Origin of the sequence: Thermobifida fusca NBRC 14071 = JCM 3263, from assembly GCF_001592045.1 — a bacterium.
Classification (GTDB): domain Bacteria; phylum Actinomycetota; class Actinomycetes; order Streptosporangiales; family Streptosporangiaceae; genus Thermobifida; species Thermobifida fusca.
Genome location: NZ_BCWB01000006.1, coordinates 1 through 48,851 on the forward strand (window position 1 = coordinate 1; position 48,851 = coordinate 48,851).

The 48,851-nt window shown below is 67.7% G+C and carries 42 protein-coding genes and 1 CRISPR repeat array; of the genes, 8 read left to right on the forward strand and 34 right to left on the reverse strand.

Features of this window, described 5'->3' with window-relative positions; all coding sequences use genetic code 11:
• The first annotated feature begins 33 nt into the window (after positions 1 to 33).
• A CRISPR array of direct repeats spans positions 34 to 733; the repeat unit is 28 nt; unit sequence GTGAGCCCCACGCACGTGGGGATGGACC.
• A gap of 191 nt (positions 734 to 924) precedes the next feature.
• From TF1_RS01075 to TF1_RS01095, 5 genes are all read right to left on the reverse strand, one after another.
• Complete coding sequence (locus TF1_RS01075; RefSeq protein WP_061783536.1) at positions 925 to 1,698, reverse strand: pyrimidine reductase family protein; 774 nt, start codon at positions 1,696 to 1,698, stop codon at positions 925 to 927.
• Between the two features lie 27 nt (positions 1,699 to 1,725).
• Positions 1,726 to 2,367, reverse strand: coding sequence for a class III extradiol ring-cleavage dioxygenase family protein (locus tag TF1_RS01080; RefSeq protein WP_011291756.1), 642 nt, complete (start codon positions 2,365 to 2,367; stop codon positions 1,726 to 1,728).
• A 13-nt stretch (positions 2,368 to 2,380) separates the two neighbouring features.
• Complete coding sequence (folP, locus tag TF1_RS01085; RefSeq protein ID WP_011291755.1) at positions 2,381 to 3,241, reverse strand: dihydropteroate synthase; 861 nt, start codon at positions 3,239 to 3,241, stop codon at positions 2,381 to 2,383.
• A gap of 327 nt (positions 3,242 to 3,568) precedes the next feature.
• Positions 3,569 to 4,396: an HpcH/HpaI aldolase/citrate lyase family protein gene (locus TF1_RS01090; protein WP_011291754.1), complete on the reverse strand. Its 828-nt coding sequence runs from the start codon at positions 4,394 to 4,396 to the stop codon at positions 3,569 to 3,571.
• Positions 4,393 to 4,905, reverse strand: coding sequence for a MaoC family dehydratase (locus TF1_RS01095; protein WP_061783537.1), 513 nt, complete (start codon positions 4,903 to 4,905; stop codon positions 4,393 to 4,395). Before TF1_RS01095 ends, TF1_RS01090 begins: the two co-directional genes overlap by 4 nt.
• Before the next feature lie 234 nt (positions 4,906 to 5,139).
• On the opposite strand from TF1_RS01095, the gene TF1_RS01100 reads away from it, so the two are divergent.
• From TF1_RS01100 to TF1_RS01120, 5 genes are all read left to right on the forward strand, one after another.
• Positions 5,140 to 7,803, forward strand: a complete 2,664-nt coding sequence (locus TF1_RS01100) for a bifunctional acetate--CoA ligase family protein/GNAT family N-acetyltransferase (protein WP_061783538.1) — start codon at positions 5,140 to 5,142, stop codon at positions 7,801 to 7,803.
• Between the two features lie 56 nt (positions 7,804 to 7,859).
• Positions 7,860 to 8,501, forward strand: a complete 642-nt coding sequence (locus tag TF1_RS01105; RefSeq protein ID WP_011291751.1) for a CBS domain-containing protein — start codon at positions 7,860 to 7,862, stop codon at positions 8,499 to 8,501.
• A gap of 576 nt (positions 8,502 to 9,077) precedes the next feature.
• Positions 9,078 to 10,091, forward strand: coding sequence for an ABC transporter substrate-binding protein (locus tag TF1_RS01110; RefSeq protein WP_011291750.1), 1,014 nt, complete (start codon positions 9,078 to 9,080; stop codon positions 10,089 to 10,091).
• Positions 10,092 to 10,114: 23 nt separating this feature from the next.
• The gene (locus tag TF1_RS01115; protein ID WP_016188586.1) at positions 10,115 to 11,272 is read left to right on the forward strand and encodes an ABC transporter ATP-binding protein; all 1,158 of its coding nucleotides are present in this window, start codon (positions 10,115 to 10,117) and stop codon (positions 11,270 to 11,272) included.
• On the forward strand, positions 11,265 to 13,001 hold the full coding sequence (locus tag TF1_RS01120) for an ABC transporter permease (protein ID WP_038043629.1): 1,737 nt from the start codon (positions 11,265 to 11,267) through the stop codon (positions 12,999 to 13,001). The genes TF1_RS01115 and TF1_RS01120 overlap by 8 nt, the downstream gene beginning before the upstream one ends.
• A gap of 128 nt (positions 13,002 to 13,129) precedes the next feature.
• Here TF1_RS01120 and TF1_RS01125 read toward each other — a convergent pair whose 3' ends face one another.
• From TF1_RS01125 to TF1_RS01145, 5 genes are all read right to left on the reverse strand, one after another.
• Complete coding sequence (locus tag TF1_RS01125) at positions 13,130 to 13,990, reverse strand: ABC transporter permease (protein WP_011291747.1); 861 nt, start codon at positions 13,988 to 13,990, stop codon at positions 13,130 to 13,132.
• The gene (locus TF1_RS01130) at positions 13,990 to 14,823 is read right to left on the reverse strand and encodes an ABC transporter ATP-binding protein (protein WP_061783539.1); all 834 of its coding nucleotides are present in this window, start codon (positions 14,821 to 14,823) and stop codon (positions 13,990 to 13,992) included. Before TF1_RS01130 ends, TF1_RS01125 begins: the two co-directional genes overlap by 1 nt.
• An 8-nt stretch (positions 14,824 to 14,831) precedes the next feature.
• Positions 14,832 to 15,893, reverse strand: a complete 1,062-nt coding sequence (locus tag TF1_RS01135; protein ID WP_227480853.1) for an ABC transporter substrate-binding protein — start codon at positions 15,891 to 15,893, stop codon at positions 14,832 to 14,834.
• Positions 15,894 to 16,152: 259 nt separating this feature from the next.
• Complete coding sequence (locus TF1_RS01140; RefSeq protein WP_011291744.1) at positions 16,153 to 18,168, reverse strand: oxidoreductase; 2,016 nt, start codon at positions 18,166 to 18,168, stop codon at positions 16,153 to 16,155.
• A gap of 123 nt (positions 18,169 to 18,291) precedes the next feature.
• Positions 18,292 to 20,370 carry an acetate--CoA ligase family protein gene (locus tag TF1_RS01145; RefSeq protein ID WP_061783541.1) on the reverse strand — a complete coding sequence of 693 codons (2,079 nt, stop codon included), beginning with the start codon at positions 20,368 to 20,370 and terminating at the stop codon, positions 18,292 to 18,294.
• 161 nt (positions 20,371 to 20,531) lie between these two features.
• Here TF1_RS01145 and TF1_RS01150 point away from each other — a divergent pair, with 161 nt between their 5' ends.
• Positions 20,532 to 21,548 carry an LLM class flavin-dependent oxidoreductase gene (locus TF1_RS01150; protein ID WP_016188582.1) on the forward strand — a complete coding sequence of 339 codons (1,017 nt, stop codon included), beginning with the start codon at positions 20,532 to 20,534 and terminating at the stop codon, positions 21,546 to 21,548.
• A gap of 226 nt (positions 21,549 to 21,774) precedes the next feature.
• Here the strand turns inward: TF1_RS01150 and TF1_RS01155 are convergent, their stop codons facing one another.
• Positions 21,775 to 23,418 (reverse strand): ATP-dependent acyl-CoA ligase, encoded by a 1,644-nt coding sequence (locus TF1_RS01155; RefSeq protein ID WP_011291741.1) that lies wholly within the window; start codon positions 23,416 to 23,418, stop codon positions 21,775 to 21,777.
• Positions 23,418 to 24,209 carry an enoyl-CoA hydratase/isomerase family protein gene (locus TF1_RS01160; RefSeq protein ID WP_016188581.1) on the reverse strand — a complete coding sequence of 264 codons (792 nt, stop codon included), beginning with the start codon at positions 24,207 to 24,209 and terminating at the stop codon, positions 23,418 to 23,420. Before TF1_RS01160 ends, TF1_RS01155 begins: the two co-directional genes overlap by 1 nt.
• A 294-nt stretch (positions 24,210 to 24,503) precedes the next feature.
• Between TF1_RS01160 and TF1_RS01165 the strand changes: the two genes are divergently transcribed.
• Both TF1_RS01165 and TF1_RS01170 read left to right on the forward strand, forming a co-directional pair.
• Entirely contained in the window at positions 24,504 to 25,253 is a 750-nt protein-coding gene (locus TF1_RS01165; protein WP_016188580.1) for an SDR family NAD(P)-dependent oxidoreductase, read from the forward strand.
• A gap of 7 nt (positions 25,254 to 25,260) precedes the next feature.
• Positions 25,261 to 26,049 (forward strand): amidohydrolase family protein, encoded by a 789-nt coding sequence (locus tag TF1_RS01170; RefSeq protein WP_011291738.1) that lies wholly within the window; start codon positions 25,261 to 25,263, stop codon positions 26,047 to 26,049.
• A 259-nt stretch (positions 26,050 to 26,308) separates the two neighbouring features.
• On the opposite strand, the gene TF1_RS01175 is transcribed toward TF1_RS01170, so the two are convergent.
• The 22 genes from TF1_RS01175 to TF1_RS01280 all read right to left on the reverse strand — a co-directional run bounded on the left by TF1_RS01175 (position 26,309) and on the right by TF1_RS01280 (position 48,842).
• Positions 26,309 to 26,806, reverse strand: a complete 498-nt coding sequence (locus tag TF1_RS01175; RefSeq protein WP_016188579.1) for a nuclear transport factor 2 family protein — start codon at positions 26,804 to 26,806, stop codon at positions 26,309 to 26,311.
• 32 nt (positions 26,807 to 26,838) lie between these two features.
• Positions 26,839 to 28,341 carry an MFS transporter gene (locus TF1_RS01180; RefSeq protein WP_061783542.1) on the reverse strand — a complete coding sequence of 501 codons (1,503 nt, stop codon included), beginning with the start codon at positions 28,339 to 28,341 and terminating at the stop codon, positions 26,839 to 26,841.
• 87 nt (positions 28,342 to 28,428) lie between these two features.
• The gene (locus tag TF1_RS01185) at positions 28,429 to 29,145 is read right to left on the reverse strand and encodes an ABC transporter ATP-binding protein (RefSeq protein ID WP_011291735.1); all 717 of its coding nucleotides are present in this window, start codon (positions 29,143 to 29,145) and stop codon (positions 28,429 to 28,431) included.
• Positions 29,138 to 29,914, reverse strand: coding sequence for an ABC transporter ATP-binding protein (locus TF1_RS01190; RefSeq protein WP_011291734.1), 777 nt, complete (start codon positions 29,912 to 29,914; stop codon positions 29,138 to 29,140). Before TF1_RS01190 ends, TF1_RS01185 begins: the two co-directional genes overlap by 8 nt.
• Complete coding sequence (locus TF1_RS01195) at positions 29,911 to 30,855, reverse strand: branched-chain amino acid ABC transporter permease (RefSeq protein WP_061783543.1); 945 nt, start codon at positions 30,853 to 30,855, stop codon at positions 29,911 to 29,913. The genes TF1_RS01190 and TF1_RS01195 overlap by 4 nt, the downstream gene beginning before the upstream one ends.
• Positions 30,852 to 31,739 carry a branched-chain amino acid ABC transporter permease gene (locus TF1_RS01200; protein ID WP_011291732.1) on the reverse strand — a complete coding sequence of 296 codons (888 nt, stop codon included), beginning with the start codon at positions 31,737 to 31,739 and terminating at the stop codon, positions 30,852 to 30,854. Before TF1_RS01200 ends, TF1_RS01195 begins: the two co-directional genes overlap by 4 nt.
• 101 nt (positions 31,740 to 31,840) lie before the next feature.
• Entirely contained in the window at positions 31,841 to 33,019 is a 1,179-nt protein-coding gene (locus tag TF1_RS01205) for an ABC transporter substrate-binding protein (protein WP_011291731.1), read from the reverse strand.
• Between the two features lie 485 nt (positions 33,020 to 33,504).
• Complete coding sequence (locus TF1_RS01210) at positions 33,505 to 34,266, reverse strand: FadR/GntR family transcriptional regulator (protein ID WP_011291730.1); 762 nt, start codon at positions 34,264 to 34,266, stop codon at positions 33,505 to 33,507.
• A 121-nt stretch (positions 34,267 to 34,387) separates the two neighbouring features.
• Positions 34,388 to 35,617, reverse strand: coding sequence for a CaiB/BaiF CoA transferase family protein (locus TF1_RS01215; protein ID WP_011291729.1), 1,230 nt, complete (start codon positions 35,615 to 35,617; stop codon positions 34,388 to 34,390).
• A 47-nt stretch (positions 35,618 to 35,664) separates the two neighbouring features.
• The gene (locus tag TF1_RS01220; RefSeq protein WP_011291728.1) at positions 35,665 to 37,143 is read right to left on the reverse strand and encodes an aldehyde dehydrogenase family protein; all 1,479 of its coding nucleotides are present in this window, start codon (positions 37,141 to 37,143) and stop codon (positions 35,665 to 35,667) included.
• On the reverse strand, positions 37,143 to 37,622 hold the full coding sequence (locus tag TF1_RS01225) for a MaoC family dehydratase (RefSeq protein WP_011291727.1): 480 nt from the start codon (positions 37,620 to 37,622) through the stop codon (positions 37,143 to 37,145). The genes TF1_RS01220 and TF1_RS01225 overlap by 1 nt, the downstream gene beginning before the upstream one ends.
• A gap of 2 nt (positions 37,623 to 37,624) precedes the next feature.
• The gene (locus TF1_RS01230; RefSeq protein ID WP_061783544.1) at positions 37,625 to 38,533 is read right to left on the reverse strand and encodes an HpcH/HpaI aldolase/citrate lyase family protein; all 909 of its coding nucleotides are present in this window, start codon (positions 38,531 to 38,533) and stop codon (positions 37,625 to 37,627) included.
• Positions 38,533 to 39,699, reverse strand: a complete 1,167-nt coding sequence (locus TF1_RS01235) for an acyl-CoA dehydrogenase family protein (protein ID WP_011291725.1) — start codon at positions 39,697 to 39,699, stop codon at positions 38,533 to 38,535. The genes TF1_RS01230 and TF1_RS01235 overlap by 1 nt, the downstream gene beginning before the upstream one ends.
• Before the next feature lie 70 nt (positions 39,700 to 39,769).
• Complete coding sequence (locus tag TF1_RS01240; protein WP_016188577.1) at positions 39,770 to 40,540, reverse strand: SDR family NAD(P)-dependent oxidoreductase; 771 nt, start codon at positions 40,538 to 40,540, stop codon at positions 39,770 to 39,772.
• A 170-nt stretch (positions 40,541 to 40,710) separates the two neighbouring features.
• Positions 40,711 to 41,889 carry an acyl-CoA dehydrogenase family protein gene (locus TF1_RS01245; RefSeq protein ID WP_011291723.1) on the reverse strand — a complete coding sequence of 393 codons (1,179 nt, stop codon included), beginning with the start codon at positions 41,887 to 41,889 and terminating at the stop codon, positions 40,711 to 40,713.
• 168 nt (positions 41,890 to 42,057) lie between these two features.
• The gene (locus TF1_RS01250; RefSeq protein WP_011291722.1) at positions 42,058 to 43,221 is read right to left on the reverse strand and encodes an acyl-CoA dehydrogenase family protein; all 1,164 of its coding nucleotides are present in this window, start codon (positions 43,219 to 43,221) and stop codon (positions 42,058 to 42,060) included.
• Positions 43,222 to 43,579: 358 nt separating this feature from the next.
• Positions 43,580 to 44,362 carry a crotonase/enoyl-CoA hydratase family protein gene (locus tag TF1_RS01255; protein WP_011291721.1) on the reverse strand — a complete coding sequence of 261 codons (783 nt, stop codon included), beginning with the start codon at positions 44,360 to 44,362 and terminating at the stop codon, positions 43,580 to 43,582.
• Positions 44,363 to 44,427: 65 nt separating this feature from the next.
• Positions 44,428 to 45,186, reverse strand: a complete 759-nt coding sequence (locus TF1_RS01260) for an SDR family NAD(P)-dependent oxidoreductase (RefSeq protein ID WP_011291720.1) — start codon at positions 45,184 to 45,186, stop codon at positions 44,428 to 44,430.
• Between the two features lie 30 nt (positions 45,187 to 45,216).
• On the reverse strand, positions 45,217 to 46,410 hold the full coding sequence (locus tag TF1_RS01265) for a thiolase family protein (RefSeq protein ID WP_011291719.1): 1,194 nt from the start codon (positions 46,408 to 46,410) through the stop codon (positions 45,217 to 45,219).
• A gap of 170 nt (positions 46,411 to 46,580) precedes the next feature.
• A complete protein-coding gene (locus TF1_RS01270) occupies positions 46,581 to 47,315 on the reverse strand; it encodes a FadR/GntR family transcriptional regulator (RefSeq protein ID WP_011291718.1) in 735 nt (244 codons plus the stop codon).
• Between the two features lie 263 nt (positions 47,316 to 47,578).
• The gene (locus TF1_RS01275) at positions 47,579 to 48,547 is read right to left on the reverse strand and encodes a zinc-binding dehydrogenase (protein WP_011291717.1); all 969 of its coding nucleotides are present in this window, start codon (positions 48,545 to 48,547) and stop codon (positions 47,579 to 47,581) included.
• A 154-nt stretch (positions 48,548 to 48,701) separates the two neighbouring features.
• On the reverse strand, positions 48,702 to 48,842 hold the full coding sequence (locus TF1_RS01280) for a ferredoxin (RefSeq protein ID WP_061783545.1): 141 nt from the start codon (positions 48,840 to 48,842) through the stop codon (positions 48,702 to 48,704).
• Between the last annotated feature and the right edge of the window lie 9 nt (positions 48,843 to 48,851).

Sequence of the window (48,851 nt, forward strand, 5' to 3'; positions counted from 1 at the left end):
AATGGCGGCGACGCAGACTGCCAGTGCTGGTAGGTGAGCCCCACGCACGTGGGGATGGACCGCATGTCCAACGAGGCCCATACCGGAGGCGACGGTGAGCCCCACGCACGTGGGGATGGACCTCCCGGCCGGGCGCAGCCTACGCCGCCGTGGAGGTGAGCCCCACGCACGTGGGGATGGACCGCCGAGTCACAGGTGGTGGCAGCACGCCGCCACCGTGAGCCCCACGCACGTGGGGATGGACCGCCATGCAGCGTGCCGTAGGTGGTGATGACAACGTGAGCCCCACGCACGTGGGGATGGACCGCCCACAATGTCCCTGATTCGGGTTGTCATCACGTGAGCCCCACGCACGTGGGGATGGACCGGTCATCCCGATCCCGGTCGGCCTCGGCTATCGGTGAGCCCCACGCACGTGGGGATGGACCGGTCACGGTCGCCCGCGCTTCATCAGGGCAGGTGTGAGCCCCACGCACGTGGGGATGGACCGTTGGCGCGCGCGGTGACGGCGCGCTCTAGGGCGTGAGCCCCACGCACGTGGGGATGGACCTCAGATCCGACCACGCCGGCGCCATGTGCGCGAGTGAGCCCCACGCACGTGGGGATGGACCGACGACGCGGCCGTCGTCGAATACCGGCGGCTCATGCTCCCCACGCACGTGGGGATGGACCGAGGACAGCAACGTGGAGCGCGAGATCGTCTCCATGCTCCCCACGCACGTGGGGATGGACCGCGGGGCGTTTCTTTTCTCGAACGGGTCCATCCATGCTCCCCGCACACGTGGGGCTAGGCCGATTTGTTTCGTTCTGTGTGAGCGAAGGTGGGAGGTAATGCCTGGGGTTTGAAGACGGATGTTTTCTCTGCGGACGGCTTTAGCGCTGGTCGTTTCCTGGGCAGCTGGTTTTCGCGGGCGAGGCGGGCGCCTACACTCCGCGGAGCCAGCGTCCGGCGAGCGTGCCGTCCGATTCCACCAGCAGTCTGGGAACAAACGTCCGTTCGAGCGGCTTACCGGCAAGTAGTCTCAGCCGGTCGCCAGCCACGATGCGGGGTGCGAGCGTCAGGCACAGCTCGTCCACCAGGTCGGCGTCGACCAGGTCGTGCATCAGGTGCGGTCCGCCTTCGCACAAGACCCGGCGCAGGCCCTGCTGGGCGAGCGCGTCCAGTGCGGCACGGAGGTCGACGCGGTCCTCTCCGAGCACGAGGACCCGGTCGTCGCCCAGCGCCTGGCGGACCTCGTCCAGGGCAGCGGAGTCCGCGGCACGGCAGGTGAGCAGCATGACTTCGCCGGCGTCCTCCTGGTGTTCGAGGAGCGACGGCGGGAGGTTCGCAGAACGGCTGACCACCGCGATCACCGGGTGGGGGCGTTGCCCGGCGCGGCGTACGGCACGCCACCGCACCGCGGTCCGGGCCCGCTGGTACTCTTCGGTGCGCACGGTTCCTGCGCCGGCGACGATCACATCGGACAGGGCGCGGATGAGGGAGAAGAGGATCCGGTCCGCGCCGGTGTTGATCGACCCAGAGCGGCCGTCGTCCCCGGTGACCGCGCCGTCCAGGGTGGTTACGAAGTTGGCGCGCACCCACGGCCGCTCTGCCACGGTCTCCTCCGGGTACGCGTACAGGGCGGCGAGTTCCGCCTCGGTGAGGTCCTGGCCGGGCTGGGCGACGGCAGGGTCCACCTCGTTCAGCAGGATGCGCACGACGGCTTGCCTCTCTTGTTCTCGGTGTTACCAGCGCCATTCAGCGACCACGTACATCACCCCGTACGGGTCGTCGGCGTAGTGCACCTCAACGCGCGGTGGGGTGTGCTGTGCGGCGGCGGCCCCGGCAAGCACCTGCCAGGCGGCCCGGCCTTCCGCGAGGAGGTCGCGGGCCAGGTCAGCGTCGAGTGCAGCCAGTTGCTGGGCGTCACCGCTGCGGAGGGCCGTGACGAGGCCGGCGTCGAACGGGTGGGCGCGCTCGTCAAAGTGGCCGGGGGCTTTGGGGCTGCGCCGTGCGCTGCCGTCCCCTAGCACGAGCAGGGCTGTGGGTCGGGAGGAGGCTGCGAGGTCTTGGCCGCGGCGCAGGCATTCCTCGGTGGGGGTGGTGTCCGCGACCGGGTGCAGTTCTACTGGCCCGGTCCACTGGGCGTCGTCTAGGAGGCGGAGGCCTACGCGCAGGCTCCACGGCAGTCCGCCCGCCAGGTCGGGGCGGGTCGTGCCAGGGACGGCGGGTGCCCCGCCGATGAGGGCGACGTGTTCGGCGCCGTGCAGGACCCGGTCGACCGCGGTGCGGCACGCTGCGCGCAGTTCAGCGGCTGCGTCGTGCTGCCCGGTGAGTTCACGCAGAAGCAACGGAGGATGCGGACAGACCGCTGCGGCTGTGATCACCTGATCGTCTTCCCTACGCAAGTCCGCGCACAGCCCGGGAGGGGGCGCGGAGTCCTTTGATACTGCTGACCATGTCCAGCACCTGGCGGGTCTCGACCACCTGGTGGACCCGGTAGACGCGGGCACCGTGCCAGGCGCACACGGCGGTTGCTGCCAGCGTGCCTACCAGGCGCTCCTCGACGGGCAGGTCGAGGGTTTCCCCGACGAAGTCTTTGTTCGACAGGGACACCAGCACCGGCCATCCGGTCGCGGTCATCTCGTTGAGCCGGCGGGTGACTTCCAGCGAGTGGCGGGTGGTTTTCCCGAAGTCGTGGGCGGGGTCGATGAGGATGCGGGAGCGGTCGACGCCGAGTGCCACGGCGCGTTCCGCGAGTGCCACGGTGTCGCGGATCGCGGACTGGACGACGTCGTCGTAGTGGACGCGGTGCGGCCGGGTGCGGGGACGCACCCCGCCTGTGTGGGTGCAGACGAGGCCCACGTCGAATTCGGCGGCGACTTCCGCTAGGGCCGGGTCGTAGCCGCCCCACGCGTCGTTGAGCAGGTCGGCTCCGGCCTGGCAGACTTCGCGGCCTACTTCGGCGCGCCACGTGTCGACGCTGATGACGATGTCGGGGTAGGCGTCGCGGACTTTCGCTACGAATCCTGCGACTCGCCGGATCTCTTCGGCGACGGGGATCTCTTCGCCGGGTGCGGCTTTGACGCCCCCGATGTCGACGATGTCGGCTCCTTCTGCGACGACCTGGTGGACCCGGTCGAGGGCGCGTTCCTCTTCCCAGGTGGCGCCCCGGTCGTAGAAGGAGTCGGGGGTGCGGTTGACGATCGCCATGACGAGCATCTGGTCGTCGGTGAACGTGCGACTGCCCAGTCTCAGCATCGGCCCTAACCCCTCTCTCAGCGTCCGGCACTTGTGCCGACGGTTGCGCTCCTGGGACGGCTGGCGCGCGGGGTGGTCGCGGCTGCCAGGGTGCGGTGTCCTGTGGGAGCGGTGTGTGGCCGGGGGATGCGCGCCGCGTTCCAGGGTGGGGCAGCGGCATGTGTTGCTTCGCGGTTTCCGCGGTCCCACCCCACCACGCGTCGTCCTTTCAGTTGTGTCCTTCCCCCGCCGCGGGTACTAACGAGGGCTGGCCGCCATGCTACCCAGCGGGGTGTGCGGATGCCGCAGCAGCGCGGGGTTCTGGTGCGCCTGCCTGGTGTGCGGCGGCTAGGTGCGGGCGCGGCGCAGGATGGCGCGGGCCTGGCGCAGCAGCGGCTCGTCGATCATTCTGCCCTGGTAGCGGAACACTCCTGAGGGGGCTTGTTGGGCGGCTGCCACCACACCGCGTGCCCACGCCACGGAGGTCGGGTCGGGGGCGAATGCGGCGCGGACGGGGTCGACTTGGACGGGGTGGATGCACAGGCGGGCGGAGAACCCTGCTTGGGCGGCTTCGGCGGACGATTTGGTGAGTCCGGCGACGTCGTCCAGGTCGAGGTAGACGGTTTCGATGGCGGGGCGGTGTGCTGCAGCGGCGGCGAGGAGCACGTGGGAGCGGGCGTGCCGGGCCACATCGTGGTAGGTGCCGTCGGAGCGGCGGCTCGTGGTTCCGCCTAGGTCCGCGATGAGGTCTTCTGCGCCCCAGGTCAGCGCGGCGCAGGAGGGGGAGGCGGCGAGGCGTGGTGCGGCGAGGATTCCGGCGGCGGTTTCGCAGAGGGCGATGACGCGGGCGGGGGCGAGTGCCTCGAGGTCTTCGGGGCGTTCCGCTTTCGGCAGCATCACCAGGCGGGCTCCGGCGGCGCGTACTGCGGCGACGTCCGCTTCCCACCACGGGGTTCCTGGCGCGTTGACGCGTACGATCACCCGGTCCGGGTCGAGGTCGGCGAGTGCGGCGGTGACGAGGTCCCGGGCTCGGTCTTTGTGTTCGGGGGCAACGCTGTCTTCGAGGTCCAGGATGGCCGCGTCGGCGCGTGCCACGGCTTTAGCGTAGCGGTCGGGCCGGTCTGCCGGGCAGAACAGGAGTGCCGGGCCGGGCAGGTCTGCGAGGGTGTTGTTCATCGCTGCTCCTCGGGGAGGCGCAGCATGAGCGCGGTGCGTTCCACGCGGGCTACGAGGGTTCCGTCCTGGTTGTGGGCGCGGTGTTCGAAGCGGACGACGCCGTTGTTGGGCCGGGACTGGGACAGGCGTTTGTCGAGGACGCGGGTTTCGGCGTACAGGGTGTCGCCGACGAACACGGGGTGGGGGAAGGACACTTCGCCGAAGCCGAGGTTGGCGACCGTGGTGGCCTGGGTGAGCTGGTTGACGCTCAATCCGACCAGGGTGGAGAGGGTGAACAGGCTGTTGACGAGGGGTTTGCCGAACTCGGTGGCCGCGCTGAAGTGAGCGTCCAAGTGGAGGCTCTGCGGGTTCATGGTCAGGGTGCTGAACAGGACGTTGTCAGCGTCGGTGATGGTGCGTCCGGGACGGTGGACGTAGATCACCCCGGTCTGCAGTTCTTCGTAGTACAGGCCTCGTTGTTCGATGCGGGCTTCGCGGTGTGCGGTGGCGTCGCCTGGTTCCGCTGTCATCGGCTCCTCCTCATCCCGGCGGTCGCTTGTGGCTCCCTTCCCTGGGACGGCCCTACCCTATCGCCGCTGGCTTGTGGGGGAAACGGTCGCGTTGCGGGGAGTTGCGGGACCAAGGGCCCTGAGCGGGGTGCTTTGGACCGGGATTCGGGGGTAGTGCGCCGGGCAGGAGAGGGACGAGGAACGTCCCGGTACGTCCGGGGCGCACTGCGCCACTCCGTGAGGAAAGGTGACCGCATGACCATCGACGTCGGAGCCGACGCAGCCCACGCCTTGCTCACCGACGGCACGATTGTGCTGGTGCGTCCCGCCTACGCGGAAGACGAGCCGCAGGTCCGGGCGATGCACGAGGCGATGTCTCCGGAAAGCCGTCGGATGCGGTTCTTCAGCTCGGGTACTGCCACGATCAGCGAGTTGTCGCGTCGTATCTGCGCGGCCCCTAGTCGCGGCCATCAGGCGCTGCTTGCGGTTCTCGACGACGAGGTGATCGGCGCGGCCAGCTATGACACGATCGGCCGGTCGGATGTGGCTGAGGTGGCGCTTGCCGTGGCCGACCAGTTCCAGGGCAAAGGGGTCGGCACTCTGTTGTTGGAGCATTTGGCGTCCCGGGCCCGCAGGAACGGCGTCACCACTTTCTATGCGGATGTGCTGCCCGACAATCACGCGATGCTGCGGGTGTTTTCTGATATTGGTCTGCGCCCGCAGCAGCGTGTCGACCGGGGCATGGTGGAGGTGACGATTCCGCTTACCCCGGATGACCGCTACTTGGATGCGGTGGGCATGCGGGAAGCGGTTGCGGGCCAGCAGAGCCTGCAGCGGCTGCTGCGTCCCGCCTCGGTGGTGGTGATCGGCGGTACTCGGCGTCAGGTTTCGGTAGGTAACGCGATTCTCCGCAATATCCGCGCTAGCGGGTTCACGGGACGCTTGTATGCGGTGCATCCCCATGCCGCGGCTGTGGCGGACGTGTCTGCGGTTCCGTCCGTGGCTGACCTGCCGGAGGTCCCGGATCTGGCGGTGGTGTCGGTGCCGCCGGACGCGGTGCTGGATGTGGCCCGTGCTTGTGGGGAGCAGGGGGTGGGCGCGCTCGTCGTCATCACCGCGGATTTGGACACGGAGACCAGTCAGGAGCTGCTTGCCGTGTGCCGTCGGCACGGGATGCGGCTGGTGGGGCCGAACTGTTTCGGGGTGGCGTCGCTGAGCGACGGTGTCCGGTTGCAGGCGACGTTTGCTGCGGAGGCTCCGCGTCCGGGGCAGGCCGGTCTGGTCGTGCAGTCCGGGGGGATCGGTATCACGCTGCTGGAGCACTTGTCCCGGTTGGATGTCGGCATTTCCTCGTTCGTGTCTACCGGCAACAAGTTGGATGTCAGCAGTAACGACTTGCTGCAGTGGTGGGAGGACGACCCGGACACCGCGATGGCGATCATGCACGTGGAGTCGTTCGGGAATCCGCGTAAGTTCTCTCGGATTGCTCGGCGGTTGGGGCGGCGCAAACCGATCCTAACTGTGGTGGCGGGGCGTTCCACGGCTGGGCAGCGGGCCGCGGCCTCGCACACGGGGGCGTCGCTGACTCCCGCGTTGACGACGGAGTCGTTGTTCGAGCAGGCGGGGGTGGTGGCTGCGCGGAGTCTTGACGAGCTGGTGGGTACTGCCGCGTTCTTGGCCCACCAGCCGTTGCCGTCTGGGCCGCGGGTTGCGATCGTGACCAACGCGGGAGGCACGGGGGTGCTGGCGGCGGATGCGTGCGCGGATGTGGGGTTGGAGGTTCACGAGCTGAGCGAGGAGGTTCGCCTCGAGCTCGAGGAGCTGCTGCCTGCGGGGGCGGCGTGCGCGAACCCGATCGATACCACGCCTGCGGCCAGCAGTGACCAGTTGCGGGCCTGTTTGGAGCGGCTTGCTGCTGCTGCGGAGGTGGACGCGATCATCGCGATCATGGTGCGGACTGCGCTGGCTGATCCGCTGCCGGTGGTGGCGACCATGGCCGGAGGGGTTCCGGTGGCCGCGGTCGCGCCCCACCAGGCGGAAGCTGTGACGCTCTTGTCCGCGGGAGGGCACTCGGTGCCTTCGTACAACGATCCTCGGGCGGCTGCTGCTGCGCTGGGGCATGCGTGGCGGCGGGCCCGGTGGTTGGCTCGTCCGGCTGGTTCGGTGCCGTCGCTGCAGGCGGTCGCGGTGGAGCGGGCCCGGGATATCGTGCAGGAATTCCTGAAACGGCATCCGGAGGGCGGTTGGCTGCCGTTGGATCAGACGATGGAGGTGCTGGGCTGCTACGGGGTCACGGTCGCGCCGTGGCAGTGGACCCACACCCCGGAGGAGTCGGTGCGGGCCTGGCGGGAGTTGAACAGCCCGGTGGCGTTGAAAGCGGACGTGGCCGGGGTGGTGCACAAGAAGCGGGCGGGTGCGCTGCGTCTCGACTTGTCGGGTGCGGAGCAGGTGCGGAACGCGCACGCGGAACTGATCTCCCGGTTCGGGTCCCGGCTTCGTGGTGTCTTGGTGCAGGCGATGGCGCCGCGCGGGTTCGAGGTGCTGCTTGGGCTGGCTCAGCAGCCTGTGTTCGGTCCGGTTCTGGTGTGCGGGTTGGGCGGCACGTATACCGAGGCGCTGCGTACGCGGGCGGCGCGGCTGGCCCCGTTGACTGACGTGGACGCTGCGGAGTTGGTGCGGTCGGTGCCTGCGCTGCGCACGCTCGGCGAGGGCGATGAGGAGAAGGCGGTGGATCTGGATGCGCTGCGGGATATGGCGCTGCGGTTGTCCCAGTTGGCCGTGGATCTGCCGCAGGTCTCGGAGTTGGACATGAACCCGGTTTTGGCGACTCCGTCGAGTGCGATGTGTGTGGACGCCCGCATCCGGGTGACGGTTCCTCCCTCCAGCGACCCCTATCTGCGGTCGCTGCGGCCGCTGTGACCGGGGCGCAGCCTGGGGAGGGGGTGTGACGGCGGGCGGACCGTGAAGGGGTGACCATGGCCAGCACTGTCGGCGACCTGATGACCACGCATGTTGTGGCCGCGTTCGAGGAGGCGGGGTTTAAGCGGCTCGCTGTGTCGTTGCGGATGAACGGGGTGAGCGCGCTTCCGGTGCTGGACGCCGACCAGCGGGTGGTGGGGGTGGTCTCCGAGAGTGACCTGCTGGCCTGGCTTGCCGCGCCGAACTTGGATGAGGCGGTGTTCGCGGGTGACATGCCCGAGGAGCCGGTTGCGCGGGATTTGATGAGCACGCCCGCGATCACGATCACGGAGGGTGCGTCGCCGCGGGAGGCTGCCGAGCGGATGCGCCGTCACCGGATTAAACGGCTGCCGGTGGTGACTGAGGACGGGAAGCTGCTGGGTATTGTCAGCCGTTCTGACCTGCTGCGTGTCTATTTCGTCTCTGACGGTGAGCTGCGGGAGACGGTGGAGCGGGAGGTTGTGCGCGGGGAGTTCGACCTGCCGGGGGTGGCCGTGTCGGTGGAGCGCGGTGTGGTCACGTTGGACGGCACGGTGCCGGTGCGTTCGCTTATTCCGCGGCTGATCCGCGCGGTGCGTCGGGTGGAGGGTGTGGTGCGGGTGCATGACCGGCTCGCTTATGACACTGACGACTTAGTGCCGTTGCAGCGGGCACGGTGATCGTGGCGGGTCTGCCTGGGGGTGGGGGCGGGCCCGGCACGGTGTGGCAGCGTCCGGTCTGTTGTTGGGTGCCGGTGTCGCGGTTGTGAGGCGCCGGCGGCTTGGGCTGCGTCATTTCCGCTGGGTTGGGGGCCGCGGCGGGCGTTGGTGGGTGTGACGGCCCGTTGTTCCGGGGTGTTCCGCGCGGGGTGCCGGCGCTTTGCTGACGGGTGGGCTGTACCGGCGGGGCAGCGGGGTGGTCGGAGGTGTTGCCGTGCTCCGTGGCGGGGCGTGGTCGTGTCCTGAGTGTGGGCGGTTCAGCGGGGCGGGGAGCGTGGAACGTAAGAAATCCCACAAACCGCGGCCGCCCGCTCTGCTGTCTGTTGTGGTGTTGGCGCAGGTCAACTATCCCCACCCGAAGTTGTGCCGTAACAGACATCACGTACTATTCGGGCAAAGCACCACATAGTGTGACATATCCCCCAAGACCCCCCAGGGACTCTCACACCCCATTGAGACCCCGGTGACATCTCCTCAAATCATGATAACAATAATAAACCTCATAATGAGGCTGTTCATTGTGTTGTGGGAGGATCCATGAGTACGTTCCGCTGGTCGGCAATCGGCTCGGCCGCACTTGCGCTCACCCTGTTCGCCACCGCCTGCGGCGGCGGCTCCTCCGCTGACAGCGAAGGCGGAGACCTCGTGGAAGCGGCCCAGAAGGAAGGCATCGTCACCTGGTACGTCTCCATCCCTGACGAGCCGGTGCAGGCCGTCGCCAACGCCTTCGAGCAGGAGTACGGCATCGCCGTCGAAGTCGTCCGGATGGGCTCCCCCGTCGTGGCGCAGCGCTACTCCACCGAGCGCGACGCCGGACAGGCCGTGGGCGACCTGGTCACCATCCCCGAAGCCCACGTGCTGGACGAGTACATCGAGAAGGGATGGCTCCGCACCCTCCCGGCCGACCAGCTGGAGAACCTGGACGAGTGGCCGGAAGAGGCCCTGCACAAGGACACCTACTTCCTGGTCAACTCCCAGCCCATCGGCGTGGCCTACAACACCGACAAGCTGTCTGAGGCACCACAAGACTGGGAAGACCTCCTCGACCCCAAGCTGAAGGGCGAGATCGACATGGCCGACCCCATGTCGTTCCTCTCCTGGGCCGCCTTCCTGAGCATCCTCAAGGAGGAGTACGGCGAAGAGTTCCTGGAAGGCCTGGCCGACAACGACATCAAGAAGGTGGACAGCGCCATCCCCGGCACCCAGCAGGTGGCCGCGGGCGAGTCCATCGCCACCTTCCCCAGCCTCCCCTCGGTGGTGAACCCGCTGAAGGAATCCGGTGCCCCCGTGGAGCTGGTCTACCTCTCCCCCACCACGGGAGTCGAGCAGTACACCGCCGTGTCTGAAGGCTCCCCGCACCCGAATGCTGCGCTGCTGTTCGCTGACTTCCTGATGTCCGAGAAGGGCCAGATCGCCCTCAACGAAGGCTTCGGTATCTCCCCGCTGGGTGACCTGGCAGGCACCCTGCCCAAGCCTGAGGGCTACGTCGCTCCGGACCTTGCCACTGCCCGTGAGGAACAAGAACAGCTCAACGCGCTGCTCGGCTTCTGACCTCGGCCTAGGAGAACGTTCCGATGACCGTGACCACGCACGCCACCTCGGCGCAGAGCTCTGCTGAAGGGCAGCCGCGCACCGGCGTGGACATTGTCGGCCTCCGCAAGCGTTTCCGTGCCCCGGACGGAACGATCGTGGCGGCCGTGGACGATGTCACCCTGCACATGCCCAAGGGCGACTTCTGCGTCCTCCTCGGCCCCAGCGGCTGCGGGAAGACCACCCTGCTGCGCTGTCTGGCCGGGCTGGAGCACCCCGACGAGGGCAGCATCACCATCGACGGTCAGCCGGTCTTCGGTCCCGGTATCCGCACCGTCGAACCGCAGGACCGCCCGGTGGGCATGGTGTTCCAGAACTACGCGTTGTGGCCCAACATGACCGTGGCCGACAACGTGGCTTTCCCGCTCACCACCGGTCCCCGCAAAAACCGGCTCCCCAAGGAGCAGATCCGTGCCCGGGTCGACGAGGTCCTCAAAATCATGGGCCTGTCCTCGCACGGGAGCCGGGCGATCGGACAGTTGAGCGGTGGCCAGCAGCAGCGGGTCGCCCTGGCCCGCGCGATCGTCGCCGGCACCGACGTGGTGCTGTTCGACGAGCCGCTGTCCAACATCGACGCCAAGGTCCGCGAGATCCTCCGCCGCGAACTGCGGGCCATGCAGCAGGACCTCGGGTTCACCGCGGTCTATGTCACCCACGACCAGGCCGAGGCGATGGAGCTGGCCGACCAGATCACGGTCATGCGTGCCGGGAAAGTCATGCAGACCGGGTCGGCCCGCGACATCTACGAGCGGCCCCGCAACCGCTATGTGGCCGAGTTCATCGGGACCGCCAACCTGATCCCGGTGACCTCGACCGGCAGCGAAGCCCACCAGGTGGGAACCCCGATCGGTCCGATACGGATCGCGGACCCCGGACCGGACGGCCCCGCCGACACTCCCCGGTTCGTGGCGAGCCGCGCCCACCGCTGGTGGATTGACACCGCGGAGCGGTCCGGGGAGAACGTCTGGTCGGGTGAGATCACCAACGCGGTTTTCGCGGGCTCCTACACCGAGTACGTGGTGCAGCTCGGCGAGACCAGTGTCCGGGTGTGGGCAGACGACAACCCGGAGCTCGCCCCAGGTCGGAAGGTGTGGGTCGGCGTCGACCCTGCCGCATGCGTTGTGGTGCTCGATCATGACTAGTACGTTGCAACGGCCCGAAACCGTTCCCCTCGGTGCCGCGCGGCCGCAGCGGGCCACCCGCTTCTCCAGCTTCACCCTGGTGAGCTGGGTGGCCGCGGCGGTGGTGGTCGCCTTCATCGTCTACCCGGTGGGCCGCGCCTTCATCGGTGAGCTGGGCATGGAGCTGCCCGCCGTGGTCGAGGTGCTCACCAGCTCCCGCACCCTGGAGGTCTTGCGTAACGCGGTAGTGGCCGTGGCTGCGGGCGGCGCCCTGGCCTTCCTCATCGGCGCGGTGCTGGCGTGGATCAATGTCCGCACCGACGCCCGCATGGGGTGGGCTGCTGAGGCCCTGCCGCTGATGCCGCTGTTCGTGCCCGCCATCGCGGGGTCGATCGGCTGGGTTTTCCTGGCCACGCCCGAGGCTGGTTTCCTCAACTACTGGCTGCGGAAGCTGCTGGCGCTCGTCGGCGTCCACCTGCAGACCGGTCCGCTGGACATCTTCACCTGGCCCGGGCTGGTCTTCGTGTACGCGCTCTACCTGACCCCCTACGCCTACCTGGCGATCTCCAGCGGGCTGCAGTCCTTGGACCCGGCTTTGGAGGAGGCGGCCCAGGTCTCCGGGTGCGGGCCGGTGCAGACCCTCTTCCGGGTGACCCTCCCTAACCTCAAGCCCGCGCTGGGCGCAGCGGTGCTGCAGCTCATCACCATCGGTTTCGCGCTGTTCTCCGTGCCCGTGGTGATCGGTACCTCCGCGCAGATCGAGGTGCTGCCGGTGTCCATCGTGCACGCGGTGACCCGGAAGTACCCGCCGGACCTCATCACGGCGCTGAGCATGAGCCTGGTGCTCATCACCATCGTGGTTGTCGCCTGGCTCGTGGAGCGCCGGATCGTGGCCAAGGGGCGGTTCGCCCGGATCGGGGGGCGTGGAGCGCGCGCAGCCCTGGTCACCATGGGCCGGTGGAAGCTTCCGGCGCGGCTGTTCGTGCTCGGCTACCTGGGCGCCACCTCAGTGTTGCCGTTCCTGGCGCTGCTGCTCGTGTCCTTCCAGGGCTTTTGGACCCCGCAGGTCGACTTCGGCGCGTTGACCGGGGACAACTACGTCGACTTGTGGAACCGCCTGTCGGTGCGCCGGGGAATCACCAACAGCCTGCTGTTGGCGTTGATGACCGCGACCATCACCACGCTGCTGTCGGCGCTGCTGGCGTACCTGTCCTACCGGCGCCGCTCCTTCCTGGGGCGTGTCGTCGACGGCGTGATCAAGGTTCCGGCGGCGATCTCGCACATCGTGGTGGGTATCGCCTTCCTGGTGGCCTTCGCTGGTCCCCCCTTCCGTTGGAACGGCACTCTGCTGCTCCTGGTCACCACCTATGTGGTGATCTTCCTGCCGCAGGCGTCGTTCTACGCCAACTCCGCGATCCAGCAGATCGGTCCGGAGATGCGCGAGGCCGCGGAAGTGTCCGGTGCCCGCGACTGGCGGGTTTTCCTCCGGGTGATCCTGCCGCTGATGGCGCCCAGCCTGGTGGCGGGGTGGTCGCTGCTGTTCATCCTGTCGGCGGGTGAGATCAACGCCTCGGCGATGCTGGCCGGTCCGGGGTCTCCGGTGGTGGGCCAGGCCATTTTGGACCTGTGGACCTCCGGAACGTTCCCGCTGCTGGCAGCGCTGTCGGTGGTGATCACCGCGGTGTCCACGACCGTGGTGCTGACGGTGCTGGCCCTGGGCGGCCGCCCCAACAGCGGCAACGCGCCCTAGCCGGGTGCCGGTCGGTGTGGCGGCCCTCCCGTGACGCTGCGGGAGGGCCGTTTTCGTGTCCCCCGGGCCGGGGCGTGCCCCGGCCGCGGAGCTGCGGGCGGGGACGCTGCGGTCCCTGCCCGCGGCGCTTAGGCCGTGGTGTCGTTGTTCTTCCACAGCAGGGCCCGGCGCGTCACGAGGTTCATCAGCCGGTCGACGAGGAAGCCGACGATGAGCAGCGCGAAGATCGCGGCGAAGGTGCCGTCGCTGTTGAACGTGCCCGCGTGCATCGCCACCAGGAAGCCGAGGCCGCGGTCGCCCGCCAGCATCTCGGCGACCACGACGCCGACGATCGCCTGGGGGACCGCGAGTTTCAGTGCGGCAAACACCCAGATCAGTGCGGACGGCAGCATGACCCGGAAGAGGACGTCGAACGCGGTTCCTCCCATCACCCGCACTGAGTCCACCAGATTCTTGCTGACGTCACGGATACCGAAGAAGGTGTTGTAGAAGACCAGGAAGAACACGATGGCCGCGGCGGTGAGCACACGCAGCTCCGAGCCGATTCCCACCCACATGATGAACAGGGGGATCAGCGCGTGCTTGGGCATGGTGTAGAACGCGGTGATGAACGGTTCGCACACCCGGGCCAGCCACTGCGACTGGCCGAGTACGCACCCCACGACCAGCCCTAGTCCCCCGCCGGCCAGCAGGCCGAGGAACGCGTCCTTGAAAGTGCTGGAGGCGTGGTAGAGGAGCTCGCCGGAGACCACCCACGACCAGAAGGTCGGGAAGACCTCGGAGGGGCGGCTGGTGAGCAGGTCGTCGATCAGCCGTCCAGCGCTGAGCTCCCAGGACGCCAGCAGCACGACGATCACGCAGAGCTGCACGAAGTGGTGGAGCCGGGGCCGCCACCGCGCCCGGCTGCGGCGCGGCTGCGGCGCGGTCGCGGGTGCGGCCGAGTCGGTGGTGGTCTTGTCCGGCTCGGTGACCGTGGTGCTCACCGACATCACTCCTCTTCCTTCTGTTTCGGCACCCGCGCCCGGGTCAGCGCCTCTTGGAGTTCCTGCTGGATGCGGGCGAACCCGTCTTCGTAGGGCAGCGTCGCGGGGTCGCGTTCCGCTCCGAAGGGGATGGTGAATTCCGCGACCACTCCCCCGGGCGGCCCGCCGCCGATGACGAGGACCCGGTCAGCGAGGACGGCGGCCTCGGTCAGGTCGTGGGTGACGAAGAGGACCGTCTGCTGGGTGCTGTGGACTGCGCGCCGCAGGTCGGCGTGGAGCTGCTGGCGCATCTGCGCGTCCAGTGCGGCGAACGGCTCGTCCATGAGCAGCAGCTCCGGGGCGTAGATCATGCTGCGGGCGAGTAGGGCCCTGCGCCGCATCCCGCCGCTGAGCTGGGCCGGGTACAGTCCGGCCGCGTGCTGCAAGTCCAGGAAGGCGAGGTAGCGGGAGACTTCCTGCTGGATGCGCTGCTTGGGGACTTTGCGCATGCGCAGCGGGAGGGCGACGTTGGCGGCCACGGTGCGCCACGGCAGCAGGGTGTCGTCCTGCGTCATGTAGCCGACGGAGGTGTTCACCCCGGTGATGGGGCGGCCGTCGAAGAGCACCTCGCCCCGGCGGGGGCGCAGGAGGCCCGCCGCCAGGTTGAGGATGGTGGACTTGCCGCAGCCGCTGGGTCCGAGCAGGGCCACGAACTCCCCCGCGTGGACTTTTAGGTCCACGTCGGCGAGGACGTCGGGGCGGTCTCCGAATCCGACGGCCATGCCTCGGGTTTCGAAGACGACCCGGCGGGGTTCGGTGGCCTGGGGGGAGGTGGCGGTTTCCTTAGTGGAGATGGTCATGGCCTGCCTTAGGACTCACCACGGGCGGGTTCGGCGACGAAGTCCTCGTACACGATGCTCTCCAGGTCCTTGTCGGAGGCGTCCCCGAAGAGTTCGAGGTAGGTCTCCCAGTTCTCGCGGGTGAACAGCACGCCTTCGGGGTAGCCGGTCTGCGCCTGCTCCCAGGCGGTGGCGAAGACGTCGGCGTCGAGGTTCGCAAAAGAGTTCTCGTGGAGCGCCTTTCCGGCCGCTTCCGGGTCGGAGGCGACGAACTCTTGGGCTTCGGCGAGGGCAGCGTGGAAAGCTTCGACGATTTCGGGGTTGTTGTCCACGAACTCTCTCGTGCTGACGATGCAGACGCCGATCAGCTCGTTGAACTCTTCGATGTCGCCGCGCGGCAGGGAGATCCACAGGGTTCCGGAGCCGTCGGCGATGTTGGCGTCGGCGACACCGACACCGAAGAAGCTGCCGTCGAACTTGCCTTGGCGGATGCCAGCGACGATGGAAGAGGTGTCGGTGACCGGGACGATGTTGAGGTCCTTGTCCGGGTCGAGGCCGTGCTGCTGCACCAGGTGGCGCAGGGTGAGGTTGCTGGAGGACCCTGGTGGGCTGGTGGCGATCGTCAGGCCGCGCAAGGCCTTGATCCGCTCCTCTACCGGGTCGTCGGGGGCGACGTCGAGTCCTTTGGCGACGTCGGCGTTGAGGACGATGTTGTTGATGAGTCCGCCGGTTCCGGCGACGATGACCAGTCCGGCGCCTTCGGCGACGGCGTCCGCGGCGGTGGCGGTGCCCACTCCGGCGAAGTCGTATTCCCCGGCGCGCAGGGCCGCGATCTGGTTGGTGCTTCCTGCGCCGCTTCTCGTGGGCTGCATGTCAAGGCCGTGGTTGGCGTCGATGTCCTCGTCGATCACGAGGTTGATGAGGGCGGTGTTGAACGTGGGCTCGGCCAGGCCCACCCGCACCGTGGTGAGTCCGTCCTCGTTCTGTGCGGGGCCGTCTGACTCCGACGGGCCGCACGCGCTGAGAGTGAACGTCAGGGCTGCAGCGAGAGCCAAAGCGCGGAACGCTCCACTCCTGCGGGCACTACCCATGATTGCTGTCCTCACTAGTTGGGGGATTCTGTCCTGTCGGTGCGGTGCCGGCAGGACAGGTTCTCGGGGGTACGGCACACCCTTCCTTACTGATCCATCAGTAAGTGAAATACGCCACACGAGTACAAGATCATGATTCAGATAGTTATAACCAATGTCAAGAGATGGGATCTTTGTGGGACGCCCGCACATACGACAGCGGGCCTCCCACACCGGAGCGCCACGGTGCGGGAAGCCCGCCGGAACCAGTCCGCCAGGACTACTTCTGCAGCTCTTTCGCGAGCGCGTAGGCCTGACGGGTCACGGCCACCAGCCGGGTAGGAGCGAACGCGTCACCGAGGATGTGCAGCTCTGGCACACGGCCGCGCAGCTCCTCGTACAGGCTTGAGTCGGCGTCGCCGCCGCAGGCGAGGACCACCGAGTCGAAAGCGCCCAGCTCGCTCTCCTGGTGGGAGTAGGTGTGGCGGATCCGGATCCGCTCCTCCTCGATCCCGATCACGTCCTCCATGAAGCGGAACTGCACGCCGCGCGAAGTCAGCCGCGCCAGCATGCCGCCGAGGATGTAGCGGCCCAGCATCGGAGCCGGACCGGCCGTGGGGTAGACGATCGTCACGTCGTGCCCGCGGTCACTGAGGTAGTCGGCGACGATCAGCGGCGGCAGGTGGTCGTCCTGGGCCACCACGAGGACTTCCTGGCCGACCGCCACATTGCCGAGGAGCACGTCGCGGATGTCGTAGACGAAGTAGTCCTGGTCGACCCCTTCAATCTCCGCGGGACGGCGCGGCCGGGCGCCCGTGGCGACCGCGACCACGTCGAAACCGGCCTCGGCCACCGTGTCGGCGGTGGCGCGCGTGTTGCGGCGGACCGTCACCCCAGCCTTCTCCAGGCGGCGCTCCTGCCACTCCAGGTAGCGGGCCATCTGCTCCTGGAACGGCGCGTTGAGAATGGTCCGCAACTGGCCGCCCAGCTTGTCGGTGGCCTCCCACAGCTCCACGGTGTGGCCGCTCTCCGCGGTGAGGGCCGCCAGCTCCATGCCCGCGGGGCCGCCGCCCACCACCAGGATGCGGCGGGGGTTGGCCGCCTGCTTCCACGGGCCGTCGATCTCATTGCTGGTGTGGGGGTTCACCGCGCAGCCGAACGGCAGCTTGTCCACGTAGCGGCGGGTGATGCACTCGTTTCCGCCCACGCACGGCCGGATGTCGGCGAGGCGTCCTTCCCGCGCCTTGCGCAGGATGTCGCCGTCGGCGATGAACGCCCGGGCCATGCCCACGACGTCGGCGTTCCCGTCCGCGAGGACCTTCTCCGCGACCTCGACACTGTTGATCCTGCCGGTGTAGATGACCGGCAGGGACACCGAGCGGCGGAGCTGCCCGGCGAGGTCGGCCCACTGGGCCGGCTGGTAGAAGTAGGGCTGGATGTAGCTGGGGTCGCCCCACGGGCTGCCGATGACCGCGTGGAGGAAGTCCAAGAGCCCGGTGGACTCGAGGTACTGGGCGATCTCGATACCGTCAGCGAGGGTGTAGCCGCCCGGTTCTTCTTCGCGGAGGTTGAAGCGCACCCCCAGCGCCATGTCGGAGCCGATCTCCTCCCGCACCGCGGTGAGGACCTCGACCGCGAACCGCGCCCGGTTCTCCAGCGAACCGCCGTAGGCGTCGGTGCGCTGGTTGGTCAGCGGGGAGAGGAACCATTCCAGCAGGTCGTCGTGGTTGAGATGGAGTTCGATCCCGTCCAGCCCGGCCTTGCGGGCCTGGCTGGCGGAGAACCGGTACTCTTCGACGAACTCGGCGATCTCATGGGTGCTGAGGACGTGCGGCCGGTGGTTGTACAGCGTGGAGCTGCGCCGCGGGGACGGGGCGTGCGGCACCCCGCCGAGCAGGGTCAACTGGGTGGTGACCACTGCTCCCAGCGCGTGCATCTCCTCCACGAACCGCCCGATGCGCTCCACGTAGAACGGCTGGCGGAAGTAGCCGGTGGTCTCCGCGCCGTAGCCGTGCGGTTCGAACCCGGGGATGAGGATGTTGCGGACCCGCCCGGTCACTCCCCCGACCCAGGCGGGGCCGTCTCCACTGACTCGGGACCGCCAGTAGGCGAAGGTGCGCTCAACCTCCTTTTCGTCGGTGCCCCACAGGTTGCCGATCGCCGAGGAGTGCGGGGGAGCCATCACGCGGTTGCGCAGCCGCATCGGACCGATCTGGAACGGGCTGAACAGGTGGGGGAATCGGGTGCCGTCTCCGGTCGGCACGCTGTTCTCTTGCTGGTTGGGTGTGCTCCGCATCGTGCTTCCTCACTCGTGGTTGCGGTGTGGTCTGCGCGGACGTCCCTGGGTGCTGCTCCGGAGGGGCAGACCAGCCTCGGCGGTCCTGGGTGCGGTCGACCTCCTCGGCTCTTCCGGCGCGTTTCAGGCTTGGGGGGCGATTCCGATCACGGCGTCCACTGCGGCCGCACCCTGGCCTTTGAGGCCGACGATGACCGGGTTGAGGTCGATTTCGGTCATCCACGGGCTGCCCGCGAAGACTCTGGAGAGCGCGACTGCGACATCGACCAGCGCGTCCACGTCGTGGTGGCGTCCGCGGGCTCCGTCGAGCACCGGGTAGACGGCGAGTTGTTTGAGCGCGGCGCGCACGTGCTCCGGTGCGGCAGGGCAGGGCAGGAAGACCCGGTCGGCGAAGTGTTCGGCGAGGATGCCGCCCGCCCCGACCATGAGGACCGGGCCGAAGGTCTCGTCGCGAACCGCGCCGAGGATGATCTCGGTTCCGGAGAGCCGCTCGGCCACCAGGTAGCCTTCGACGGTGAGGTTCTCCTTCTCTGCGACGCGGGCCAGGTCGGCGAGTGCGGCCTCGGCCTCGTCTGCCCGGTCGAGCAGGCGGACCAGTCCCAGCTCGGACTTGTGGGTCACGCCGGAGGCGACGAGTTTCACGACGAGCGGCCCGTCGATGTCGCGGGCGGCGCGCAGGGCCGCTTCCGTATCGGGGGCGAGGGTTTCGGCGACGACCGGCACCCCGCCTTCCGCGAGCAGCCGCTTGGCGGCGTATTCGTTGAGTTCCGTGACCTCGGGCCGGGGCAGGGAAACCGGTTCCGGAGGCGTGGCCGACGGGGCCTGGGCGAGTTCGGCGTAGCGCCGCAGGTTGGCCAGCGCGGCGATGGCCTCGTCCGAGCTGGCGAACCAGCAGATCCCGGACTCGCGGAGCAGTTCTTCAGCCCGTTCGGTGAGGTTGCGCGCGGTCCACGCGGAGAGCACGGCGGGCTTGTCGCAGGCTTTGACAGCGTCGATGATCCGCGGGAGCAGCGCGTTGGAGTCGTAGGGCCCCCAAGTGGGGATGCTCAGGGTGATCATGTCCAGGTTCGGGTCGGCGGTGAAGATCTGCATGAGTTCGCTGAGCAGTGCACCGTCACCGATGACCTGGCCGGTGGTGTCGAGCGGGTTGCCGGGACGCGCCAGCTTCAGCTTCTCGCTCAGTTCGTCGAGGGTCTGCTGGGTGGGCAGGGGGATCTCCAGGCCGTGCGCGCTGGCACGGTCGGCGATGTAGCCGCACTCGCCGCCGGAGGGGCTGAGCGCACCGAGGCGCGGCCCCGCGGGCAGCGGGAGGCTGCTGAGCGCGTAGGCGGTGTTGAGCAGGTCATCGATGCTGTGGACCTCCACCACGCCCAGGTGGCGCATCATGCTGGAGAACACGGCCTGCTCCCCGGCCATTGCGCCGGTGTGTCCCAGGACGGTGCGCCGTCCAGCTTCCGAACCGCCGACTTTGAGCAGCACGATCGGCTTGCCGGCAGCGCGGGCGCGTTCCGCCGCAGCTGCGAACCGTTCGGCGTCGCGCAACTGTTCGATGTAGATGGCGATCACCCGGGTCTGCGGGTCGGCGACGAAGGCGTCGAGCAGCTCGCCCATCTGGATGTCGGCCTCGTTGCCGAGGCTGACCATGGTCCGGATGCCGATGGTGCGCCCTTGGGCCCGGTTGAACAGGGCGGCGGCCATTCCGCCGCTCTGGCTGAGCAGGGCGATCGAGCCTGGCGTGTAGGAGTAGGTGATGTTGAAGGTGGGGCAGCCCACGTAGGTGTCGACGGGGTTGAGCACGCCGATGCAGTTGGGGCCGAGGATGCGGACGCCGCGTTCCCGGGCCCGTTCGACCAGGCGCCGCTGGCGTTCGGCGCCTTCCGCGCCGAGTTCGGCGTAGCCCGCCGAGCAGATGGTGACCGTGCGGATCCCGCGCTCCAGGCAGTCCTCAAGCGCGCTTTCCACGGCCCGGGCCGGAACGAGCAGGTAGGCCGCATCCACCTGTTCGGGGAGGTCGCGCGCGGAGGGGTAGCAGGTATGCGCGCCGATGCGGTCGTACTTGGGGTTGACCGGGTAGATCCGTCCGGGGTAGCCGGTCCGCTCGAGGTTAGCCAGGCAGCGGCCAGCGTGGCCGGCTTCGTTGGGTGAAGCGCCGATGATGGCCACCGAATCCGGGTTGATCAGCGGTTTGAGATCGAGAGCCATGCTGTGCCGTCCTGGAAGTTGTGAACCGTACCGCATTTATCAAAACAATCATTAGCATAGTTAAGGACTTGCCCTCAACCCTGGCGACCCCCCTTGCCGCCATGGGGCCTATAGGCTAATTTGATTTTTGATTATCATCAATAACATCGAATGAGTGGGGTGTGCTTGTGCCACTGAAGTTCGGTCTCGCCATCATGAACGACTTCCCCCCGGACGTGGTCCCTGCCGACCGCATCGCCGCTATGCGGGAGCAGGTCCGGGCCGCCCGGGACGCGGGAATCTCGTCGATCTGGGTGCTGCAGCACTACCTCGGCAACATGCCCACCCTCCAGCCGGTGCCGATCCTGTCCGCGCTGGCCCAGGAGGCAGGCGACATGACGCTGGGCACCAACATGTTCATCCTGCCCCTGCACCACCCGGTCCAAGTCGCTGAAGACTTCGCCACCCTCGACCACATCACCGGTGGGCGGGTCATCGCCGGCTTCGGCATGGGCTACCGGGAGAACGAATTCGCCTCCTTCGGCATCCCGCTGGAGGAGCGGGTCACCCGCTTCGAAGAGAGCGTCACCCTGATCCGCCAACTGTGGTCGGGGGAACGGGTCACCTTCGAAGGCCAGCACTACAGCGTCAAGGACCAGCACATCAGCCTCAAGCCGGTCCAGGAGGGCGGCCCGCAGATCTGGATCGGGGCCGGCCCGCACAAGAAGGGGGCGCAGCGCGCCGCCCGGCTCGGCGACGCCTGGATCGTCCCGCCCCACGCCAGCCCGGAGAAGCTGAAGGTCGTGCTCGGCCACTACAAGGAAGAACGGGAGCGGCTGGGCCGCGGGCCTTCGGAACTGGTGGTCCGGCGGGAGCTCCTGCTCGACCCCGACCCGGAGCGCGCCCGTGAACTCGGCCTGCGCTACCGGGGTGCGCTCACCCGCAAGTACGCGGAGTTCAACGCGCCGGAGAAAGGCGAGAACTACCGCCACCTGACCACGGAGCAGGCCGCGGTCGAGGTCGCCGACGCCTCCTACCTGTTCACCAACCCGGAAGGCGCGGTGCAGGCGCTCAAGCAGTTGGAAGAGCAGGGGCTGACCTACATCGTCTTGCGGGCGCAGTGGTACGACACCCCCCAAGAGCAGGTCTTGCGCACCTTGGAACTGTTCAAGAACGAGGTGCTGCCCGCCTTCCGCTGATCGGTTCTCCGCACCCGTACGGCTGGCCCTGCCTGGCAGGGCTGCGCCGTCCCCTCCGCACACGCGAAGGCCCGTCCCACCACCCAAGGGACGGGCCTTCCTCTTTGTGCGGGCCGGGGCCCCGCCTGTGGCCCCGGCGCCGGGTGCGGCATCCGCTCAGCGGCCCCGGACGCCGCACCCGGGGGAGGCGGACCGGTCGGCTCGCCGACGACCGGTCACGCGTGGCTTACTTCTGCTGCTGCCGGTACTTCTCCCGGTCGTGGGTGTCCGTGGTGACCCCCTGCTCCCGCAGCACCGCCTTCTGCACCTTCTCCGAGGGCGTCTTGGGCAGCGCCTCCACGAAGCGCAGGTAGCGCGGGACAGCGAAGGCGGGCAGACGGGAGTCGCACCACTCCCACAGCTCCTCGGGAGTGGTGGGCTCGCGCACCACGACGCACGCCATCACTTCGTCCTCGCCCGCGTCCACGTCGGCGGGCACGGCGACGACCGCGCACTCCACGACCGACTTGTAGCCGAGGATCGCCTGCTCCACCTCATAAGAGCTGATGTTCTCGCCGCGGCGGCGCAGGGCGTCCTTGTAGCGGTCGACGAAGTAGAACCAGCCCTCCTCGTCGCGGCGCAGCGCGTCCCCGGTGTGGAACCACAGGTTGCGCCAGGCCTCGGCGGTCTTCTCCGGCATGCCGTAGTAGCCCAGGCTGGTGATCCACGGGACCTTGGGCCGCACCACCAGTTCGCCAACCTCGCCGACAGGGACTTCCTCGTCGGTCTCCGGGTCGACCAGGCGCACGTCGAACCAGTCGTCGGCCACGAGTCCGGCCGCACCCGCAGGCCGGTCCTCCCCGTAGGGCGACAGGATCGGCGCGGACGTCTCGGTCAGGCCGAAGACCTCGACGAACGCCTCGATACCGAAGCGCTTCTTGAAGTCTTCGAGGATGGAGGAAGCCGTGGGAGCCGCGAAGATGCAGCGCAGCGGGTTGTCGGCGTCATCGGGTCGGCGCGGCTGCTTGTAGACGAAGTCCATCATCACGCCGATGAAGTTGGTGACCGTGACCTGCGACTCCCGGATCTGGTCGATCCACCGGCTGGCGCTGAACCGGCTGCGCAGCACGAAGCGGGCGCCGCTGATCAGTGCGGGGTAGGCCGACATGAACTGGGCGTTGCCGTGGAACAGCGGGGTGACCGCCATGGCCGCGTCCTTGTCGGTGAGCCGGGTCAGGCAGGCGGTCTCCGCGGCGAAGAAGAACATCTGCGCGTGCGGCATCGCCACGCCCTTGGACGGCCCGGTGGTGCCGGAGGTGAAGAAGATGGAGGCCAGGGAGCGCGGGGAGACCTCGGGCAGTTCTCCGTCACGGTCGACGGTCAGGTCCTCCCACCGTTCCGCCTGCCATCCGGCCTTGCGCAGCTTGTCGATCGCCTGGTCGACGTCGCCGTTGTCGATCACCCAGAAGCGTTCGATGTCCTCGATCTCGTCGGCGACGTCGGTGAAGCGGTCGGCGAGCTCGGCGTCGATCACGGCCCAGCGGGGACGTGCGACACGCACCTGGTGGGTGAGGAAGTCGCCCTTGTAGGCGGTGTTGATGGGGGCTTCGACCATGCCCGCCATGGCGCTGCCGAGCCAGGTGAAGATGAACGCCGAGGAGTTGCGGGCCATGATGAGCACCCGGTCTCCCGGCTCGCCGTGCGCGAGCAGTGAACGGCCGACCTTTTCGGCGGTGGCGAGCGTCTCAGCGTACGTCCAGCGCCGGCCCTCTTCCGGAGTGTCGAGGTAGATCGCGTCGGGGGCCTGGGCGGCGCGGTGGCGCAGCACCGTGGGCAGGGCCCAGTCCTCACGGTTCGGGAAGGCAGGACGGAGATCCTTATAGGTGCGCATCAGTTCTCCTCGGGGCTGGTGAAGAGAGGGGCGAACCGGGGAGGCCTCTTCTCAGCGAAGGCCCGGGCCCCTTCGAGCATGTCGTGGCTGGCGATGGCTTGGGCGAGCATGCCGATGCCGGAGCGGAAGGAGTCACGGGCGCTGTTCCACCACAGGTTGGAGCTGATCTTGGCGATCTCCAGGTAGCGAGGGCTGAGCGCGAGGAGTTCCGCTGCCCACTCCTCGACGGTGGACTCCAGTTCCTCAGGTTCAACGACCGCGTTGACCAGTCCCATCTCCAGCGCCTGGGCGGCGGTGTAGCGGCGGCAGAGGAAGGACAGCTCTTTGGCGCGTTTCTCGCCGATCTGGATCGGCATGATGTTGGTGCCGCCGAGGACGGGGGCGCTGCCGACCCGGGGGCCGGTCTGCCCGAACGTGGCCTTCGTCGAGGCGATGGCCAGGTCGCAGGCGATGACCAGTTCGTTGCCGCCGCCGGCTGCCGGGCCGTTGACGGCGGCGATGACCGGGCGCGGCGAGGTGCGGATCGCGTCCAGCAGGGCGAGGGAGCCCTCGTACATGGCGCGCACTTCCCGCGGGTCGGGGTTGTCCATGGTGGCCAGGTATCCACCAGCGCAGAATCCTCGTCCCTGGCCGGTGATGACGATGACTCCGCTGTCGACGCTGCAGTCTTCGATCGCCTTGACCGCAGCCCGCGCCATTGGTCCGTCGAAGGCGTTGAGCCGTTCGGGGCGGTTGAGTCGAATCCAGGCGACCTGTCCTCGTCGTTCGACGAGCACGGCTTCCTCTGCCATGGCACCTCCCATACTTACCATATAATCATATTCATGATTAATATTCGAGCGGTCACACCACTGTGTTAACCGCATCGCCCTAGCGCCATGGCGTCATAATCATTATAATAATTAATTGTGGCTGCCGGAGGTAGAGGTCCGATGCGGCTCCTGGGCGGTGAGACGCCCACTTAGCCAACAGCAGAGATCCCGCAGCAGTCAATCACGAGTAGGAGAGTCACCGGTGTTGGACCGACCCCTGATCCGCCCCTACCCCGTATCCCCCATGCCGCGTTCCGTGAGGGGGTGGATCTGATGGCGGGAGAACTCAACGGCAAGGTCGCCCTCGTCACCGGTGCGAGCCGGGGAATCGGGGCCGCGATCGCCCGCGGCTACGCTGAACGCGGCGCGCTCGTCGTCGGAGCAGCCCGCTCCACCGACCAGTTGCGCGAACTCGAGGCCACGAACCCGGAGCGCATCTCCACCGCCACCGTCGACCTGCGCGACGCGGAGTCGCTCAACAGCCTCGTCGACCTCGTCGTCGAACGGCACGGACGGATCGACATCCTCGTCAACAACGCCGGCGTGGCCCCGGCAGCCGACTTCGCCACCGAGCCCATCGAGCAGTGGCGCACCACCTTCGAGGTGAACGTCATCGCCCCGATGACCCTGGCCCAAGCCGCCGGCCGCTACTTCATCCCGCAGCGCAGCGGCAAGATCATCAACATCGCTTCGACCACCGGTATCCGCGGCAAGCCCGGACTGGTCGGCTACTCCACCTCCAAGGGCGCCGTAGCGCGGTTCACCGAAGCCCTGGCTGCCGAGTGGGCCCGCCACAACATCCAGGTCAACTGCATCGCCCCCGGCGCTTTCGCCACTGACGCGCAAAGCGCGGTCCTGGAGTCGCCCGACCTGCTCCACCGCCGGGTGCGCCGCATCCCCGCCAAGCGCATGGGAGACGTCTCCGAGCTCGTCCCGCTGGCCTGCCTGCTGGCCGCCCCCGGTTCCGACTTCATCACCGGCTCCATCTTCGTCATCGACGGCGGCGAGTCCGGGAAACTGTGAGGCCATCATGATCATCGACGCACACACCCACGTCTGGCCGGAGAAGATCGCGGCCAAAGCCCTGGCCGGACGCGTTCCGGGCATGGAAGCGAAGTTCGACGGCACCGTGGCCGGGCTGAAGCGTTCCATGGACGCTGCCGGGATCGACCACTGCGTCGCCTTCGGTATCGCCGACCACGCCCGCCACGTGGAGCGCGCCAACGAGTTCATCTCCTCGCAGCGCAGCGACTGGCTCACCCCGTTCGGCACCATCCACCTCGACCTGTCGGTCGAGGAGAACATGGAGATCCTCCAGCGCCACGGCATCAAGGGCGTCAAACTCCACCCGCTGTTCCAGCGGTTCCGCCTGGACGACCGGCGGCTGTGGGCCCTGTTCGACGCCTTCGGATCAGACATCGCGGTCATCACCCACGTGGGCTTCGGCGGTCAGGGCAGCGCCAACGAGAACTCCACGCCGCAGATGATCGTCGACATCGCCCGGAACTTCCCCAAGCTGCGGTTCATGGCCTGCCACTTCGGCGGCTTCCGGCGGTTGGACGAGGCAGAGAAGTACGTGGTCGGGCTGCCGATCGTGTTGGAGACCTCCTGGCCGCCCGGCCTGGCCGAGATCCCCACGGAACGGCTCCGCGCGATCGTGCACCGGCACGGTCCTGACCGGATCATCTTCGGCTCCGACTGGCCGATGGTCGACCCCGCCGACGAGATCGAAGCGATCCGGCGCCTCGAACTCCACCCGGACGACGAAGCCGCGATCCTCGGCGGCAACCTCGCCCGCATTCTCGGCATGGAAAGCTAATCTGGGGAAAATCCGGCACACTGGCGTGGTGCGGTGAGGGACACGGCACCGCACCACCTTCCCTTGAAGCTCCCGCTCCGTGCCCCTGCTTTTCCCCTGGTGCGGAGGCGCGGAGCGGGACCCGGGGCCGGTGTCGGCGTCAGGGGAGGGACCCGGCACCGGCTCCAGAGGTGTCCCGCCCGTACCGGACCTCACCTTGCGACGGGACGGATCCGGGGCGGCTGCTTCCGCGGCCGCCCCGGCACCTCCTTTGCTGGGCCTACCACTCGCCTGGGACCGGATCGGTTCCCGGCCAGCGCACGGTCAGTGGGCTGCGGAAGAGCTCCTTCAGGGCGTCCACCGGGGCGACGTAGCGGAACTTCGTGGTGCGCTCCTGGAACTTCCAGGCTCCCTCGTCGCGGACGTAGGTGTCGTCGTAGCGGAACGCGGCGACGAGGAACTCCCCGCCGCGTTCGATCTCGGCGTGCCCGGTGACGGTGCCCCGCGCCGTATCGTCGTCAACCCAGTCGATGACGACGGTGTGCGGCGTGTGCACGGTCTTGCCGTTGAGGTGCGCCCGCTCCTGCAGGAATGCGACGATCGCCTCCCGGCCGCGCAGAACCGCCCCCGCGTGGCGGAAGACCGCATCCGCGGCGTACATGCCCTGCAGGGCGGCATAGTCGTGGTCGTCGACGGCCAGGGCGTAGCGCGCCACCAGGTCGTGGATCGCGGCCCGGTCTTCTAGGCGGCGCAGCCGCCGCGCAACGTCCTCAACCATCCCTCAGTCTCCCTATCATCCGATGTTTTCTGTCAGGAGGGTGGCCAGCTCCGCTGTTCGCTCTCCTCCGCGGCCGGTTCCTCCCGCCTGACCGCGGCAGCCTCCGGGTGCGCATCCGCCTTACCGCCTCCCCGGCCGCGGCGGGCCCCGGCCACCACGATGCACGGCACCAGGAGCAGCGCCAGCAGGTTGAGCAGCGCGCTCATACTGAAGTCGACGGTGAACGCCGCCCGCAGCGGATAGTCCTGGCCCGGCGGGGTCCCCACCACCAGCACCACCGTGGTCACCTGCGACAGGATCGCCATGGCAATCGTGCGGATGATGGTGTTGATCCCGTTGACCGTGCCGGTCTCCCGTTCCGGCACGGCTTCCGCGATGAGCACCGGCAACGCGCTGTAGATCGTCCCGCCGCCGATCCCGGTGATCCCCGCGCCGAGCAAGACCGTGGCGGGCTGCACGGGGAGGAACGCCAGGATCGACAGACCGGTGACAGCGGAGGCCGCGCCCAGTGCCATCAAGGGCCGGATCCCGAACCGGGCCACGGCCTTCCCGGTCAGCGCACCCCCGACCAGGGTGGTCATCGAGAACGGCAGGAGGTACAGGCCCGCCTGGGTCACCCCCACGCCCAGCCCGGTTCCTCCCTCAGCGGGCGCCTGCACCATCTGCGGCACCAGCAGGAACGTGGTGATCTGCCCGCAGGTGGTCAGGAAGCCGATCACGTGGGCCAGCCAGACGTTGCGCTGCCGCATCAACCGCAGGTCGATCAGCGGATCGGGGATCCTCCGCTCCACCCCTAGCAAGACGACCAGTCCGATGACCCCCACGGCCGCCAGGGCCAGCACCGGTGTGGACGACCAACCCCACTCTGCGCCCCGGCTCACCGCGAGCAGGCCGGTCGTCAGTGAGAATGTCAGCAGGGTCGCGCCGATCCAGTCGACCCGGCCGCGACCGCGGCGGCGCGGTTCCGGGACCAGCAGCGCGATCGCGACCACGGAGCCGGCGGCCATAGCCGCCGAACCCCAGAAGAGCCCCTGGTAGCCGAAGTATTCGGCGACCAGGCCGCCCACGGGCAGCCCCAGGGCACCGCCCAGGCCGAGCATGGAGCTGACCAGGCCCATGCCGAACGCGGCCCGGTCCCGGGGCAGCAGCTGCCCGAGCAGCGCAAACGCCAAGGGGAAGACCCCGCCGGCCACGCCCATGATCACCCGCCCGGCCACGACTGCGCCCAGGGTTCCGCCTGCCGCGGCGATCAGCCCGCCGAGCGCGAACAGGCCGAGGGAGATGAGCAGCACCGGCTTGCGGCCGAACAGGTCCCCCAGCCGTCCGGCGATCACGGTGAGCACCGCGGACGAGATGAAGAAACCGGTGACCACCCATGCCGCTTCGCTTGCCGTGGAACCGGTGGCGCGCTGGATCTCCGCGAGGACCGGGACGATCGCGTTCTGCGACATGGCATAGGTCAGGCCGCCCAACACGAGCGGCACGATGACCCGGAGTGGGGAGATGTGGGGGACTGCGGCCGGGGTTGCTGCCACGCTTTACCGCCTCCGTCGTCGCTGGGTGGCTGGAACGTCTCGTGACACACGTCGGGGCCGTGCACTGCACGGCCCCGACGCCTACGGTCAGGAACTGAGCGCTGCCTCCCCGAGGAAAGCGCGGACCACCGAAGAGTTCTGGCGGGCCTGTTCGGCGGGGCCGCTGAAGACGACCTCGCCGCGCGCCACGACCACGACGTCGTCGGCGATCTCCAGTCCCATCTCAGCGTTCTGCTCCACCATGAGCAGCGCGATCCCGGAGTCGGCGATGCTGCGAACACTGCTCAGCACCGACTCGACCATCGTGGGCGCCAACCCCATGGAGGGTTCGTCGAGCATCATCGCCCGCGGAGAGGACATGAGCGCCCTCCCGAAGGCGAGCATCTGCTGCTCCCCACCGCTGAGCAGGCCGGCCGGGCCGTTCCGCCGCTCCTTGAGGATGGGGAACATCTCGTAGACCTGTTCCATGGTCTCGGCCGCCTTCTCTTTGGACACCGTGTAGCCGCCGAGGATGAGGTTCTCCTCCACGGTCAACGGCGCGAAGACCTGCCGTCCTTCAGGAACGAGGACGAGACCGTCGCGGACGATGCGGTGGGTGGGCCGGCCGGTGATCGGCTTGCCGTCCAGCAGCACCTCACCGGAGCGGACGGGAAGGAGCCCCATGGCCGCCCGCAGCGTCGTGGTCTTCCCCGCGCCGTTGGCGCCCAGGACCAGGGTGATCCTGCCGGGGGACGCGGATGCGCTGACCCCGCGCACCGCCTCGATCTTTCCGTAGCTGACGTGCAGATCGCGGATCTCAAGCATGGGACCGCCACCGCTTTCCCAAGTAGGCTTCCTGCACCGCGGGGTGGGAGACGACCTCCTGCGGCGAGCCTTCCGCCACCAGGGAGCCGAAGTTCATCGCCACGAGGTGGTCGCAGGTGTCGACCATCATCTGGACGTCGTGTTCGACGATCAGTTGGGCCAGTCCCTCGTCCCGCAGTTTCTGCATCAGCTCCGAGACTTCCTGCCGCTCGGAGTGGTTCATGCCCGCGGTGGGCTCGTCCAGCAAGAGCAGGCGGGGCCGGGCCGCCAGCGCGCGGGCGATCTCTACCCGCCGGGCCATGCCGTAGGACAGCTCGGTCGGCCAGGCGTTCCGGACGTCGCCCAGACCGGTCCGCTCGATCGCTTCTTCCACCGCTTCCGAGGGCCGGTCGCGTCCCAGCCAGGACCGCAGCCGTCCCCGCGGGTCGTTGATGTCCGCGCCGAGCTGGACGTTCTGCAAGACGGTCAGCTCGGGCAGCAGCCGCACGGTCTGGAAGGTGCGGGCCAGGCCTTTGCGGGCCAGCTTCATCGGCGGCTCGCTGTGGTACTCCTTGCCGTCGAGCAGCAGGCGTCCCCGGGTCAGCGGCACCAGCCGCGTTACCGCGGCGAGGAAGGTGCTCTTCCCGGACCCGTTGGGGCCCAGGATGCCGTAGATCTTTCCGGGTGGCAGCCGCAGCCCGAAACCGTCCACGGCTTTGATCCCGCCGTAGTGCACCGCCACATCCTCGGCTTCGAGGACGTAGGGTGCCGCGGTCTCGGTGGTGGTCATCGCACCCCCTCCTTGGACTCGCCGCTGAGGGCTTGGAGCATCGCGCGTTCCTCCACCGCCTCCTCGGCGGGCGGCTCTGCGGGGGCCGCGGTCCGCGACCGGCCGCGGAGCTTCTGGTACAGGCTCTGCACCAGCCCGAGCAGCCCGGTGGGCATGAAGATCGCCGCGAGGATGATGATCAGGCCGTACACCACGTCCTGCCAGCGGCCCGTGGTGGCCAGCATGCTCGGCAGCCAGGTGAAGATGACGGCACCGATGAACGCACCCATCCAGGAGCGCGACCCGCCGATGATGACCATCGTCAGGGCGAGCACGATCAGGTGGAAGTTGATCTCCTCCGGGGAGACCGTGGTGCGCAGCAGGGCGTTCATCGCTCCGGCGCAGGCGCCGAGCGCACCGCTGACGGTGAAGGCGAGCTGGCGGACCGTGACGACGCCGATCCCCATGGACATCGACAGTTCCGGGTCTTCGCGGACCGCTTCGATCCGGCGGCGCAGCGGGCCGCGTTCGGTCAGTGCCAGCAGGAACGCCACCACGACGCACACCGCGACCACACCGCCGGTGGTCAGGTCGCTCAGCGCCCCGTACAGCCCGTTCGCCCCACCGGTCAGCTCGCCGCCGTTGGTGGCCAGCACCGAGATGATCAACACGAACGCGATCGTGGCCATGGCCAGGTACAGGCCGTTGAGCCGGGCGACGATCAGGGAGAACAGGTAGCCGACCACGGCTGCGAAGACGACAGCCGCACCGATGGCGACGAACGCCGGCACGTCGTAGCGGATGGTGAGGATGGCCGCGGTGTAGGCGCCGAGACCGTAGCTTCCGACCCCGGCGAAGGAGAAGACACCCACCCGCAGCGGCACCTGGATGCTCAGCGCCAGCAGGAAGTTGAGGAAGGTGGCCTCGATGAGGACGATGTTGGCCTCGTACCAGCCGATCATGTCCGCCGTACCTCCTTACGGCCGAAGATGCCGCGGGGCAGGAAGAGCAGCACCACGAAGATGAGCCCGAAAGCCACCGCGCTGGCCCAGGTACCTGACAGCTGGGTCACCACGAGCGTCTCGGCGAGCGCCAGGATCATCGACCCGACGACCACGCCGATGACCGATCCGATACCGCCCAGGATGATCGCGGCGAACGCGCTGATCAGGAAGCTGTCGCCGGTTTCGGCGGCAATGGAGCCCAGGTAGTAGGTGAGCAGGATGCCCGCGGTTCCGGCTAGTGCGCCGGCCGCGGCCATGGTGCCCAACGCCATCCGGCCACGGTCCACCCCCATGAGGCTGGCGACCTCGGGGTTGACCCCGATTGCTCGCAGCGCCAGCCCGGCCCGGGCGGACTTCAACCACCATGCAGCCAGGCCGGCCAGGCCGAAGGCTGCCACCAGGATGACCAGTTGCACATTGGAGATGTGTATGGCGCCGAGCTGGTAGGTGGTGGTCTTGAACGTGCTGGCGGAGAAACCGAACGGCACGCTCTTCGTGTAGTGCTGGGCGATCGCCAGCAGGACGCTGGCGGCACCGATACCGCCCACCACGATCTGCATCTCCGCTTTGAGCAGGTCGGGGTTGCGGCGCAGGATGAAGTTGAAGATCAGCGCCTGGGTCAGGACGGACAGCACCATGCCCACTGCGGCCCCGAGCAGGATCATGGCCCACATCGGCAGGGCCACCATCTGCACCGTGTAGTAGGCGACCATCGCCGAGAACATGAAGGTGCTGCCGTGGGCGAAGTTGAGGATGCCGATCGTTCCCCACGCCACGCTCATGCCGAGCGCGAACAGCAGGTACAGCGATCCGAGGGTGACCGCGTTAATCAGGATTTCCACAGCGGACCCCTCCTTTCGATCGTCTCCTGCCACACTCGTGTGTCATGCCTGTTCATCGTGTTTCCGGATGGTTGGTTAGGCACCAGTAGCCGCGGACCGGATCAGTCATCACCCAGCGTGACGACGACTTCCTCGGAGCCGTTCCAGCTGGCGATCACGCCCTCGACACGGACGTCGTTGTTCTCGAAGCTGAGGGGGCCTTGTGCGCCGTCGAAGCCTTCAGCGGCAACCTTGGCGATGCCTTCCCGGATAGCGACTCGGTCGGCGCTGTTGGCTTCCTTGATGCCGCGGGCCAGCAGCCACACGGCGTCGTAGCCTTCGGCGGCGTAGTTGTTGGGCAGCTCGCCGTACTTCTCTTCGTAGGCCTTGACGAATTCCTGGGTGGAGGGGACTTCGCTGCGGGCGCTGAAGTTGCTGGGCCACACCACGCCTGCGGCGTCCTCACCGGCGGTCTCCAGGTTGCCGGCGCCCATGGTGGTCATGCCGATGATCTCGCCGTCGTAGCCCTTCTGCTTGAGCTGGCTCACCGCACGGGGGTTCTGCGGGCCGAGCAGCAGGAGGAAGACAGCGTCCGGGTCGGCCTTGATGATCTCGGAGGTGACGGCGGTGAAGTCCTGGGTGTCGTTGCTCACCGTGTCGGAGCGCTTGATGGTGACACCGTTCTCCTCGATCACCCCGGGAACCGCCTTCTCACCGAGCTCGGTGAGGGTGGGGTTGCCGCTGGTGTAGAGGACGGCGGCGGTCTTCACCTTCTTCTCGGCCAGGTAGTCGCCGATGATGTGGTAGTAGGAGGCGGCCGGAGCGGTCACGCGGTAGGTGTAGTCGCCTACGAGGACACCGTCGCTTCCCGCCTGGTAGTAGATGACCGGGATCTCGCCTTTTTCTGCGATCGGGGAGATCGCGGAAGCCTGGCTGCTCAGGCCGGGGCCGAGGATCGCGGAGTAGGACTTGTCCGAGACGGCCTGGGTGGCGAGGCTGGCAGCCTCCTGGGTGCTGTCCGAGGCGTCCTTGAGGTCGATCTCCAGCTTGGTGTCGCCCAGGAAGCCTTGTTCGTTGATCTGTTCGACCGCCAGGTCGATGCCCTTGGTGCTGTTCTCACCTGCGAAGGAGACGGGGCCGGTCATCTCCTTGATGGACATGATCTTGATGGTGTCCGGCAGCCCCTCTCCCGTGGAGCTGCTTTCTCCCGCCTCGTTGGTGCCGCAGGCGGCCGCGGCGAGCAGCGCTGTGGCTCCGGTGGCGGCGAGCAGGGTGCGGGACCAGCTCTTGCGCATGTTCATGGACGCTCCAATCACGCTGACCACGTAATCATGATGATTATCGTGATGGTTGTCACGTTAGAGGTCCAGGTCACAACTGTCTAGTCCGTCCGGACTCCTCTAGAGCCGTTGGCCACAACCTGCAAGGTCCATCAGCCTGGCCCCACCCGTCACAAGGCTCTCTCTCCACCCATTGCAACCTGCAGTTATGACGTTCTGTAGGGTTTCGAGAACAGTCCACCACCAAAGATTCACGAGATTATAACTATTAATATCAATAGGAGGCAGGTGAGTGCCAGAGGTCACATTCCGCAGGCCTCGCGAGCACGAGCTTCCAACGACAACACCCCGGTCACGGCCGACGCGCCCACTGCAGCCGACCGTGACCGGGGTGTTGTGGTCACCAGCCCTCGTCCAGCCGTCGCGCTGAGCAACGATTCCGGACGCGGATTGTCCCCGAATTCAGCGGTTGTCGCCCCGGCAGGTTTCCCGGGGTTGATTCTTGCTCAACGCCAGTCGACGACCTCGTTCATCAAGGTCGGTTCGCGTTCCGCAACCAAATCCGCGTATTCCTGGAGATGCTCCCGCATCAAGCGCTCCGCGGTCTCCGCATCGCCCCCGATGACCGCTTCTGCGATCTCCGAGTGGGTCTCCCTGATGTGATCGCCCTCATTAGCCACATAGATAGTCGAAGCGCGTTCCGTGAAAATGTCCTTCAACGCGCACGCAATGAGCGTGAGCAAGCCGTTGCCGGACATCGACAGGACTTTGGTGTGAAACGCGTCGGTGGCCTGCAACCACGCATCCGTGGTCTTTGCGGCAAACCCCTGCTGCACGATAGCCCGCAGTTCCTCGTGGTCCTTCGGGTCGTGCCGCTCGGCTGCCAGACGGGCCATAAACGGCTCCAGCATGAGCCGGGCCTCAACAAGTTCGCAGAACCGAATGTCGAGTACCTGGAAGAACAGAGTCGCCATCCGACCGAAGTCGCGGCTGCTCACCTCGGACAGCACCGGACCTCCGCCAGGCCCCGGTTTCATCCGGATCAGCCCGTGCACTTCGAGGATGCGTAGCGCCTCACGGAGAGAACCGCGCGCTACCTGGTAGCGCTTGATCATGGCGCTTTCGGATTCCAAAACGGAATTCGGAGCGGGGCGTCTCTTAGCGATGTCGCGCACGATCTCCCGCGCGACGATCTCGGAGACCTTCTCGCTACGCCGTTCCCATGTGACGCCGGATGGCCCAAATCCACTCATAATGTTCGGCAGCATACCGCTATTCCACTCCCCCGCCGATTTCACGACGGTTTATCTCCGGGAAAAGCACAGACCCCAAATCCCGAATGCGACCGTTTCGCGAGCCCGGCGGAGGAGTGGATCGCGGCTCCTCAGCTCACTGCTTCGCGGGAGCGCTGATCACACCTTGATCAGCGAGTTCCGCGAGCTCTGCTTCGGAGAATTCGAACTCTTCGGCCAGCACCGTGTGCGTGTGCTCGCCGATCTCGGGCACTCCGTGGTATTCGGGACCTGCGTAGCTGGACATGTGCAGCACCGGGCCCGGCATCAGCACCGACTTCAGCTTCTCGTTGCCGGTGATTTGCACAAGCGTGCGCTCCAAGAAGTGCGGATCGACCACGATGTCGCTGGCGTCGTTGACCGGGGAGCTGACCACCTCGTGCTCCTCCAGGATGGCCAGCACCTGGTCGCGCGGCAGGGAGCCGACCCAGTCGGAGACCTGCTTCTGCACCAGCTCGTTGTTGGCGAGCCGGGCCGCGTTGGTCGCGAACCGCGGGTCCTTGATCAGGTCGGGCTGCCCCATCGCTGCGAACAGCCGGGCCGCGATCGTCTGGCTCGACGCGGCAATCGCCAGGTACTTGCCGTCGGCCGCCCGGTAGATGCCCCGGGGCGAGGCCGCACCGGTGTCGTTGCCGATCCGGCCCTGCACCTCACCCAGCGCCGTGTACCGTAGCACCATGTCGCCGATGATGAACATCAACGGCTCGTACAGGGCCACGTCCACCACGTCTCCCTTGCCGGTCCGCTCCCGGCGGAACAGCGCCATGGCTGTCCCCATGGCCGCGGAAATACCGGCAATCGAGTCGGCGAACCCGAAGGGCGGCGCGGTCGGCGGGGTGTCGGGCCACCCGTTGATGTGGGCGAACCCGCAGGCGGTCTCGGCCACGGTGCCGAACCCGGGCCGTTCCCGGTAGGGGCCGGTCTGCCCGAAACCGGAGACCCGGGTCAGCACCAGGCCGGGATTGTCGGCGCTCAGCGCCGCATAGTCCAGCCCCCACTCCTCCAGTCGTCCCGGCCGGAACGACTCGACGACCACGTCCACGTGGGCCGCCAGCCGCCGGACGAGCTGCTGGCCCTCTGGCTTGCGCAGGTCGACGCCGATCGAGCGCTTACCGGAGTTGAGCCGGGAGAACCCCAGCGACAGGCCATCCTTCTGCGGCACCCACTGCCGGGCATAGTCCCCGGTCTTCGGATCCTCGACTTTGATGACCTGGGCTCCGAAGTCCCGCAACATCCGCCCCGCCGTGGGCGCAGCGTACATCGACCCGAGTTCGAGCACCCGCACCCCGGCGAGGGGACCGTTTGCTCCGGCCCTGTTCTCCGTCATGTTCGCCTACTTTCGAAGAGCCGTACCGAAGGGGGTTGGAACGGGTATCACAGAGCCCACTGGATGTGGCGCGGCTCCAGGAACTCCTGGATGCCCCACTCACCGAGCTCCCTGCCGATACCGGAACGGCCCGAGCCGCCGAAGGGTGCGTCGGGACGCATTGCACCGCCGCCGTTGATCCACACGGTGCCGGCCCGCAACTGCTCGGCCACGCGGCGGCCCTCCTCCAGGGTGGGCGCCCACACGTTGGCAGCCAGGCCGTAGGCGGTGTCGTTGGCCAGCCGGATCGCCTCGTCGACGTCCTTGTAGGTGAGGACGACGGCGACCGGGCCGAAGATCTCCTGCTGCACGGCGCGGGCGCTGTGCGGCAGGTTGCCCAGCAGGATCGGGTTGACGTACCAGCCCTTCTCCGGCAGCGGGGTCTCCACCTGGAGGAGCGCCTTGCCGCCCTGCTCGAGCGCCTCGGTGATGAACCCGTTGACGCGGTCGCGGTGATCGGGGCGGATCAGCGGGCCGATGTGGGTCTCCGGGTCCCACGGGTCGCCGACCTTCATCTTCGGGAACGCCTCGGCGCCCGCCTTCATGAAGCGGTCGAAGAGGTCCTCGTGGACCAGCAGCCGGGCCAGTGCCGCACACCCCTGGCCGGAGTTGCGGGACCAGCGCATGTGCATGTCCACCGCGAAGGACTCCACGTCGCAGCCGGGCAGGACGATGTTGGCGGACTTGCCGCCCAGCTCCAGGACGACGTCGTTGAGGTTGGCCGCCGCCTGCTCCATGATCTTGGCGCCCACCGCGTCAGAACCGGTGAAGGACACCTTGTCCACGCCCGGGTGGGAGGACAGGTACTGGCCGATGTCCGCCCCACCGAGGACGACGTTGATCACCCCGTCGGGCAGGTCCGACTCGCGGATGATCTCGCCGAGCAGCAGGGTGGTCAGCGGGGTGCGCGGCGACGGCAGCAGCACCACGGTGCAGCCCGCGGCCAGCGCCGCACCGTACTTGAAGCCAGCCAGGTTGAGCGGGTAGTTGTAGCCGGTGATCGCGGCGACCACACCCACCGGGTAGTGGTCGACGTCGCTCATCGTCGGCACGGGCACGTCGTAGGGGCCCAGGTGGACGGTGCGGTCCTTCTTCGCCGCGTCAGCGAACCAGCGCAGGTGGCCGAGACCCATCTTCACCTGGAGGAACTCGGCGGTGGAGACGGGGGTGCCCACCTCGTTGACGATGGAGGCCAGCAGCTCCTCCCACCGGGCCTCCAAGCGGTCGGCGAGGCTGTGCATGGCGGCGGACCGCTCCTCGCCCGACATCTTCGACCAGGTGTCGAAGGCGGTGCGGGCGGCCCGGATCGCCTCGTCGACCTGTTCTTTAGTGGCTCCGCTGACGGTGGCGATGACCTCTTCGGTGGCGGGGTTGTAGACGTCCCAGGTCTCGCCGGCGGGCTTGACCGGCTTGCCGTCGATGGTCAGCTCGCGTACCTCGGGGACATAGTCGCGGAGGGCTGCGATCCGCTCGCTGCTGATGCTCATCAGGCCTCTCCCTTGTTGTCGTCGGCGTTGGCTGGCTTCTTGAGCATGAGACCTGCCCGGCGGCACACGCAGACCAAGACGTCGTCCTGGTTGTATCCGCGGTGTTCGAACCAGACGATCCCCGAGTCGGTGCGGCTCTTGGACTCGCGCTTGTCGAGGATGGTGGTCTCACCGCGCAGGGTGTCGCCGTGGAAGACCGGGTGGGGGAACTTGACCTCGTCGTAGCCGAGGTTGCCCAGGGTGGTGCCCATGGTCAGCTCGGGCACGTGGAATGCACCGATGAGCGCCAGGGTGAACAGGCTGTTGAAGACGCGCCGGCCGTGGATGGTGGTCTTCGCGAACTCCTCATCCAGGTGCAGCGGCTGCAAGTTCATCGTCAGCGAGGTGAACAGGATGTTGTCCATCTCGGTGACGGTCCGGGTGAACGGGTGCTTGTAGACCTTGCCCACCTCGAACTCTTCGTAGTACAGCCCTCGCATCGTTATTTCGCCTCCTCCGCGCTCGCGGCGTTACGCGCCCGCAACTGCTCGGCGCGCTCCAGCCATTCCAATGCCTTGTCGTAGTGGGCCTTGTCGATGTGCACGCCCCGGTAGCGCAGTGCGCCGACCCCCTCCGCAGCAGCTTTCTCGTACGCCTCGACCAAGCCTCGGTAGAAGGCGATGTCGGCGTCAGAGGGTGTGAAGACCTCGTTGATGACCGCGACGTGGCTGGGGTGGATCGCGATCATGCCCCGGTAGCCGAGCTGGCGGCCGCGCCGCGCGAACTCCCGCAGGCCGTCGAGGTTGTCCAGGTCCTCCCACAGCCCGGTGAGGGCGTGGATCCCGGCTTCTCGGCAGGCGAGCAGGATCCGGCTGCGGTGGTAGAGCGTCTCCGTGCCTTCCAGGGTCCACTCGTATCCCACGGCCCTGGCAATGTCGGCGTGCTCGGCGGTGGGGCCGATCATGGCGCCCACCCGCGGGGATGCGGCAGCCACCTCACGGCAGGCGTGGATGGCTTTCACCGTCTCCACCGGGATGATGTACTCCAGCCCGCTGACCCCGTTGCGGGTCTCGAAGTGGTCGAGCAGCGCGTCGTAGCGCAGCACATCGGTGGCCTGCTCCACTTTGGGAGCGAAGATACCGGTCAGTCCGGGGATCACGACTTCTTCCAAGTCGGCCCCGGTCAGCTTGGTGTGCAGCGGGTTGACCCGGACGAACAGCCCGATGTCGGAGTTGGTGGCGCGCACCCGCCGGATGGACTCGGCGACGGTGGCGCGGGCGGCTGCCTTCTCCGCCTCGGGCACCGAGTCTTCCAGGTCGAGGACGATCGCGTCCGCCCCGGAGGCCACGGCCTTGTCCACCCAGGTGGGCCGGTGGCCGGGGACGAAGAGAACGGAACGGTACGGCCGCATCAGTAGCTCCTCGGCAGACCCAGAACGTGCTCGGCCACGTAGTTGAGGACCATTTCCTGGCTGATGGGGGCGATGCGCATCAGCCGGGCTTCCCGGAAGTACCGTTCGATGTGGTACTCCTTGCTGTAGCCGTAGCCGCCGTGCACGCTCAGTGCCGCGTCCGCGGCGAAGAATCCGGCTTCGGCAGCCAGGAACTTGGCGGCGTTGGCTTGCCGTCCCGCGGGGTAGCCGTTGTCGATCAGCCAGGCGGCCTGCTGGCACATCAGGTCCGCGGCGTCGAGTTTGATCAGGGCTTCAGCCAGGGGGAAGGCGATGCCCTGGTTCTTGCCGATGGGACGGCCGAAGACGACGCGTTCCTTGGCGTAGTTGGTGGCCCGGCGCAGGGCGGCGCGGCCGATGCCGATGGCGGCGTTGGCGGAGATGACCCGCTCGGCGTTGAGCCCGGCCAGGATGGTCTTGAAGCCCTTTCCGACTTCGCCGATGACGTCTTCGTCGGGAACGAACAGGTCGTCGATGAACAGCTCGTTGGTGTCGACCGCGTTGCGGCCCATCTTGGGGATGGGGCGCACGGTGACCCGTTCGCGGTCCATGGGCGCGAAGAACAGGGTGAGCCCGTCGGTCTTCTTGGCCACCTGGTCGCGCGGGGTGGTGCGGGCCAGGAGGATGAGCCGTTCGGCTTCCTGGGCCTTGGTGATCCAGACCTTCTTGCCGGAGACCAGCCAGCCGCCGTCGACCTTGCGGGCGAAGGTGGAGAGGTTGGTGGTGTCCGTGCCGGCGTCGGGCTCGGTCACGGCGAAGGACACGTGCAGGTCACCGCTGACCAGGCGGGGCAGGAAACGCTGTTTGAGGTCTTCGCTGCCGTACTTGATGATCGGTTCGAAACCGAAGATGCCGATGTGGACGGCGCTGCATCCGTTCATGCCCGCGCCGGAGGCGGCGATCTCCTGTTCCACGATGGCGGCTTCGGTGACGCCGAGTCCGCCGCCGCCGTACTCGGTGGGGACGGTCAAGCCCAACCAGCCCGCCTCGACGATGGCGTTGTAGAACTCCCAGGGGAATTCCTGCGACTGGTCGTGCTTCATCCAGTATTCGTCGGGGAATTTGGCGCACAGGTCCCGGACTGCTTGGCGGATGTCCTCGTGCACCGTGTCTTTGCTGAAGTCCATGGGGTCCTCCCGTTCAGCCCTCGTCCGCCCGGGGCCGTGCTCCCGCGCGGACGAGGTGGTGTCCAGGTCGCTACTTGGCGGTCAGGCCGCCGTCGACAGGGATGGTGACGCCGGTGACGTAGCTGGCGTCGTCGCTGGCGAGGAACGCGATGACCGAGGCGATCTCTTCAGGCTGGGCACCGCGGCCGAGCGGGATGTTCTTGATGAAGTCCTTGGTCAGCTCGGAGACGTCGGCTCCCGGTTCCCGACCGAAGAACTGGGCGAGCATGGGGGTCTGCACGGTGCCGGGGCAGATGACGTTGACGCGGATGCCGTCCGGGGCGCCCTTGAGTGCGAGGGCGCGGGCGAAGGGGACAAGGGAGCCCTTGGTCAGCGAGTAGATGGGGCTAAAGGGGGATCCGACGAGCGCCGAAGTGGAGGAGGTCATGGTGATCGACCCCTTGCCGTTGGCGGCTTTGAGGAGGTCGTAGCCGAGGGTGCAGGTGTAGTAGGCGCTCTTGATGTTGACGTCGATGTTCTTCTGCCACTCCTCGTCGCTGGTCTCGATGCCGCCGGGGCCGGGCATACCGACTTGGGCGTGGAGGACGTGGAGGACGCCGTGGTCGGAGCGGATGCGGTCGAACAGCGCCCGGAGGCTGTCGTTGTTGGTGGCGTCGACCTGGACGGGAACGGCCTTGCCGCCTTGGGCGGTGATCTCCTCGGCGACTTTCTTCGCGGACTCTTCGCTGAGGTCAGCGACGTAGACGGTGGCTCCCTCTGAGGCCAGGCGGTGCGAGATGGCGCGGCCCATACCGGATCCACCGCCGACGATGGCGGCGATACGTCCTTCAAAACGGCGCATTGTCGCGTCCTTTCGCAGTGGTGTCGTGTCGTCGTCCGTGTGGGCTCCCCCGCCGCGACACACCCCACACCCTATTAGTCGTAATCATCATAATAGTTTTCTGTGTGAGGTGGGTCAAGGGATGCGGTTATGCAGAGCACAACCGCATCCGCTGCGGCTGGCGGGGACGTCTAGCTGCTGCGCTTGGCGAGCCTGCGGGCCAGGGAGTCGAGCAGGACCTCCGTGGCGCCCTCGTAGATGCGGAGCGGGCGGGCATTGCGGTAGAGGCGCTCGATCTTGGACCCGCGGATCAGCCCGAAGCGGCCCATGGCCTGCACCGCGCGGTCGACCACTCGTCCAGCCGCCTCCGTTGCGCTGACCTTGGCGATCGAGGAGTAGTCCAGGTGCGCGAGCGGATCGTTCTTGGCGAGCGCTGCCGCTCGGTAGGTGATGGCCCGGGCCGTCTCCACCTCGGTCCACGACAGGGCCAGGCTCTGGGACACTGCCCCCAGTTCCAGGAGCGGGCGGCCGAACTGGGTACGGGTCTTGGCGTGGCGTAGCGCCTCGTCCAGCGCAGCCTGGGCCAGGCCGACCGCCGAGCCCGCCACGGTGACCCGGAACACCGCGAGTGTCTGCAGCATGAGGGAGAACGCTTTACCCGGCACGCCGAGCCGGTGGTTTTCGGGCACTTCCGCACCGTCGAAGTGCAGTTCGCCGAGGATGTGCGGGGCGATCAGGTCGTCGCCACGCTCGACCGTCAGCCCGGGGGTGTCGGCGGGAACCAGCACCATGGAGTAGCCCTCGCCCTCCCGGCCGAGGACACAGTAGAAGTCGGCGGCACCGCCGTTGGTGATGAACGACTTGCGTCCGCTGACCCGCACCCCGGTGGGGGTGGCCTCGATCGTCGTGGTGACCCCGCGCAGGTCGGAGCCGATGTCCGGTTCGGTCAGGGCGAGTCCGGCGATCGCTTCCAGGCGCGCCACCTTAGGGAGCCACTCGCGTTTGAGCTCCTCGGTTCCGCCGACCGCCAGCGAGTAGCTGCCCACCCCCTGCATGCCGAAGAGGGAGTCCAGGTGGGCCGAGGTGTACATCAGCGCTTCGCGGATGACGGCGATCGCCAGCGGGTCGAGAACGTCGCTTTCTCCCCCGTAGGCGGCGGGAACCACATGGCGTGCCAGACCGCTCTCCCGCAGGATCTCTGCCACGCCCTGGTGGACCTCGACCGCCGCGTCTGCCTCGTCAGCGTACTCTTCCACCCGCTCGGCCACGGACCGCGCGATGCGCTGGATCTCGCGGTGACGCGGTCCCAGGTCGAACATCTGCCCCTCTTCCACGATCGCCCCTTCTCGTCTGAAGCTGTCTTGGTCCACGGTCCAGCTCGCGGCGGACCGTTTCGACGCGCGGCGTGTCTTCCGCCCGGGACCTGGTGGGCGTTCCGCGAACGTCGCTGTGGGCGGGCCCCCGCGACATGCCGCCGCTGTCCAGCCGCGTGTGGCGGGGGCCGACCGCTGATCCAGGAAATCCCTGTGGGCCAGGTGCTAGGCGCGCTGGTTGAACTTGCGGCCCAGCAGCTCGGAGACGATTCGGATCCGCTGCATGTTCGGGGTACCGCCCGCGATAGCCCAGCCGTGGGCGTCCCGGTGCAGCCGCTCGATGCCGTACTCTTCCGTGTACCCGTTGCCGCCGTGCAGTTGCATGGCCATGTCGGTCACGCGCTTGGCCATCTCGTTGGCGGCGCACTTGGCCAGGGAGACCTGCAGCGGGTCGGGCAGCTTCCCGCCCTCGGCGCTGGCCGCGGCGCGCTGCTGCAGCAGGCGCGCGGAGTCCACTTGCATCACCATGTCGGCCAAAGTGATCTGGACACTTTGGAACTCGATGAGCGGTTTGCCGAACTGCTCCCGCTCTTGGACATAGGCGATGGTGCGGTCGAGTGCCTCCTGGCCGATGCCGAGGCTCATGGTGGTGTTGCCGAGCCGCTCGATGGAGAAGACTCCGAACAGCTTGCCAAAACCGCCGGCGGGGACGACCAAGTTCTCCTTGGGGACCCAGACTTCGTCGAGGATGACGTCAGCGGAGGGAATGCCGCGGAAGCCCATGAGCCGTTCGGGGGGACCGAAGCTGAGGCCGGGGGTGCCTTTCTCGACGACGAGGGCGCCGATCCCCTTGGAGCCGGGTTCGTCGGTGAGGCGGGCGTAGACGAGGTAGAGGTCGGCTTCACCGCCGTTGGAGATCCACCGTTTGGTTCCGGTGATGACGTAGCCGTCGCCGGAGGGGCGGGCCGTGGTGCGCATGTCGGTTGCGGCCGATCCGGCGTCGGGCTCGGAAATAGCGACCGCCATGGTCTTCTCACCGGAGATGATGTCCGGCAGCCAGCGTTCGCGCTGCTCTTCAGTCCCCAGGTAGTTGATCACCTGGGCCGGACCGGTGTTGGCCTCGAAGATCTGGAAGGCGGCCGGGCGGCAGACCCGGGCAAACTCCTCAATCACCGCCAGCGCCTGGGCCAGCGGGGCTCCGGCACCGCCGTAACGCTCCTGGTGGGCGATGCCGAGGAATCCGAGCTCCCCGAGACGGATCCGCTCTTCGCGGGAGATCGGCTTCCGTTCCACGTCCAGTTGCTCGGCGATCGGCCCGTATACCTCGCGGGCGACCTTTGAAGCCAGTTCGCGGATCTCCGTGTACTCATCGACGGGTCTGGCCGTCATGGGGCTGTCCCCTTCCGGTCTTGGTTAATCATTATACTAGATTTCAGCATCCGGCTCCCCCTGGGTCAACAGACGTCGCACCGCCTCCAGCACGACTCCCCTCAGTGCGGCATTCCCGCCACCCTTGAGGTGCGCCGGGCGCTAAAACTCCCCCACGACGCCTCCCACCCACGGGAGCTCTCCCCCGCACCAGAAGGCCGCCGAACAAGCCGGTGGGATCGTCGTCACACCCCTCGCACAAGCAGAATCATACCATAATCATGGTTATGTTGATCAGCAATTATGTGCTGGTTTCCCCCTCCGATACATCGAGGGCGCCCGCTCGAGCGCCCTCGATGCCTGTCTGCTCTTATTCCGGCTACCGTCCGGTCCAGCGCGGCTCGCGCTTCTCCACGAACGCGCGCGCCCCTTCCTTGGCGTCCTCGGACTCGCGCACCGGGTTGACGTACTCTTCCTGCTTCTCGAACTGGGTGTCCAGCGGCCAGTCCACCGAGCGGACCAGCACCTGCTTGGACGCGGCCAGGGCGAGCGGCGCGTTGGCGGCGACCTCCTCGGCCAGCTCCAGCGCGACCTCGAACGCCTTGCCCGGCTCGGTGAGCCGGTTGACCAGGTGGACTTCGGCGGCCTCGGTCGCGGGCCACATCTTCCCGGTCAGCACCAGCTCCATGGCGAGGTGGTAGGGGATGCGGTGCTGCAGGCGCAGCAGGCCGCCCGCCGCCGCGGTCAGCCCGCGCTTCACCTCGGGCAGGCCGAACTTCGCCTCTTGCGAGGCCACGATGAGGTCGCAGGCAAGCACGATCTCAAAGCCCCCGGCCAAGGCGTAGCCTTCCACCGCCGCGATCAGCGGCTTCTTCGGCGGCTGCTGCACGAGTCCCGCGAACCCGCGGCCCGGGACGACGGGGCGCTCCCCGCGGGCGAACCCCTTGAGGTCCATGCCCGCGCAGAAAGTGCCGCCCGCCCCGGTGATGATGCCGACACTCAAGTCGGGGCGGCTGTCCAACGTCTCCAGGGCCTCCGCGATGCGGTAGGCCATCGCCTGCGACATCGCGTTGCGGACCCGGGGCCGGTTCATGGTGATCACGAGCACCCGGCCGCGCTCTTCGACCAGAACCTCAGGTGCGTCGTCGTTGGTGGTGCTCATCGTCGCTTCTCTCTCCTGCCGCCCGCCGCTGCGGCGGCGGGACGCTGTGCGGTCGGGGCTCTCCGTTAGCGCGCGCTCATGCGCAGGGCACCGTCGAGGCGGATCACCTCGCCGTTGATCATCTTGTTCTCGATGATGTGGTGGGCGAGCATGGCGTACTCGTCGACGTGGCCCAGCCGGTTGGGGTGCGGCACCGACTTGCCGAGGGCGTCGCGGAGCTCCTGCGGGAAGCGGCTGAGGATCGGCGTGTCGAACACCCCGGGGGCGATGGTGGCGACCCGGATCTTCTTCGACGCCAGGTCGCGGGCGGCCACGAGGGTCATACCCACCACACCGGCCTTGGCCGAGGCGTAGGGGATCTGCCCGATCTGCCCCTCGTAGGCGGCGACCGAGGCGGTCAGCACGCACACGCCGCGCTCCTCGTCGACGACGTCGTTCTTCGCCATCCGGGCGGCGGCCAGACGCAGCATGTTGAACGTGCCGAAGAGGTTGACCCGGACGATCTCCTCATAGGTCTCCATAGACCCGGGGCTGCCGTCCTTCTCCACCACGCGCACGGTGGCGCCGCGTCCCGCGCAGTGCACCAGGGCGCGCAGCGGGGCCTTGGCTTCGGCGAGGTCGAGCGCGGCGTTGACCGCGTCGGTGTCGGTCACGTCCGCGGGGCCGAACTGCCCGCCGATCTCCTTGGCGACCTCCGCGCCCTTGGACTGCGGCAGGTCGATGATGACCACGTGGGCTCCCTGCTTCGCCAGCCGTGCCGCGGTCGCGGCTCCCAGCCCGGAAGCCCCTCCGGTCACGACGACGGAAGCTCCGTTGACGTCCACGCTGTCTCCTCCGAAAGTCAGTGGTCGCGGTCAGATGCGTTCGATGATGGTGGCGTTGGCCATACCGCCGGCCTCGCACATCAGTTGCAGGCCGAACTGCTGGTCGTTGTCTTCCAGGGCGTGCAGCATCGTGGTCATCAGCCGCGCGCCCGAGGCGCCGAGCGGGTGGCCTAGCGCGATCGCGCCGCCCCGGGGGTTGACCTTGTCGATGTCGATGTCGAACTCGGAGAGCCAGGCCAGGGGGACCGGAGCGAAGGCTTCGTTGATCTCGACGTGGTCGATGTCGGACAGCGAAAGGCCGGAGCGTTCCAGGACCTTCCGGGTGGCGGGGATGGGGGCCGTCAGCATGAGCAGCGGGTCGTCACCGCACACCGCCATGGAGTGGATGCGGGCACGCGGGGTGTAGCCGAGCTCTTCGCACTTGGCGCGGCTCATCAGCAGCAGCGCACTGGCCCCGTCCGTGATCTGGGAGGAGTTGCCCGCGGTGATCCGCCACTCGATCTCCGGGAAACGCTCGGACAGCTCGGGGGTGCCGAAGACGGTTTTGAGGGTGGCGAGTTTCTCGACGGTGCTGTTGGGGCGGATCGTCTCGTCGCGGTTGACCGTGCCGGACGGCGTCTCCACCGGGATGATCTCCCGGTCGAACAGTCCTGCTTCTTGGGTTTGGGCGGCCAGCGTGTGGGAGCGGACCGAGTACTCGTCCAGCGCGGTGCGGTCCAGGTTCCAGCGCGCCGCGACCAGTTCGGCCGCCACTCCCTGGGAGACGAGGCCCGGGTGGTAGCGCTTGGCGACGAGGGTGCCGTAGGGGTCAGCGCCCATACGCGCGGAACCCATGACGACGCGGCTCATCGACTCGACACCGCCGGCGACCACGATGTCGTAGACGCCGGCCATGATGCCTTGGGCGGCAAAGTGGACTGCCTGCTGACTGGAGCCGCACTTGCGGTCGATCGTTGTCGCCGGCACATGGGTGGGGAAACCAGCGCCAAGCCAGGCCATGCGTCCGGGGGTCGCCGACTGCTCGCCCACCTGCGACACACAGCCAATGATGACGTCGTCCACGGTCCCCGGGTCGAGGTCGTGGCGCGAAATCAGTTGGCGGAGCGTCTGGGCGAGCAGGTCCACCGGGTGGACGTCGGCGAGGGCTCCGCCCTCACGTCCGCGACCGGCGGCGGTGCGCACCGCGTCGACGATGACCACATCGTTGGATCGCGCTTTTGCCATACGTATTTCTTATCATGATTTGGATCATTCGTCTATATGTAGGCACAGCGCGACGCTCTGACGTGACCAGGGAAGACGGGAGGCGTGCCACCACCGCCACTCTGTCGCCGTCCAGCGCTCCCCCATGGGAGCACTGTTCACTGCTGCGGAGCGCGCGGCAGCGGGGAAGCTCAAGAGCTCCACACGATAGGAGCGTCGAGCACCTCGGGGAACTTCTTCTCGGCGTAGCGGACGTACTCGTGAATGTGCTGCGCCATCGCTTCAGCCGAGGCTTCCGGATCACGAGAGGCGATCGCCTCGTAGATGTTCAGATGGGCCTTGTGCACTGCGGCCCGACGGAACTGGGGATAGTCGATACCGATAGCCGAACCGTCGAGGATGCCGAGCAGGGAGTCCACGAGATACCCGAACATCACGTTGCCGGAGCCGTGGGCGATGAGGTCGTGGAAGCGCCGGTTCTGCTCCAGGAAGACCTCCTGGTCTTCCAGGTTGTCGCGCATCATGTCCACGCTCTCTTTGAGCTCTTTGAGCTTCTCGTCGCTCATGCGCTCCGAAGCCAGGCGGGCCATCATGGGCTCCAGCGCGGTGCGCGCCTCGGTGATCGTCCGGAAAGGCGCCTTCTCGAACTGCATGAGTAACGTCAGCGTGGTCGTGAGGCTGCTCGCATCCGGCTGCTGGACGATCGGACCGCCCCCGGGACCCGGCCGCAGTGAAATGACCCCTTGCAGTTCCAGGAAGCGCAGCGATTCACGGAGGGTTCCTCGCCCCACGGAGTACTCGTCGAGCATCACCCGCTCCGGGGGGAGTCGGTCACCCACCCTGTTTCCGCGCCGGTGGATGTCGGCGACGATCTGCTGGGCGACCAGCATCGCTGTCTTCTGTGGCCTCAGGGGTGGGTGGGCCATGGCAAGCACCTCCACTTCGGGGTCGATCCTCTGGCGGCGTGATTATCGCCAGATAGATTAATGATACGCATAGTTAAACTAATTTAGCTTCCTAGTAATACGAAAAGCAACATCTCAAGCACAGAGTGCTAGAGATTGCGCTACGGCAAAGAAAAAAGGGTGGCGCCATGTCAGAACACAATGGCGAACCACCCACTACGTAGCGCGAAACCGTCCCGGGAGCAACACGACCCCACTGGGTCGCTGCCGAAACGGCGTCGGGCCTACCGCGTGAAGACGATCTTGCCGAACAGGTCGCCTGCCACCATGGCGGCGAACCCGTCGCGCGCCCGCTCCAACGGCATCGTGTCGTGGATGACCGGCCGAACTCCGGTGAGGTCGAGGAAGCTCAGCAACTGCTCGAGCTCCCGTCGGCTGCCCATCGTGGAACCCTGCACCCGCATCTGCTTGAAGAAGATCCGGGTCAGCTCGGCGTTGTCCGGCTGGGGCCCCGAGGTGGTCCCTGCAATGACGACCGTGCCCCCGGGACGCAGCGACTTGACCGAGTGCGACCAGGTCGCCCGGCCGACCGTCTCCATGACCGCATCCACCCGCACGGGAAGCCGTTCGCCGGGCGCAAAAGTATCGTGGGCGCCCAGTTCACGGGCGCGTTCGCGTTTAGCGGCATCCCGGCTCGTCGCAAAGACCCGCAGCCCCGCGGCCCGGCCCAGCGCGATCAGCGCGGTCGCCACTCCCCCACCCGCGCCCTGCACCAGCACGCTGTCGCCGGGCTTGAGTTCAGCCTGGGTGAACAGCATGCGGTAGGCGGTCAGCCACGCGGTCGGCAGGCAGGCAGCCTCCTCGAAGGAGAGCGACCGGGGCTTGGGGACGAGGTTGCGTCGGGGAACAGCCACTTTTTCCGCGAACGTCCCCTGGTACCGTTCGCTGAGCAGCGAGCGGTGCGGGTCGAGGGTTTCATCCCCCACCCAGTCCGGGCTGCTGATGACAGCGTGGACCACGACTTCGTTGCCGTCCTCGTCGTACCCGGCAGCGTCGCAGCCGAGGATCATCGGCAGCTGCTCTTCGCGCAGACCCACCCCGCGCAGCGACCAGACGTCGTGGTGGTTGAGCGACGCGGCCCGGACCGTGACCACCGTCCAGCCCGCTGGGGGTTCGGGGTCGGGACGCTCCCCCAGGCGCAGCGCAGACAGCGGGTCATCGGACGAGAAACTCTCGGCGTAGACGGCGAACATTGACTTTCCCCTCGGGTCGCGAGCGCATCCGTGTGCCGGAGTATAGATGTCGCTCCGTGGGCTTCCCGGCACGGCACCGCGTCAAAGGGCAGGTTCGCCGGGGCCCGCCTCTTTTCTTAAGAGAAGAAGAGACGCGGCCCCGCGTCCGACGATCTCACTCGACGGTGATGGCCCGCTCCGGGCAGGCCTCGGCTCCATCCCGGGCCGCCGCCTCCAGTTCGGGGCCCACCTCTTCGTGGAGCACGTAGGCGTGCCCGTCTTCTTCGCGCGGCGCAAACACGTCGGGCGCGGTCATGTAGCACAC

Bases quoted from the DNA above. Each gene is read 5' to 3' on its own strand.
- folP (WP_011291755.1), bottom strand. From the start codon at position 3,241: ATGCTGAGACTGGGCAGTCGCACGTTCACCGACGACCAGATGCTCGTC.
- TF1_RS01090 (WP_011291754.1), bottom strand. From the start codon at position 4,396: ATGAACAACACCCTCGCAGACCTGCCCGGCCCGGCACTCCTGTTCTGC.
- TF1_RS01095 (WP_061783537.1), bottom strand. From the start codon at position 4,905: ATGACAGCGGAACCAGGCGACGCCACCGCACACCGCGAAGCCCGCATC.
- TF1_RS01100 (WP_061783538.1), top strand. From the start codon at position 5,140: ATGACCATCGACGTCGGAGCCGACGCAGCCCACGCCTTGCTCACCGAC.
- TF1_RS01105 (WP_011291751.1), top strand. From the start codon at position 7,860: ATGGCCAGCACTGTCGGCGACCTGATGACCACGCATGTTGTGGCCGCG.
- TF1_RS01110 (WP_011291750.1), top strand. From the start codon at position 9,078: ATGAGTACGTTCCGCTGGTCGGCAATCGGCTCGGCCGCACTTGCGCTC.
- TF1_RS01115 (WP_016188586.1), top strand. From the start codon at position 10,115: ATGACCGTGACCACGCACGCCACCTCGGCGCAGAGCTCTGCTGAAGGG.
- TF1_RS01120 (WP_038043629.1), top strand. From the start codon at position 11,265: ATGACTAGTACGTTGCAACGGCCCGAAACCGTTCCCCTCGGTGCCGCG.
- TF1_RS01125 (WP_011291747.1), bottom strand. From the start codon at position 13,990: ATGTCGGTGAGCACCACGGTCACCGAGCCGGACAAGACCACCACCGAC.
- TF1_RS01130 (WP_061783539.1), bottom strand. From the start codon at position 14,823: ATGACCATCTCCACTAAGGAAACCGCCACCTCCCCCCAGGCCACCGAA.
- TF1_RS01135 (WP_227480853.1), bottom strand. From the start codon at position 15,893: ATGGGTAGTGCCCGCAGGAGTGGAGCGTTCCGCGCTTTGGCTCTCGCT.
- TF1_RS01140 (WP_011291744.1), bottom strand. From the start codon at position 18,168: ATGCGGAGCACACCCAACCAGCAAGAGAACAGCGTGCCGACCGGAGAC.
- TF1_RS01145 (WP_061783541.1), bottom strand. From the start codon at position 20,370: ATGGCTCTCGATCTCAAACCGCTGATCAACCCGGATTCGGTGGCCATC.
- TF1_RS01155 (WP_011291741.1), bottom strand. From the start codon at position 23,418: ATGCGCACCTATAAGGATCTCCGTCCTGCCTTCCCGAACCGTGAGGAC.
- TF1_RS01160 (WP_016188581.1), bottom strand. From the start codon at position 24,209: ATGGCAGAGGAAGCCGTGCTCGTCGAACGACGAGGACAGGTCGCCTGG.
- TF1_RS01165 (WP_016188580.1), top strand. From the start codon at position 24,504: ATGGCGGGAGAACTCAACGGCAAGGTCGCCCTCGTCACCGGTGCGAGC.
- TF1_RS01170 (WP_011291738.1), top strand. From the start codon at position 25,261: ATGATCATCGACGCACACACCCACGTCTGGCCGGAGAAGATCGCGGCC.
- TF1_RS01175 (WP_016188579.1), bottom strand. From the start codon at position 26,806: ATGGTTGAGGACGTTGCGCGGCGGCTGCGCCGCCTAGAAGACCGGGCC.
- TF1_RS01185 (WP_011291735.1), bottom strand. From the start codon at position 29,145: ATGCTTGAGATCCGCGATCTGCACGTCAGCTACGGAAAGATCGAGGCG.
- TF1_RS01190 (WP_011291734.1), bottom strand. From the start codon at position 29,914: ATGACCACCACCGAGACCGCGGCACCCTACGTCCTCGAAGCCGAGGAT.
- TF1_RS01195 (WP_061783543.1), bottom strand. From the start codon at position 30,855: ATGATCGGCTGGTACGAGGCCAACATCGTCCTCATCGAGGCCACCTTC.
- TF1_RS01205 (WP_011291731.1), bottom strand. From the start codon at position 33,019: ATGAACATGCGCAAGAGCTGGTCCCGCACCCTGCTCGCCGCCACCGGA.
- TF1_RS01210 (WP_011291730.1), bottom strand. From the start codon at position 34,266: ATGCTGCCGAACATTATGAGTGGATTTGGGCCATCCGGCGTCACATGG.
- TF1_RS01215 (WP_011291729.1), bottom strand. From the start codon at position 35,617: ATGACGGAGAACAGGGCCGGAGCAAACGGTCCCCTCGCCGGGGTGCGG.
- TF1_RS01220 (WP_011291728.1), bottom strand. From the start codon at position 37,143: ATGAGCATCAGCAGCGAGCGGATCGCAGCCCTCCGCGACTATGTCCCC.
- TF1_RS01225 (WP_011291727.1), bottom strand. From the start codon at position 37,622: ATGCGAGGGCTGTACTACGAAGAGTTCGAGGTGGGCAAGGTCTACAAG.
- TF1_RS01230 (WP_061783544.1), bottom strand. From the start codon at position 38,533: ATGCGGCCGTACCGTTCCGTTCTCTTCGTCCCCGGCCACCGGCCCACC.
- TF1_RS01235 (WP_011291725.1), bottom strand. From the start codon at position 39,699: ATGGACTTCAGCAAAGACACGGTGCACGAGGACATCCGCCAAGCAGTC.
- TF1_RS01240 (WP_016188577.1), bottom strand. From the start codon at position 40,540: ATGCGCCGTTTTGAAGGACGTATCGCCGCCATCGTCGGCGGTGGATCC.
- TF1_RS01250 (WP_011291722.1), bottom strand. From the start codon at position 43,221: ATGACGGCCAGACCCGTCGATGAGTACACGGAGATCCGCGAACTGGCT.
- TF1_RS01255 (WP_011291721.1), bottom strand. From the start codon at position 44,362: ATGAGCACCACCAACGACGACGCACCTGAGGTTCTGGTCGAAGAGCGC.
- TF1_RS01265 (WP_011291719.1), bottom strand. From the start codon at position 46,410: ATGGCAAAAGCGCGATCCAACGATGTGGTCATCGTCGACGCGGTGCGC.
- TF1_RS01270 (WP_011291718.1), bottom strand. From the start codon at position 47,315: ATGGCCCACCCACCCCTGAGGCCACAGAAGACAGCGATGCTGGTCGCC.
- TF1_RS01275 (WP_011291717.1), bottom strand. From the start codon at position 48,547: ATGTTCGCCGTCTACGCCGAGAGTTTCTCGTCCGATGACCCGCTGTCT.
- TF1_RS01280 (WP_061783545.1), bottom strand. From the start codon at position 48,842: ATGACCGCGCCCGACGTGTTTGCGCCGCGCGAAGAAGACGGGCACGCC.